We start from the raw sequence: 56964 nt of genomic DNA on the forward strand, positions 1-56964 counted from the left end.
TCGGAGTCTCATTTGAGAGATGCGTCACGGCTGGCGTCCCCATTCGAGTGACGTTCTAATAAAAGGCCATGAGCATCCCTGGCATGGACCCGACCCGCCTGGCCGGGTGGATGGCGGCGAACGTCCCCGACGCCGGGGAGCCGGCCGGTATCCGCCTGATCTCCGGCGGCAGGTCCAACCTCACCTACCTCGTCGAGACCGGGGAGCGCCGCCTGGTGCTGCGCCGCCCGCCGCTGGGACACGTGCTCCCCACCGCGCACGACATGAGACGCGAGTGGCGGGTGATCTCGGCGCTCGCCCCGACCCCGGTCCCGGTGCCGGAACCGGTCGCCTTCTGCGGTGACGAGGACGTGATCGGGGCGCCGTTCTATCTCATGGGGTACGTGGACGGCGTGGCCGTACGCGACGGGGAGCAGGTCGCCGGGCTCACCCCCGGGCAGGCCCGGAGCCTGTCGCGGAGGCTGGCCGAGGTGCTCGCCGCCGTCCACGCGGTGGACTACGAGGAGGCGGGACTGGGCGGGTTCGGCCGCCCCGAGGGATACATGGCCCGCCAGCTGGAGCGCTGGAACCAGCAGTGGGAACGTTCGAAGACCCGTGACCTGCCCGAGCACGACCGCCTGGCGGCCCGCCTGCGCGAGCGCCTGCCCGTCCGCGCGGCCGCGGCACTGGTCCACGGCGACTACCGGCTGGACAACACGCTGGTACGGCTCTCGCCCGACCCCGGCATCCTCGCCGTCGTCGACTGGGAGATGTCCACGCTCGGTGACCCGCTCGCCGACCTCGGCCTGACGCTGACCTACTGGCAGGACCCCGGCGACGAGGAGCGGGCCTCCATCCCGGTGGCCGCGGGGGTGACCGTCGCCCCGGGCTTCCTCACCGCCCGCGAGTTCGCCGCCCACTACGCCGAGGTCTCCGGCGCGGACCTGGCCGACCTGGACTTCTACGTGGCGTTCGGCAACTACAAGCTGGCGGTCATCGTGGAGGGCATCCACGCCAGGTTCCGGCAGGGCAAGACGGTCGGGGAGGGGTTCGAGAACATCGGCGAGGCCGTCCCCACGCTTCTGCGGCGAGCGGCCCGAGCGCTGGAGGGGTGACGTCCGGCCGGGCGGGAAGGCCGTTGCGGTGACCATGGGTTACCTGTCGGGTGGGAATCTGCGATAGAAGTTTCAAGAGTTCTGCAAGTCAGCCCGGATAGCGTGACGAGCGGTCGATAACGCTTGTCTGTGAACCGGGCTGGGGCGCGGTCACGTCCGTTGTCGCTGTGGAACGCTTCAAAAGGACCGGTGGCCAGGATCGAGGACGAGCGTTGATACCGACGAACGGACGGCACCAGCAACGGCGCCCGAGCTGGCCGGTCGCGCTGGGGGCGGGGGTCGTCGCGCTGGCGCTCCTCGTCGGGATCGTCATCATGGCGATCAAACCGGGCAGGCTCAGGGGGCAGGTCGTCGCCATCCCCCCGGCGCAGCCCGCGCCCGTCCTGCAGGAGCCTCCCGCCACCGAGAGCTGGCCGCGCTGGGGCTTCACCCACACCGAGGTCAGCGCCGACGCCGAGCCGGACGAGGTCGCCGACGCCGCCTCGCACATCCTCAGCCGGGTCCCCCTGCTCCAGAACCAGCACATCATGGGCTGGGGCGCGGACAACCCCGAGCCCGTCCCGGGCAAGTACGACTTCCGCAACCTCGACCGCCGGCTGGAGTTCATGGCCGGCTCGCAGGCCGTGCCCATCATCACGCTGTGCTGCGCCCCCGACTGGATGAAGGAGGGCGGCAGCGAGGGACGCACCGACTGGGGGGCGCTGGAGGCCCCGCCGCAGCGGGCGAACTTCGACGACTTCGCCAAGCTGGCCGCGACGGTGGCCAAGCGCTACCCCACCGTCAAGCACTTCATGGTCTGGAACGAGTTCAAGGGTTTCTGGAACCCGACGACCAACCGCTGGGACGCCGAGGCGTACACCGAGCTCTACAACAAGGTCTACACCGCGTTGAAGGCCGTGGACGACGACATCAAGGTCGGCGGGCCCTACATCCCGATCGTGAGCAACAAGGGCGGTGGCGGTTCGGAGCTCCAGGGCGACTGGGGCGTCGTCGACCAGCGTGACCTCGACGCCGTCGAGTACTGGATCGAGCACAAGAAGGGCGCCGACTTCATCGTGATCGACGGCGCCTCGATGACCAAGGACGCCGGGCTTCAGCCCGACGAGTTCGCCGCGCTCGGCAAGTTCTCCGCCGTCACCACCTGGCTCAGGCAGAAGAGCGGTGGCCTGCCGGTCTGGTGGGCCGAATGGTACGTCGAGCCCGACAACTCCGACTGGACCGAGGAACGCCGTACGGCCGTGCAGACGGTGGCCATGATGGAGTTCGCCACCGGCGGCGCGACCACCGCCCTCTACTGGAGCCCCCAGCGCAAGGCGGGCGAGGACTGCCCCGGTTGCCTGTGGCGCCCCGGAGAGGGGGAGGAGCTGCCGATGGCGGGCGTCCTGAGCGGCTTCACCAGGTGGTTCCCCGCCGAGACCCCGCTGGTGACGGTCACCTCCTCCGACCCCAAGGTGCGGGTGCTGGCCCAGGAGCGCCAGCTCGTGATGGTCAACACCACCGACGCCGACGTGTCCGCGACGGTCGACGGCAGGCGGTTCGACCTGAAGCCGTACGAGGTCAGGTGGAGCGAGCGGAGCGGCGCCTGAGCGGGCGCTAGGCGAGGGGGACGGCCGCTGCGGGAGCGGTGCGGGAGGGCCTGCGCCAGTTGGTGAACCAGCGCAGGAACCACTCGACCGGCCCGTAACGGTGGCCGCGCAGCCACGCCCCGCTGTAGGCGGCCTGGACCACGAAGATCACGACGGCGATCGACGCGACGGAGAGCGGGCTGAGCCGGTCGACCAGGCCGAGCCCGTAGCCGGTGAAGATCAACGAGCAGATCAGGGACTGGGTGAGGTAGTTGGTCAGCGCTATCCGCCCCGGCGGTACGAGCACGGCGGTCAGGCGCGGGGCCGAGGGGAGCAGGCGCAGCAGGGTCGCCGCGTACGCGGCGGCCAGCAGCGGCGCGGTGACCAGGTCCACCGCCTGGCCGAGCATGTGGTAGGCGCTCCCGCCGCCGGACCAGGTCGAGTGCGCGTAGATCAGCGCTCCGGCGATGCCGACCGGGAAGCCGATCCACTGGAGCCTGCGCAGCCCGGCGGTGTGCCCGGACAGGTCGGCGAACAGTTTCCTCTTGCCGACGGCCACTCCGATCAGGCAGGCGGCGAGCACCGCGGGCCCCTGGAAGAGCACCCGCAGTACGACGATCTTGCCGAGCTTGTGCAGGTGCTCGGAGATGATCATGGAGGCCGAGCTCTGCAGGGCCGCGTCCGACCTGGCCGCCTCGACGGCGCCCCCGGCAACGGTCCCCGAGGCGTCGGCGCCGAGCAGCGCCAGCCCGGCCAGCAGGACGAACCCCATCGCCAGCATCATGGTCAGCCCGATCGCGACCATCACCGCGGTGCGCGGCCTGATCCTCCGTACGGCCAGCAGCACCAGCCCCACCACGGCGTAGGTGGCCAGGATGTCCCCGGGGAACAGGAACACGGCGTGGGCCAGGCCGAGCAGGAGCAGCCCGAGCAGACGGCGCAGGAACCGGGGGACGAAGGCCGCTCCCGAGGCGGCCGCCGAGTCGATCTGGAGGGTGAAGCTGTAGCCGAAGAGGAAGGAGAAGAGCAGGTAGAACTTGTTCTCGAAGAAAACGGTGACGACCCAGCGCACCTCCCAGTCCAGCGGCGCGGAGAAGGCGGGCTCGGCCAGGCCCGCCATCCGGTACCCCGAGGCGAGGTAGGCGATGTTGACCACCACGATGCCGAACAGCGCGAACCCGCGCAGGGCGTCGACGGCCGCGATCCGCCGGGCCGGAGCGACGGGGGGCGTGGCGGTCCCCACCGGGCCACGGTGCTTTCCACTGACCATCGAACCGCCCCTCAACGTACCGTGTGACACCACACGCCCCCCGGCGAATAGTGATTCGATGTGCCCGGGGGCTGGAGGCCCCCGGGGATTTCGTCCTACTGGAGCTGGCTGAAGCCGATGACGATGAAGCGTTCGACGATCACCGCCACAGCCAGGAGGAACGCCGGCGCCGCGACGAACAGGATGCGCCGCCTCGTTCTGGGGGCACGGTCGAGACCGCGCAGCCGGTACATCTCGTAGGCGAACAGCGCGATCCAGGTGACGCCCAGGGCGGCCAGGCCGATCGGGGTCATGGGTGAACCGCGGTCGCCGAACCCGGTCAGGGGCCGGGGCTGGGGGATCTCGGCATTCTTTGGATATGTCCTCAGCGTGTAGACGGCGGCGTCCTCGCTGTCGAAGACCCGCTTGAACTCCTTGGAGGAGTCGAGGGCGGCGCGGAAGCGTTTCTCCCAGTCGGCCGGGAAGCCGTGGTTGAGCTGCAGGTACGCGGCCTGTCCCCGGCTGGCGACGAGATAGGTGTTGGGCGGCATCATGCGGAACATGTCGAGCACCGAGGAGAGCTGGGCGGGGTTCTTGTCCACCAGCACCTGCCGGTATTCGATCTTGTCGAAGTCGCGTTCACCCCACGGAATGCTGGGTGTGACCTCGTTCCCGACGGTCGGAACCAGGAACAGCACGCGACCGCTGGGCTCGTCGTGCTTGTAGATGTAGTGCATCGCCTGGACCTCGCCGCTGGAGACCCGTTCGAACTGCTCGTTGCCGTAGCGGGCGACCAGGAAGGACATCGACAGCACCAGCGCGAACCCCGCGGCCAGCAGCAGGGAGATCCGGCGGGTCAGGTTCGGGTCGAACCGGATGTTGCGCTTGCGGATCGGCACCGTTTCCTCGGGGGCCTCCGCCGTACCGGCCGGGAGGTTCGGGAAGAACGCGTAGGAGGCCAGGATGCAGGCTCCGGGCAGCGCGAACAGGTAGATCCGCAGACCGATCTCGCCGCCGTAGCTCTGCAGCCCCAGGGCCAGGACCGGCACGCACAGCAGGAGCAGGGCGGCCCGGTCGCCCACCCCGCGGCGCAGGCGGCGCAGCAGGCCGGTGGCGGCCAGCAGCAGGATGACGGCGCAGATGCCGAGACGGGCCATCAGCACGATCGCGTGCCTGCCGTCGCTGCCCTCGATCCGGTCGCCGGTGTTGCTCTGGAGGTTCTCCAGGATCCTGCCCAGGCCGCCGAAGAGCTGGTCGATGTGCCCGCTCCAGAAGGTGACGGTCTGGTAGCTGATCCAGGCCAGCACCATCAGTCCCAGGAAGAACGGCAGGCCCCAGCTGAGCGAGGTGCGCCGCAGCAGGATCAGGCCGGTCAGCACGCCCAGCATCATGAACGGCGTGATCTGGTGCGAGGCCGTGGCGGTCCCGAACAGGCCGATCAGCACGATGAGCATGATCGACCGGTCGTACACGCCGGTGGAGTGGGTCAGCTCGCCCGGGGTCAGCCCGTCCAGCCGGGCCAGCAGCCGCCGGATCCGGCCCTTGGGGGGCGCGGTCCCGTCACGGGGCTCCACCTTGCCGAACCAGCGCAGCACGATCGCCACGAAGGCGAGGTAGATCGCGTAGGTGAAGCCCTGGGGAGAGAAGTAGTCCTGCCCGATCCACTGGACGATGACGAACAGCAGCGCGGCGAACCACCGCGCGCGGGTGGTCGCCACCACCTGGCGCAGGATCAGCACGAACGGCAGCAGGTAGAGCAGGTTGGACAGCAGTGGCGTCCACCGCAGGATCGTCGTCAGGTCGGTGACGCCGGCGGCCTTCGTGACGAACCCGACCAGCGCGAAGAATCCCGGCCACGCGAAGCGGGCGTCGAGGATGGGGGAGGAGGTTCCCGTGCGGTTGATGAACTCCACGAAGCCCGCGTGGACGTAGGCGGTGTGGAAGCGGGGCGTGTCCTCGATCAGGGCGGCCGCGCCGTGCAGGGCGAAGGTGATCGCCGCGATCTGGAAGAGCAGCAGGAACTTGCGGTCGGTGTTCTGCGCGATCGTGACGAAGAAAGCGGTGATCATCAGCAGGATCGCGGCGAACGCGGTCCCGGGCAGCGCCGAGATCAGTCCCAGGCCGTCGATCTGCGTGAGGTCCACACCGCGCAGCGGTCCCGGCGCGACGCGCAGGGCCAGCACGTACATGATCAGGCCCTCGACGGTGAGCAGCGGCGGCAGCCACGTCCCCGCCGACCGCATCAGCCTCGTCGCCCACGAGGACCCGTCCGCGGAGGTCGAGCCCCCCGAGCCCCCCGAGCTCTCTGAGCCCCCCGGGTCCCTGGCGGTTCCCGGGGCCTGGACGGCCGTCCGGGCGGCCGCTCCGGCGCCGGACGGGCCGGATGAGACGGACGGGGTGACCGGGGCGGCCGGCGGGGCGCTCGCCGCGGCGTCGGCCGGGCCCTCCATCGGGCCGTCCACCGTACGGTCCGCCGGGTCGTCCACCGTGCTGTCCGCCGTCTCCCAGAGCCTGGCCGCCGCCGCCCAGGGGACGTCGCCCTCCCCGGGGCTCTCCTCCGGCTCGCCGGAGCCCGGGGCCGGGACGCCCGCCGTGGCTGAGGCGCCCGCCGGGGCCGGGCCGCGCCCGTTCTCCTCGCCCTCCCGGGACGGCGGGTCCTCCGGGTCCTCCGGGGCGCCGATCCCGGAGATGTCGATGATCGAGGTGTCCCTGGCGGAGGTGTCCGAGACCGAGGTGTCGGTGACGGACGCGCCCGTGACGGAGACGTCGGTGACGGAGACGTCCGTGACCGAGGCGTCCACGATGGAGGCGCCGGTCTCGGGGGTCTCCTCCTCCGTCTCCGGCGCGTCCCGCCGGGGCTCCGGTGCCGCGGAGGACGGCTCCCGGTGGGAGGGGAGGGTGGGGATGCGGAAGACGGCCGTCGCCGACGGATCGTCGTCGTCCTCCGTTCCGCTGAAGGGCTCGCCGGACGTCCCTGCGGGCGCCTCGGCGGAGGCGTCCGCGGACTCCTCGGTGGCCGCCTCGGGGGGCGTCGCGTCGCCGGGCCGCTCCTCGGACCCGATGCGCGCCCTCTCCGGAGACGAGGGGCGGCCCGAGCCGTTCCCCTCCACCTCGGCGGCCTCCGTGGCCTCCGCTGTCACGTCATTACCCGACCGTTGCCTCACGTCTAACATCATGGCGGCTATGCGGACCCGGCCGTGACGGTTGATTGCGAGCTGTCGCCGCTATTGAGCATTTTGCGAAGTCCTGGAAAGATCAGCGCGGCGATCAGGAGCTCGCTCAGCAGCAGCGCGTAGCCCACCGCGTTCACCCCGGTGTGCGGGAACAGCACCAGGGTGCCGGTGAGCACGAGAACCGCCAGCGACACCTGGACGAGGGCCAGCCTGCGGGCCTGTCCCAGGGCGCGCAGGCCGCTCAGATAGATCTCGATCAGCACGCGGGGGAGCACCGCCAGGGACATCAGCTGCAGCAGCAGCGTGCCCCGGTCGGCGAAGCCGGAGCCGAAGATCCGCAGGATCAGGGGAGCCGCGAGAATCGTCACAATCACGATCGGGACAATGATCATGAGGGCCCGGCGGAGCGCCCTGCGCGAGTTCGACGCCAGCCGCTTCCTGTCGAAGGAGCCCTCGACGGTGAGCGAGGTGGCCATGTTCATCGCCAGCAGCTCGATCAGCGAGCCCAGCGTGTGGGCCATGGAGAAGTAGCCGAAGGTGACCTCGTCGACCCTGGCGGCGATCAGGACCGGGATCAGGTAGACGCTCGCCAGGATCGACAGCGTGCCCGGATAGTCGCCCGACAGGAACCGGCCGACCTCGCGGAAGGCGAGCGGCCTGGATCCGGTCTCGGTCTCCCTGGCGTGCCGGGGGATGACCTTCCTGAAGAGCAGGAGGTTGATCGGGATCAGGGCCATTGCGGCGGGGATGATCCACGAGACGAAGATGCCGTCGCGGGGCAGCGCGAACGCCAGCCCGACCAGCATGGCCATCTTGACCAGGCCGTAGCCGAGGCTGCTCACCGGCACCCAGGTGGCCTTGCGGAGCCCGGCCAGGGTCACGTCCTCCAGCGTGAACACCGACCAGACCAGCACCGCGGCCAGGAAGAACAGGCCGGGTCCCAGGCCGCCGAGCGAGGCGTAGGTCGGCCCCCACCACGGCAGCGTGATCAGGAACCCGAGCGCCGCGGTCACACCGGTGGCTCCGGCGATCGCGTACGCCCGGACGATGAGCCCGGGGGTGCGCCGGCCCGCCACCGGGATGAACCTGGCCAGCGCCCCGACGAACCCCAGCGCGGTCAGCGAGGCGAACAGCCGCATGGCGGTGATCACCGCCTGGCCCCTGCCGAAGTCCGCGGGCGCGTAGAGCCGCGCGGCCAGCCACCAGTAGCCCATGCCGAGGACGGCTGTGATCGCGGTGTTGGCCATGAGCGCGTAGCCGTTGCGGAACAGGGGGTTGCGAAGGTCGTGCAGTAACCTCTGCCGCAACCCGGCGATCCGCCCTCCGGAGCGTTCGCCCACCGTCGCGCTCATGTCCCTACCTCCCCCCACGTCCGCGGACGTGTTCTCACGCGAGGCCGCGCACCCGGCGCAGGCCGTACCGGGTCCGCCTGACGACGGCGTAGCCCTTCGTCAGCACGCGTTCCTTCATGTAGATCAGCGGGACCTGACTGCCCTCGACCGCCCGGCCGAACATCTTCATCGAGGTGCCGTCGGTGACCGTCAGGCGCGGCAACGCGAGCACGTCGTGCCTGTCGGCGGCGATCGCGTTGTTCACCGCGCAGGCGGCCCAGTATCCGGCGCGCCTGACCTCGCGCCTGACCCGCGCGCTGGAGTAGCCGTACGGGTAGGCCATGGTCGCGACCGGGGCACCGATCTTGTCCTCCAGCAGGGCCTTGTTGCGGCGCAGCTCCTGGCGGAGCAGGTCGTCGGGCAGCTGGTCGAGCTGGGGATGGCTGTGGCTGTGGCCGCCGATCTCGATGCCGCAGGAGGCGGCCTCGCGGGCCTGGCTCCAGGTCAGCATCGTGTCGAGCGGCCTGCCCGCGGCGTCCTTGCCCGCGTCCCTGACCCAGCCGCTGGTCAGGAAGACCGTCGCGGGGAAGTCGTAGCGCTCCAGCACGGGCAGGGCCTCGCTGTGGAAGTCGGCGTAACCGTCGTCGAAGGTCACCACGACCGGGCGCTCGGGCAGGGAGCGCCCGTTGTTCCTGTGCAGCGAGGCGATCAGGTCGGCCACGGTCAGCGGCGTGAAGTCGCGCTCCTTCAAGTAGGAGAGCTGCTCGGCGAACCCCGACGGCCGTACGGCCAGCGGCCTGGTCTCGGGGTTCGGCCGGTCGGAGATCGAGTGGTACATGAGGATCGGGACGCGGATCACGACTTCGCCGCCTTCAGCCGGAGAGAGCCGACGACGTATCCCCAGGTGGTCCAGGCGAGCCCGACCACGATCGCGCCGGCCCTGCCCAGTCCCGACGGGTCGCCGCGCAGCGCCTCCCCGACCCCGCGCAGCGCGCCCAGCGGCAGCGCCTTCAGCGCGTGCGCCCGCTCGCTCGAGAGCCCGTCACCGGCGCCGACGCTCTGTGTGACCAGGGCCTTCGACAGCCCCTCGGCGTAACACCGGGAGCGGAAGTAGGCGAACCGGGAACGTACGGCGGGCACCTTGTGGCCGATCACCGCATCCGGCTCGAACAGCATCACCGCGCCGGGGATCCGCTGGGAGAGCCGGATGCAGAACTCGGTCTCCTCACACCCCAGGGGCCTGGGCTTGCGCCCCTGCACGCTGCGGCCGATTCCCGTGTGGAACCCGCCGACCTGGCCGACGAGTTCCCTGCGGAAGGCGGCGTTGCCGCCCATGACGTTGCGGATCGGCGCCCGGTCCGTGGGCATGCCCCGATAGGTGCAGCCCACGGTCCAGTCGAACTCGTGGGGAAACCAGCCGGGACGGTGTCCCGTCGCCCACAGCGGCCTGGTCAGCCCGCCCACCCCCACGACGGCCGGGTCCTGGAAGCCCTCCTCCAGTGCTTCCAGCCAACCAGGTTCCGCTATCGCGTCGTCGTCCAGATAGGCCACGATGTCGCCGGAGGCGGTGGCGGCGCCGGTGTTCTTGCCACCGGACAGCCCCTTCTCCTGTGTGTTCTCCACCACGATCGCCCGGGGGTACTCCCGCTTGAGCCTCAGGTGCAGGTCCGGGTTGTAGTCGACCACGAGGATGATCTCGTGCGGCTCGCGCCGCTGCCTCTCGACCGACTCGACGGCCGCCCGGATGTCCTCCCAGCGTTCCTCGGTGTAGACACAGATGACGACACTGGTCTTCATGGCTATGCGGCGCCCTGGTCCGCCGCGGGGGTCGCGGCCGCGGGTTCGGGGGCGGCGGTGGCGGGGCTGCCGCGCCACTCCCTGATGATGGTCTTCAGCACCCGGATGCCGTCGCGGACCGCGTGCAGGTTGCTCTCACCGTGGATCCGGCAGCGCTCGTGGCTGGGCACCTCGTGGACCTTGAGCCCGGCCTTGGCCGCCCTGATGTTCATCAGGGTCTCCACCTCGAAACCGTCGCAGTCGAGGTTGAGCACGTCCAGGTGGCGTGCCCAGAAGGCGTTGTAGCCGTAGCACAGGTCGCTGTAGTTGGTGCGGTAGATCCTGTTCACCAGGCCGGTCAGCACCTTGTTGCCGAACTTGCGGTTGAAGGTCAGGTCGTCGCTGCCCCCGCCCGCCGCGTAACGCGAGCCCTTGACGAAGTCGGCCCCGGTGACCAGGGCGCCCACGAACTGGATGATCTCCCGGCCGTCGGTCGAGCCGTCGGCGTCGATCATCACGATGATGTCGCTGGTGCAGGCGGCGAACCCGGCGGCCAGCGCGTTGCCCTTGCCCTTGCCGGTCTGGGTGACCACCCGCACGTTGGGACGGAGCCTCTTGGCGACGGCGACCGTGTCGTCGACGGAGTTGCCGTCGACCAGCACGATCTCGTCGATCCACTGCGGCAGCGTGGCGAAGACGTGCGGGAGGTTCTCCGCCTCGTTCATGGCGGGGACCACGACGCTGACGGTCGGCGAGATGGCCATGTGAGGAGTGATCGGGGTGAACCGCTCAATCGGTGGCATCGCTCGCAAGGGAGGCTTGGCGTTGTGCTTGACGATGTCGGGACTCATGAGATCTGTCCTTCCGGGTGGGCGGTCGTCGGAGACGACTGACGGGAGGACCCGGGGCCAACCACAGCCTGAGAGAACGGCGGGAATGGCAAATGCGATGAGGGATGCATGGGAGGGTCCTGGCGGATGGTGGGCGGTGCGTGAGCGGAAGCGGGCCTAGCCCACTCCCCATGGTTCCTTGACGACGCCGGAGGCTGATTGGTTCTGCGCGGAGGTGCGCATACGGCCGAAACCTTTCAGCACTCGATCGGCAAGGCGATATAAGTGAGGACGGTCCGTGACGATGGTGCGTGCCTTGTTGACCGGGGTGCGGCCCATCCAGTGAACCGCCGCCGTCGGTGACGGGCGGGAGATGCGTCCCTCGGCGACGAACAGGTCGCCGCTCTTCAGCCAGCCCTTGTACTCGCGGCCGCCCTTGCCCATGTCCACCTGGCGCAGACCCGCGTTGGCGGCGTGCTCGGCCATGTGGAGGTGGTGCATGATGCCCGGCGAGTATCGGGCGAACTCGATGTCGTAGGCCGGGAACCAGCCCACCAGGGTGTGCGCGGTACGCAGGCCGAAGTGGCCCGCGACGGGGGTGTCTCCGGCGTAGACCATGGTCAGCACACCGGAGAACGTCTCGGACCTCTCGGCGTGCATCTCGTCGAGCAGCCGGACGATCCACGGCTGGGCGAAGCGGTCGACACGACCGGTCCGCCGGTACTGGTCGGACTTCCAGTTCATGAGCGTGCGCAGGGTCCCGGCGTCGGCGGAGTCCCACTCGAAGCGGATCTCGCCGTGCTCGCGACCGAACTTCCGCTCCTTGTAGCGGACGGTTTTGTAGTTTTTGGGGGAGTTCGTCTTCACCTGGTCGATATAAAAGTCGAAGCCCGAACTGAGGTCCATGACCGGTGCGGGCCGTACGTCCGACTGGTGGGCGGCGAACGTCGGCTGGCCCGCGACCATGTGGTCGAAGTCGAAGACCGAGAGCCTGCAGGCGCGCAGCAGCGTCCTGGCGTCCAGCTTCAGGCCGGGAACCGAGATCAGGCCGTGGCAGGTGGTCAGGAAGCCCCCGAGGGGCTTGCCGATCCCGAAGTTGTGGCGCTCGTAGGGGAAGAACCCGACGATCTTGCCGCCGTCCTGGATGACGGCCACCCGGACGTAGTCACGGAGACGGCCCATGGCCAGGGCGAACTCGACGGAGAGAAAAGGGTTGTCGAGGGACGGGTCCGCCCCCTGCAACTCCCGCCATCGGGTTATCTCGGACTCCCCGAGGTCACCGGGGCGAACAACGACGATGTTCACCTTGACCTGGCCCCCTGTTCGGTCTGCAAGCTTCCGCTCCCCCGGTACAACACGCGTAGTACGTATATGAAGCCGCCGAGCACCGCGATCGTCGCCACTCCGGCACGTGGCGACCATGCTCCAAAAGACAGCATGGCAACGGCAAGGAGAACGTTCACTACCAAGCTTGCCGCCGCCCCCACCGATAGTGCCGCAAGAGGGTCACGATCACGCAACAGTCCTACCACTGCCGCACCCGGTACCACCAAAAGGAACAGCGGGGTCAAGACGAGACGGAGGGGGGTGTCGATCCCGGCCAGCGCGATCACGGCCCCCGCCACGCACGCAAGGGTGAGCGCCCATCTGAGCACCTTGCGGTTGGTCGACATCTCCTGGCTCCCCGGTTGATGGTGGCGTGATCGATCGCCCATTCATGGGATCAATCACTCCGCACGGACGTCAATGCCGACGTTTGGCATCAGCCCATGGTTTACCGGATCGCAAAGAGATGTGACGGCGTTATCCAAGGCGAGGTCAAAAGGATCAGGTCGTCTCCGCCTCCTGGCCCGGGGCCGGGGAGGGGGCCTGTGTCGGCTCCGGAGGCGGGTCGCCGGCCGGCTCGGAGGCCTGTGGTGCAGGGGTTTCCCACGATATCGCGCAACTGGAGCCGCCACCGGCCGAGGTGAACGAGACGCGTCCGGAGCCGCTCACGTCCGGGTCGGAGACAGTGATCCAAATCACGCCCGTGGCACCGGCCCTGAGCCGTCCCCGCCGGGGGTGGACGGAGATCCCGTCCGAGGTGATCGCCGACCACGAGATCGCGGTGTTGCGCGCGGTGAGGCGGATCCGTCCCGTGCCCTGTTCGATCTCCGTGGGGCAGGAGACGGCCAGCCGCGCGGCCACGGGCGGCGCGGTGGGCGTACGGCCGGCGCGGGGGCGCTCGGCAGTGGGGCGCCGGGGCGGCGGCGTGACGCGGCCGGGAGTCGGGGCGGCCGTCCCGGTCCGGCCGCCTTTCCCGGTCCGCTCGGTCCTGCGGGGAGAGGACGTCGGGGTGGGGAGCGGCTCGGCCGGTTCGCCGGAACCCCGTCCGGTCTCCCGCCCCGGAACCGGCGCCGACTCCGGGACGGACGTTCCCGGGGCGGTGGGGGTCGGGACGGGAGACGGGGCGGGACCCGTGCTCCGCGCCGCCTCGGCGCGCGCGCCCTGACCGCCCGCCACGTCGTGACCGGTGATCACGATCAGGATCCCGGTGGCCACCAGCACGCAGAGGGCGGCGACGATGACGGGGATCACCCGCCGGGTGCGACCGCGCCGTCGCGCGGCCTCCGCGCGCCGGGCCGCGCCCGCCGTGCGTCGTGGGCCGTCCGGGGCACGCCGTGCCTCGGGCGCGGTGTTCCGGTGCTCCCCCGCCTCGCTCGCCGTGCCCGTCCGCCTCGTCCCGGTGCCCCCGGTGCCGGTCCTTCCGCGGGCTCGCGCGCGTCCCCCGGCGGTGACGGGAAAGCCGGCCCGGTCGAAACGGTCGCCCGCCGAGGCGATCGAGGCGCGCGTCGCGGCCGACTCCGGGCTCACGCAGGTCTCGATGACGCGGCGGCGCAGGGAGAGCGGCGGGAGGGCGGGCGGCACCAGGTCGAGCAGCCCGTCGGCCGAGACGTGCCGGTTCCGGCGCTCCGTGCAGACCTCGCAGCGGCCGATGTGGCCGGACAGCCGCCTGCGCAGCATGGTGCTGAGCGGTCCCTCCCACGAGTCGACCATCGCCGACAGGTCGGGGCAGTGGGCCCGCCCGACCCTGGCCAGCACCACGGCGGCCGCGGCGTTCTCCAGGTGGTCACGGGCCCGCTTCACCGCGGCCGTCACCTGCCGCGAGGTCAGCCCGAGCGCCAGGCCGGCCTCTCCGGCGCCCAGGCCGTGCCGCAGCGACAGCTCCAGCGCCTGGCGTTCCCGCTCGCCCAGCTCGGCCAGTGCCTCGTGCACCAGCTCGGTCAGCTCCCGTCCACCGGGGTCGCCCGGGCCGCCGGGATCGTCCGGCGCGGGGCCCCGTCGTCCCCGGGGCGCGGATCCGCACCGGGCGCGGGTCAGCGCGTACAGCCACGGGCGCAGGCGGCCCGGCTCGCGCAGCCGTTCCGCGCATGTCACCGCGGTGACCAGGGCGTCGTGCACGGCGTCGGCCGCGGCGCCCCGGTCGCCCAGCAGCGAGCTCGCGTAGTCGTTGAGACGTTCGGCGTAGGAGTCGTAGAGATCGGCGGGCGCCGTGGCGTCGGCGCGCCGGAGCGCCTCAACGAGTCGCTGGTCGTCGGTTCGGCCGACGGCCGGCCATCCGGGCACGGATGTTCCTTCCCATAGACGGATTCGTTCACGGGCCATGCCCGAGACCCCACACGCGTAGGACGCCACCTCGCCGTAAGGGGTTGTCCTAATCCGCCGATACCATGCCCACCCGGTATGAGCTGGTAAAACTGTGTTAATTGGGGCTTGTGGGGCTCGTGCCGTACGAGGGAAGAAAGATCAGCAGTGGGGCGCGCAGAGACGGCGTTTCATGCCCTCCAGGAAGAACCTGCGGACCTCGCCGATGTCCTTGGCGATGTAGGCGTCGCCGCCGGTCGCCCTGGCCAGCGCGTCCATCTGGCGCTTGCCTTTGGGGGCGTCCGGGCCGAAGGCGATGATCAGGACGCTGACCGGTCTCTCCGGGTTGTACCGCTGCTTCAGAATCCTCAGGATCTCCTGGTTGGAGATCCCGCCGTCGGGGTCGTCGTTGCCCGCGCCGTCGGTGAGGATCACCACCGTGTTGATCTTGTCGCCCTGGTACTCCTCCGTCATCCGCTTGTAAGCGGCGGCGAGGGTGTCGTTGAGCCCGGTGTCGCCGGTCTCCCTGGCCTTCGTCGCGGCCAGTCTCCTGGTGATCAGGTCCTTGCGCAGGACGCCGTCCAGGTTCTCGGTCAAGGGGCCGACCGAAACCAGCTCGCGGTAGTCCAGGCCCCGCCCGTCGAGGTGCGTGGAGAACTCCCAGACCCCGATCTCGCTCTTGGCGGGGAACAGCTTGATGCCCTCCGTGGCGATCCGTGTGATCGCCTGCATCCGGGTCAGGCCGGTTCCCGGCACCGGCAGCGCCATGGTGCCGGAGACGTCCAGCAGGGTGAGCAGCCTGGTGCCGAGGTTCAGGCGCGACCACGACTGCGACAGCTTCGCGACGGTCCCGGCGTCGGGCGTCGGCAGCGTCCGGGGGGCCTTGGCCTGGAAGCCGCCGGTGCCGGACAGCGCCGCGCCGCCCTCGCCGTCCGGGGTGCGGAAGCCCTGGTCTCGGAGGTCCTTGCCGGCGGCCTGGGTGCCGAGCTCCTCCTGGAAGGCCTGCGCCGCCCGGCGGGCCGTCGCGTCCCCCGTGGTGATCACCAGCGGGTAGTCGAGGTCGATCGTGCCCTCGGCCGGGTACAGCGGAACGATGGGGTCCCGCGGCTTCTTGACGCTGTCGAAGGCCCAGACGCCCTGCTCGGAGGCGACGCCGATCGGCACCCTCCTGCCCTTGACACCGAGGCTGGCCAGCAGCGCGTCCTGGTCGCGGACGGTCGATCCGGCGAGCGTCTTGAGCGCGCCGACCAGTTCCTCCTGCCCGACGCCCGAGGCCGTGGCCGTCCCCGAGGCGGCGAGCAGCGCGCCGAGTCCCGCGGCGTTGAGGGAGGGGTCCAGCGCGAGCGCGCGCACCCGGCGGCCGGGACTGTCGGCGCCGGTCACGTTCGCGGCGCCGAGCATGCCCTTCCAGCTCGCCCCGCCGAGATCCCTCCTCAGCTCCGGGACCGCCGAGGCCGGGGCGGCCAGCACGATGGGGGAGCGGGCGACGGACGGTCCGGGGGCGGGGGCCTGCGGGTTCTTCGCCCGCAGGCCGGTCACCCACAGCGACGAGTCCGGGATCCACACGTCCATCGCCCCGACCTCGCCGCCGTTGCCGCCCAGCCCCGAGGCCACGGTCGCCGGGACGCCCTTGGTCACCGTGACGGCGACGCACCTGCCGTCGACCTCGTGGGCGGCCCGGGTGAAGCGTTCGGCGATCCGGGACACGGCGGGCTGGACGTCGGGTGAGGCGGTGATCCGCAGCGCGATCTCGCCGCCCGCGCACCCGCGGTCCCGGTTGATGATCACGAAGGCGGCGACGCCGAGCAGCACCGCGAGGGCGACGGATCCGGCCAGCGGAGCCAGTATCGCGCCGAACCCGCCCCGGCGGCGCCGGGGAGGCAGGTTGTAGCCGTCGTCGAGCTCATCCGTCCGGTGACGTCCGCTCACGATGCCCTCTTCGGTGTCGGTGTCCTGAAGCTAGCGGGTCACCTTATACGGAGGTTCTCCGCAATGTTCACGGAACTGTACTGGGAATGCTTATTGCGGCAAAACACCCTTTCTGCTGCACCTATCACCTTGGGTGATCACTGTGAAGCTCTGTGTCGCATGAGGAAGAGCAGGTCAGGAGTGATGACGTGGCACACCGGACGCTGTGCGTCCACGATGCGTCCGCGGCGCGTCCGCCGCCCACGGCCTCGTCGCGGCGGGATCGGCCAAGAGGCACGGTCGGCGGCGTAGTCTCCCCGGGGGGAAGAGTCAGCAGATCATCGGGGGAAAATCCGTGCCGTTCACGCCCAGCCACGTCGCCGCCGTGCTGCCGTTGATCTCCTCGGCGAGGATCCGCAGGTTCCTCGATCCGTGGGCCCTCGCCCTGGGGGCGATGGTGCCGGATCTGCCGATCTTCTTCTCATTCCTGCCCGACTACATGATCTGGCACTCTCTCAGGGGCGTCTTCACGATCGACCCGTTCGCGGTCGTCGTGCTGCTCGGGCTCTTCCACCTCCTGTTCCGCGACCCCCTGATCGCGCTGCTGCCCGCCCACCTCGTCGGCAGAGCCGCCTCGCTGGCCCCCGGCGGGTACGGCCCGCGGCGGCTGCCCGCCATGGTCGCGGGCGGTGTCGTCGGAGCCTTCAGCCACAAGCTGTGGGACTCCTTCACCCACTCCTACAGCCAGGGCGTGTGGGGCTGGGAGTGGCTGTCCGCTCCGGCCGTCGGCCCGCTGCCGGTCTTCCGCGTGCTGCAGTACCTGTCGACCGTGGCCGGCCTGGCCGTCGTGGCCTGGTGGGCCCGGCGCGGGCTGTCCCGGATGGAACCGGCCGCGACCCCCGAACGGCTGGCGCTCCCCGGCCTGGTACGGCGCGGCGTGGTCCTGCTGACGGTGGCCTCGGCCCTGATGGGCGCGGCGGTGTGGCCGAGGATCTATCCCGCGTCGAGCAGGATCGAGCTGATCACCAGGATGGGCGCGGGGGTGGTCGTCGGCTGCTGCGCGTTCCTGGTGGTGTACGCGATGATGTGGCAGCTCAAGCGGGTCATGGCAGTATTTCAGGGTGCCTAACGCCTCAGATCCCCGTCTGGCCGACTACGCGGGCCTGCGCGACGTCGAGCTGCGCAAGAGCCTGGAGGCCGAGCACGGCCTGTTCATCGCCGAGGGGGAGAAGGTGATCCGCAGGGCCGTCGCGGCCGGTTACCCGGTGCGTTCGGTGCTGCTGACCCGTCGCTGGGCCGACTCCCTGGCCGACCTGCTCGACACGCTCGGCGACCGGGTCCACGTGGTGGACGACGACGCCATGGAGGCGATCGCCGGGTTCCCGGTCCACCGGGGCGCCCTGGCCGCGATGGACCGTAAGAGGCTGCCCGCGGTCACCGAGATCCTGCGCGGCGTCGCGGCCCCCGGCGACGGTGAAGACGGCGCCCCCCACGTGGCGGGCGCCGTTCCCGGTGACGCGGAGGACGGCGGATCCCGTACGGCGGGCGCCGCTCCCGGCGGCGAAGGCGGTGAACTCCGTACGGTGGGCGCCGTCCCCGGTGACGCCGGAGGGGGTCCCCGGCGCGTCCTGGTGCTCGAGGACCTCGTCGACCACGGCAACGTCGGCGCGATCTTCCGGTGCGCCGCCGCGCTGGGCGTGCAGGCCGTGATCCTGTCGCCGCGCTGCGCCGACCCGCTGTACCGCAGGTCGGTGAAGGTGTCGATGGGCGCGGTCTTCGCCATCCCCTACGCGCGGATGACCGACTGGTACGCCGGGCTGGCGGAGCTGCGCGAGGCGGGCTTCCAGACCCTGGCGCTCACCCCCGACCAGACCGCCACCCCGATCGACGCGGTCAAGATGGGCGAGCGGGTCGCCCTCCTGCTGGGCTCGGAGGGCGACGGCCTGTCCTCCCGCTGGCTGCGCGAGGCCGACGAGCCGGTCTGCATCCCGATGAGCCCGGCCGCGATGGGTCTCGGCGTCGACTCCCTCAACGTGGTCGCCGCCGCCGCCATCGCCTGCCACGGCCTGATGCGCCACAGCTGACCGGACACGGCGAGAGCGGCCCCCCATCGCACCGCCGCGCTGCCCGCTCGCCCGCACCGTGTTCGTCTGGCTGGTCGGTACGGCGGGCGGCCATCGAGTCTGACGCGATGCCCGCTCGTCCGCACCGTGTTCGTGCTCGTCCGGTCGGTACGGCGGGCGGCCGTCGCGCCTGGCGCGATGCCCGCTCGTACGCACCGTGTTCGTGGCGGTTCGGGCGCCGGTACGGCGGGCGGTGAGGAGGGGCGGATCGGCGCCGATGAGCGGTGCCCGCCCCGGTGGGTGCTCCCGGTGGGCGTTCCCGGTCACGGGGCGTCAGGCGTCGCCGCTGAGCTTTCCGCCGGTGCCGTCCGTCTTGTCGTTCGCCTTGTCGTTCGTGCCGGTGCCGGTGCCGGTGCCCGTTCCGGTGTCAGTGCCGGTGCCGTCGCCGGAGATCCGCTCGCCGCCCCAGTCCAGGAGCTTGGTCGCGGTCTGGAAACGGCGGTCGGGCTTGGAGTCGCCGAGGATCACGCCGATGAGCCGGTGGCCGTCACGGTCGGCGGCGAACGACAGGCAGTAGCCCGCGGCCCGGGTGTAGCCGGTCTTGACGCCCAGTGTGCCGGTCGCCTTGCCGAGCAGCTTGTTGGTGTTGGTCCAGGTGTGAGCCCGGTGCAGCTTCGACTTGGGCACCGCGTAGCGCCTGGTGGAGGCGATGGTCAGCAGTGTCCGGTCGCCGAGCGCGACCTCGGCGAGCTTGGCCTGGTCCTGGGCGGTGGAGTAGCCGCCGCTCGGTTTGGGCAGCCCGTCGGGGTTGGCGTAGCGGGTGTCGGCCAGGCCCAGCGAGCGGGCCGCGGCGTTCATCTTGGCCACGAACTTCGCGTCGCCGGGGCCGTAGACGCGGGCCAGCGCGTGGGAGGCGTCGGCGCCCGAGGGGAGCATCACCCCGTAGAGCAGGTCCCGGACGGTCAGGCGCTCCCCGGCGCGGAGCGAGGCTCCGGTCGCGTCGTTGGTCGCGGCGTGTTTCACGTCGGCGGCGGTGATCGCGACGATGTCGTCCAGCCTGGCCTCGCGCAGCACCACGTAGGCCGTCATGACCTTGGTCAGGCTGGCCACCGGCATCCGCTTGGTCGCCTGCTTGCCGAAGAGCTGGGTCTGCGTGGTGGCGTCGAACAGGTAGGCGGCCCGCGCGGCCACGGTCGGCGCCTTCCCCCGGGCCGCGCCGCTCGCGGTGCCGTGAAGGGCCGCGGGAGCGGCTTGGTGAACGGTCTGTACGGCGGCCCGCCCGGCATGGGCGGGTGCGGCGATTCCGGCGACCACGGTGGTCCCGGTGGCCAGAGTGGCCAGTGCGGTACAGACGATGAGGCGGATTCCCCCGTTTTGCATGGGAATCATGGTGGCAGAAGTGACCGTCATTATTCGGGTCTTGGCGGCTTGACTATGGAGACACCGACGTGTAGGCCGTGTGCCCGGGACGCGGGCTCACGGGATGACGGCCGCGTTCCCCGTACCCTTCGCGTCCGCGGGATCCCCGGCGACCCCGGGATCCCCGGGATCCCCGGGATCCCCGGTCTTCTCCGTGCCCGCCGACTCCGCGCGCCGCCGCGCGGCCCCGCGGTGCCTGCGGACGAGGACGAGGGCGACGGCCACCGCGAGCACCGCCACCAGGCCCGCGCCGGCCAGGAGGGGGGAGGCGGCGGCCAGTTTCAGCCAGCCCCAGACCATCGAGTACAGGCCGAAGGAGGTCACCGGCACCCAGGTCAGGCAGCCGAGCGCGCTCGCCACGGCGTACCAGGGGTAGGAGACCCGCAGCACCCCCGCGACCCAGGGCAGCGTGTGCCGCAGCCCGGGAACCCAGAAGCAGCCGTAGACGGCGAGCGCCCCCCACCTGCTGACGGCCGCCTCGACCTTGCGGACGCCCTGCGGGCTGATCTTCCTGCCCAGCCGGGAGGCGTAGAGCCTTGGGCCGAGCTTGCGGCCGATCCAGTAGTAGGCCTGGAAGGCGCAGAAGAGACCGATGCCGCCGATGAGGACCCAGAGCCACAGCGGCATCCCGAAAAGGGACGCTGAGCTGGGATCGGGGATGCCTGCCGCGAGCGTTCGCATCTGTGAACATCACCGCCCAAGGTTTCTTTGCCGTACTCGATATTAGGTCAGGCTTACCTCACCCTGTACAGGGGGGCATGCCGTACAGGAGGACTGCAACCGGACGTCAAGCGGAGATCAACCCTCCGGGGGTTACATGTAGGGGGAACGAAAGGGAAGGGATCCGTCATGAGTCCGCGAGGCAGTGTCGCGCCGGTGGTGGCGAGTGGAACCGCGAGCGTCGTGAAACTGCTGGTCGCCACGCTCGCCTTCACCGGTGCCTACGTGGGGGTGGAGGCCTCCCGCACCGCCTCCGCCGGGGCGGGCGCGGAGGCTCCGGCGCAGACCGTGACGCTGTCCTCGAAGGCGGTGCCGGACAGCACGGCCCAGGACACCTCGCTCCAGAAGGCGGTGTTCCAGAACACGGCGGCCCAGGACACCGTGGCCCAGGACACCGTGGCCCAGGACGGCGCGGCGCGGGTTCCGGCCGTCGGGACGGTCACGGTCAGCCCGGTCACCGAGTCCGAGCCGTGCGACAAGCCCTACCGGTTCCAGAGCGTCATCGACAACCCGCACCCGGAGCGGGCCGTCTCCTACGGCTGGCGCCTGCAACGCTGGAGCGAGGGCAGCCGGAGCTGGCGCACCTACCTGAGCGGTAACTCCGGCTTCACCGGCAGGCGGCAGACCGTCGAGTGGCAGCCGCACGTGGTCGACAACCCCGGCTGGTACCGCGCCACGCTGTCGGTCTCCGGCGCCCCGTCCCTACGCAGCGAGAAGTTCCGCGTCAGCTGCTGAGCGAGCGCTGCGCCGCCTCGATCCAGCGGGGTACGCCGACCCGCCGGGCGACGGCCAGGGCGTTCGCGTAGTGGGGCTTCACCGCGTCGGCGAAGCCCAGCCGGAGCGCCAGGTCGCCCAGGGTCAGCGAGACCGGCCACAGCGCCACCACACCGGTGCCCGCGCCCGCGATCCGCTCGGCGAACGGCTGCAGCGTGTCGTAGGCCTCGGTCATCCGCTCCCTGTCGTCGAGCAGCATGCCGGCCAGGGCGCGCCAGATCATCGCCAGCTCGTAGAGGAAGTCGGGACGGACCGGGGTCTTGACCGCGATGACGGCACGCGCGTCACGGGTGTGCCCGGCGGAGGCCAGGGCGACCGCGTACGCGTCGAGGGTCCACTTGGCCCCGCGCTGGTGCGCCTCGGCCAGCGGCTCGACCATCTCGGCGGCCCTGCCGTTGACCAGGTGCAGGCAGAACGAGGTGATCAGCGGCAGGTCCTGGCGGCCCTCCAGCATGCCCGCCCGGGCGGTCAGCCGGGCGGCGTCGCGGTAGGCGCGCTCGGCGCCCGCGAAGTCACCGGCGATCATCAGCCGCTGCCCGGCGTACCACGCGCCGACGGCGGCGGGCGCGGGCAGGCCGTACCGCCTGGCGAGCCGTTCGGCGGCCGCCACGTGCGCGTCGGCGTCGGCGAACTCTCCCGAGGCGGCGGCGCACTCCATGAGCACGAGATGGGCCAGGGCCTGGACCGATACCTGGCCGGTCGTCTTGCCCACCTCCAGCAGCTCCCTGCCGATGACCTCGCGCTCGCCGACGGGGGTGATGCCGTAGGACTGGCGCAGCCGCCCGCTCAGCGCGGTCGCCAGCAGCGCCGGGTCGCCGCTGCGCCTGGCCAGCTCCTCGGCCTCCAGCGAGGCCTGCTCGCCCCGGGGGGTCGCCGACCCCTCCAGCTCCAGCGCGAGGGTGGCCAGCAGACTCGCCCGCAGCGACTGCTCGCCGGCGGGCAGCTCGACCAGCGCCTGCTCGGCGACGTCGACGATCTCCCACGCGGTGCGGGTGAAGTCACGGGCCATGCCCTTGTGCGGCACGGCCAGGGAGGCGGCGACCCGGGCGGTCAGCTCCAGGTTGCCCAGCGGCAGGGCCGCGTCCATCGCCTCGCGCCGCCGCCTGCGGGCCGCGGCCATGTCCCCGCACAGCGCCAGCGCCTTGATCAGGTTCAGGGTCAGCAGCAGGCGCTCGCGGGTGCTGTCGGAGGTGTGGGTGACGCCGGAGCGGTCGAAGGCGGCGATGGCCTGCTCCCACAGCGAGGCCGCCTCACGGTGGGCGAAGCGCCGTTCGGCCTGCTCTGCGGCGAGCCCGGTGTAGCGCACGGCCTTGGCGGCGGTGTCCGCGGTGCCCGCCGCGTCGTAGTGGTGGGCGATCGCGGCCACGTCGCCGGGGTGCCTGCGCTCGATCGCCGCGGCGACCGAGGCGTGCAGCCGGGAGCGGCGCAGCCGGGAGGCGTCGGAGTAGAGGGTGTCGCGGACCAGGTCGTGGTCGAACCTGAGCATGCCGGGTCCCGGCTCGGTGACCAGCCCGGCGAGCAGCGCGGCCTCGACCGCCTCGACCACGGCGTCCTCGTCGCCCGTCACGTCGATCAGCACGTTCACGTCGACGTCGCGGCCGATGACGGCGGCCTGCAGCAGGATCTGCTGGGCGGGCGCGGGCAGCCGGGAGATCCGCCGCCGCAGTACGTCGCGGACACCCGAGGGCACCCCGGAGATCACCTCGGCGGCCGTCGCGCGGTCGCTCACCGCCTCGGCGTCGAGCAGGCGCACCGTCTCGCGCACGAAGAAGGGGTTGCCGCCGGTCCGTTCGACGATGCTGTTGACCGCGTCCGCGTCCACCTCGCGCACGCAGGTCGCCCGGACCAGCTCGGCCACCGCCTCGGTGTCCAGGCCCGCGAGGCCGACGCGGACGGGGCCGAGGCGGGCGAGCGCGGCCAGCACGTCGGACTGCTGGTCGCTCAGCTCACTGTCACGGCAGGTCACGACCAGCAGCACCCGGCTGGTCGCCAGCAGGCTCGGCAGCGCCCGCAGCAGCGCGAGGGTCTGGTCGTCGGCCCAGTGCAGATCCTCCAGCGTCAGCAGGATCGGCCTGTCCCTGGCGACGGAGGCGAGATAGCCGCCGACCGCCCGGTGCAGCCGGAAACCGCCGGAGGCCTGGTCGTCGTCGGGTTCCGGGGCCGTGTCGTCCAGCAGCGGCGCCAGCAGCTGGGCGTACTCGCCGGGGCCCGTGGCGTTCACCAGGGTGCGCAGGATCTCCACCCACGCCCAGCCGGGAGGGGTCGCGCTGCTGTCGGGGCACGCGCCGGAGGCGGTGCTCCAGCCTTCGTCGGACAGCCGTTTGGCCAGCTGGCGGACCAGCGTGGTCTTGCCCGCGCCCGCGTCGCCGCCGACCAGCGCGACGGTGAAGCGGCCCGTCCTGGCCGCGGCCGTGACCAGCCGGTCCAGCTCGACCTCCCGGCCGACGAACGGCTCGGGCTCCAGCGGCGGCAGCTCGGCCGGCGCGACGGCGGGGCGGGGCGGCCAGGTGTCCGCGGGCATCGCCGGGCGCTGCCTGCCCACCGGCGGGGCGGCCAGTTGCAGGCCGGGGTCCTGGGACAGGATGTCCGACTCCAGCTTGCGCAGCGCGGGCCCCGGGTCGATGCCCAGCTCGTCGGCGAGGATCGTGCGGGCCCTGCGCAGCGCGGCCAGCGCGTCACCCTGCCGCCCGCACCGGTACAGGCCGAGCGCGAGCAGCCGCCAGCCCTCCTCGCGCAGCGGATGCTCGGTGGTCAGGGCCTCCAGGTCGGGTACGGCCTCCGCGGGCAGGCCCAGGCGCAGGCCGCTGTCGGCGTGCCGCTCACGGGCCACCAGGCGCAGCTCGGCCAGGCGGTTCACCTCGGCCTCCGCCCACGGCTGGTCGGCGAAGTCGGAGTAAGGGGTGCCGCGCCACAGCCCCAGGGCCTTCTCCAGGCGCGTCCGCGCAGAGGCGGGGTCGTCGCCCTCCAGGTACTCTCCCGCCGCGCGGACCAGCGCCTCGAAACGGAGAGCGTCCACCTGGTCGGGGGCGACGCGCAGCGCGTAGCCCGAGGCGACGGTCACCAGCAGCCTGTTGGGGCCTCCGCGCGGGCGTCCCGGCTCCAGGACCCGGCGCAGACGGGAGATGTAGACCTGCAGGCCCGACTGGGCGCTCTTGGCGGCGTCGTCGTCCCAGAGGTCGTACAGGAGCGAGTCGACGGGCACGACCTGCCCGCGAGCCACCAGCAACCGGGCCAGAACGGCACGTTGCCGTAAACCGCCCAGGTCGAGCTCGTCGTCACCGGAGTGCGCCTCTACCGGACCGAGGACCCGGAACGCCACGCTGTCAGCCGCCATATCAGCCGCCACGCTATGCGGGCCTTCGAATCGCGCACAAGGTTTTTCCCAATCTAGCGGCTGATCGGCTCTTTCTCGGGGGCCTGAGCGGCGTTGCCGCGCCGACGCAGAAACGCCCACGCGCCGAGCGCCAGCCCGCCGAAGGGGATTTCGACAGTGTAGGTCCAGAAGCCGAAAAGCAGCGCAGCGGCCGTCGCGGAATCGAGCGGCGCCCCGAAGAAGACCAGCGCGCCGACGGTGCCGGCCTCCATGATGCCGGTCCCGCTGGGGGTCACGACGGCGGTGGTCAGCACCCTGGACAGCGCGAACACGGCGATGGACTGGGCCAGCCCGGGGTAGGCGCCGGTCGCCAGCAGGCAGCAGACCAGGATCAGCCACTGCAGGCCGAGGAAGGCGATCATGCCCAGCGTCAGGCCGGGCCAGCGGTGCCGTACGACCTGCGAGGTGTCGGCGCGCAGCCTGTTCAGCGACGCGGACGGGGCGTGCTCGGAGGGGCGGAACCTGTGGGGCAGCAGCCGGACGCCGGAGTCGAGGGCGCGGCCGAGCGCGGCGGCGGCGCGGTCCCAGTAGAGGGCGACGGCGACCACGACGACCAGGGCGAGGATGGACAGCGCGCCCACCCAGCCCGCGCCCGTCACGGCGGGGCTCAGCGGCTGCCCGCTGAGGAGCAGGGCCAGGATGCCCACGGCGGGCAGGATGAAGCGGAACAGGGTGTTCCAGATGCCGCTGGTCAGGGTCGACACCACCACCGCCCGCAGCTGGAACCCCCATCCCTTGGTCATCGCGATCGTCATCGCCACCCCGGCGGCGCCGCCGAACGGCAGGAGGTTGCTCACCGCGCTGCCCGCGGCGTTCAGCGTCAGGGCCTGCAGGTGGGTCAGACCGGGCAGGGAGGCGGTCAGCACGAAGGTGTAGGCCAGCAGGCTGGCCAGCCAGACGACCGCCATCAGCACGATCATCTGCCAGCTCAGCCGGGTGAACTGGGTGCCGATCTGCGTCCACGAGACGTGCTTGCCGGTCATCGCCTCCACGATCTGGGGCAGGAAGCGCACGAGCGTGGCGGCCAGCGCCAGCGACGCGACCGAAAGCCCGACCTGAACCCACCTGTTCTTCATGAAACCTCCCCGAACAAGTGTGCCGTCAGGTCACTCATCCTTTGGGAGGAACTTCGAAGGGATGCTTCAGCCTGGTGCCGGGCGGCAGCCCGCGCCGGACGTACCATTCGGTGCCGAAGATCAGGCGGTAGAGCGGCCGGGGGATTTTGAGCATCACGCCCAGCGTGCGGGTGTCGGCCCCGGTGGCCTGGGAGACGTGCGCGGCCATGCTCGCCCGTTTCTGCCGGGCGAAGCGCCGCACGCCCACCCGGTGGGTGATCGCCTCGCCGGGGGAGTAGGCCCGCTCGAAGGCGCGGATGTCCAGCTGGGGATAGAACCGGTGGATCAGGCGCAGCCCCCTGAGCAGGGGATCGCGGTTGACGGTCGCCTCCAGCACGATCGGGGTGCCCGCGATCCGGGCGGCCAGGGTGCCGACCCGGTGCACCTGGACGTGGTCGGGGTGCCCGTACCCTCCCGCGGGGTCGTAGATCGTCAGCAGGTCGGCGTCCTCCTCGGTGAGGATCGCGGCCAGCCGCCCCGCGGCCTCCTCGGTGTCGGCGTCGATGAACGCGTCGTCGGGGCGGTCCTCGGCGACGCCGCCGTCGGAGGAGAGGCCGGAGTCGCCGTAACCGAGGTTCACCACCCGGGCGCAGCCGAGCGCCGCGGCCGACCTGTACAGCTCGGACATCCGGGCCGCGCCCAGTGTCTCACCGGGTTCGAGGTCGGCCAGGCCGAGCTCCCCCGAGGTCGCCACGACGAGCACCACCCGGTGGCCCTCGGCGGCGAGCATCGCCATGGTGCCCGCGGTCAGCAGGGCCTCGTCATCGGGATGGGCATGGAAGAACACGGCTGTTCTGACGGTCTTGATCGCCCTCACTCCGTTCGCGCGCTCCGGCCCGCCCCCGGCGGGCACGCAGGCATGATCTCACGCGGGGCTACGCTGGCACGGTGAGGATCCTCCACGTCAGTGACTGTTACCTACCGCGCCTCGGCGGGATCGAGGTGCAGGTGGCCGACCTGGTCCGGATGCAGCGAGAGGCGGGTCACGAGGTCGAGGTCGCGACCGCGACCCCCGGGGAACCACTGCCCGGCGTGCACCGGATCGTCGCGAAGCTCCCCTTCGACCTGCCGGTTCACCCGTTCGGGGTCGGCCGCCTGCTGCGGCTGGCGGCGGCGCGACGGCCCGACGTGGTGCACGTGCACGCGGGGGCGGTCTCGCCGTTCGCCTGGATGGGCGTGCGCGCCGCCGTGCGCGCGGGGCTGCCCGTCGTGGTGACGGTGCACAGCATGTGGGACCCGGTCACCCGGGGGATCTACCGGGGACTGCGGCTGCTGTTCGAGTGGCACCGCTGGGGACTGGTCGGCACCGCGGTGAGCGAGGCCGCGGCCGTGCCGATCCGCGCGGTCGCCGGGCGAGGGGTACCGGTGCACGTGGTCTCCAACGGCCTGGACGTCTCCGGCTGGCGCCGTCTCGGCGAGCCGGCCGGTGACGTCTCCGGTGACGCCTCCGGCGGCCCTTCCGCCGCCGCCTCCGGCGGGCATGCCCCGGATCCGGGCTCGGCCGCGGCTCCGGCTCCGGGACCGAGGGAGCCCGGCGAGCCGGGCGAGCCCGTGCACGTGGTGGCCGTCGGGCGGCTGGCGCCGCGCAAGCAGCCCGTACGGCTGCTCAAACTCCTCAAGGAGGCCCGCGCCCAGGTGCCCGGGAGCACGCCGATGAGGGCGACCGTCGTCGGCGACGGCCCCGCGCGCTCCCAGATGGAGCGCTACCTGCGGGCCAACGGGATGGGCGGCTGGGTCTCGCTGCCCGGCCGCTACAGCCGCGACCGGATCCGCGAGCTGCTCGCCTCGGCCGACGTGTTCGTCGCCCCCGCGCCGCGCGAGTCCTTCGGGCTGGCGGCGCTCGAGGCCAGGGCGGCCGGGGTGCCGGTGGTCGCGCGCGCCCAGAGCGGGGTGGCCGACTTCGTCCGCCCCGGTAAGGAGGGCCTGCTCGGCGAGAGCTTCGAGGGGCTGGTCGCGTCGGTGGCCAGGCTGGTCCGCGACCGCGAGCTGCGCGAGTCGATCGCGGCCCACAACCGCGAGACCGAGCCGGTGCGCAGTTCGTGGCCGGTGGTGCTGGAGGGCTTCGAGCGGTGCTATGCCGAGGCCCGCGCGGTCAGGGGCTGACCCGAGGGGCCGTCCTGCTCGGCACCGCACCCGCCCGAGGCCCGCGCGGTCAGGGGCTGACCACAGGCTGACCGCAGGCTGACCGCAGGCTGGGTGGGCTGAGTGGGCTGACGGAAGCCGACGCGGGCCGCGGGGCCGACGACGACGGCGGGCTGCCCGGAGGGCGGGGGCACCGGGTGGCGGGAGCCGGCGTGCGGTGCGGGAAAGCGGAAGGCCCCCGCCGGGCGGACGGCGAGGGGCCTTCGAGGCCGGTACGGCCGTCGCGCCGCGCTGCCCCCCGCAGGCGGGGCGACGGCCGTACCGGGAGTGTGCCCCCTCTCCCCAAGGGGGCACCGGGTCGTCAGGAGGTGCAGGCCTTGGCCAGCTTGGTGGTGGCCTCCTGGGCCTGCTTGGCCATGTCCTGCGCGGCGGTGGCGGCGCCGGCCGGGTCCTTGGGGTCGATCTTGAACTTGCCGAAGGTGGCGGAGAGGTCGTTGAGCGCGGCGGCGAGGTCGCCGTCGGTCTTCCCGGCCAGGTCCTTCAGGTCGGTCGACAGCTTCTGGCTGGCGTCGTTGAACTTGTTCAGGTCGACACCGGCGCTCGCCATGGAGGTGCTGTAGTCGCTGAAGGCCTTGGTCCACGGCGCGTCGGCGCAGAAGGAGGCGTTACCGGACCCGCCACAGGCGGCGGTGAGGGAGAGAAGGGCGACTCCCGCGACGGTGGCGGCGATACGACGGGAGGAGAGGACGGAGAACATTTCTGCCTTTCATTGCATCTTGTGACAGGCAGAACGTTAGAGGATCTTACTTGCGGATCACTTTCATAGCGCTTACAGGAGTGACTCCTGTTACTCAGGGTGATTCCGATCCTCCCGCGGGTAAGAGGCCGCCATGGCTGAGGCGACGATCGATTCCGGCCCTGCCCAGCACTCGCTCAGGCGGGTGATCGGGCGCAGGGTGCTGTTGCTGTTCGTGGTGGGAGACATTCTCGGTGCGGGGATATACGCCCTGGTCGGAAAGGTCGCCGGATATGTCGGCGGCGCGCTGTGGCTGCCGTTCCTGGTCGCCTTCGTGCTGGCCTCGCTGACCGCCACGGCCTACGCCGAACTCGTCGGGAAGTACCCCCGGGCCGCCGGGGCCGCGCTGTACGCCAACCGGGCCTTCAACACGCCCTTCCTGACCTTCGTCGTGGCCTTCGCGGTGCTGATGAGCGGGATCACCTCGGCGAGCGCGGCGGCCAGGGCGTTCGGCGGCAAGTACCTCGCCGAGTTCGTCACGCTGCCGACGGTCGCCGGGGCGTTCGTCTTCCTGGGCCTGGTGACGCTGGTGAACTTCGCCGGGATCTCCGAGTCCATCAAGGTCAACGTGGTCCTGACCTTCATCGAGGCGTTCGGCCTGCTGGTCATCGTCGCGATCGGGGTCTACGCGCTGTTCTCCGGCGACGGCGAGCCCGCCCGCGCCCTGGAGTTCCACCCGGCCAACGGCGCATTCCTCGGCGTGCTCGGCGGCACGGCTCTGGCGTTCTACGCGCTGCTCGGCTTCGAGGATTCGGTCAACCTCGCCGAGGAGTCCACGGACCCGCAGCGCGACTATCCCCGGGCGCTCTTCGGCGGCCTGGCGGTGGCCGCGCTGATCTATCTGGCGGTCGCCTTCACCGCGACCACGCTGGTCGACACCCAGACCCTCATGACCTCCAGCGGTCCCCTGCTGGAGGTCGTCAAGGTGGCGGGCCTGACCTTCCCGCCCAAACTGTTCGCGCTCATCGCGCTGCTCGCGGTGGGCAACACCGCGCTGATCAACATGCTCATGGCCTCACGCCTGGTGTACGGCATGGCACGCGAGGGCATCGTGCCGAAGGTCTTCGCCTCGGTCCACTCGACCAGGGCCACCCCGTGGGTGGCCGTCCTGTTCACCACCGCGGTCGCGGTGGTGCTGGTCGCCACCGGCGACGTCGGCGGTCTGGCCGACACGACGGTGTTGTTGCTGCTGATGGTGTTCGCGCTCGTGAACGTGGCCGTCCTGGTCCTGCGAAGGGATCCGGTCGACCACGACCACTACCGGGCGCCGAGCTGGATGCCCGCGCTCGGCGCGGTCGTCTGCCTTGTCCTGGCACTGCCGGTCACGGGACGCGGCGCGGACGTCTACCTCCGCGCGGGCGCGCTGCTCGCGATCGGCGTGGTGCTCTGGTTCGTCAACAGGCTGTTCCTGTCAGAACGGGAGCGGTCGTCCTGATGGCGTGCGCAGGTCGAGAGAGGCGGGCCGGCGAGGCGGCTGAGGCTTTTGGGTAATTTGGACACGTTTCATGTCATACTCCCCCTTTGTTGGAGTTTGGGAGAGACTACGCGAACTGACCGGTGATTTGGAGATTTTTATGGGGCTCACATTGCTTTCGGGAGATCTCCGGACGGCGGACTGAGCCTTCCCCTGGTCCGGAAACGCCCACGGGACAGGGGATGCGCGGCGGCAGGACGGTCAGGTCACGAGGCGAATTCCCAAGGTAAAACTTGAAACGCGCACCGCATCCGCCCGGTTCCCGGCGACCGAGGTCCCGGCCGGGGGCGGGAGCGGCGGGCGCGGTCCCGGAATTCGCCTTCCGTATCCCGGCGTTCGTCCGGCCTTCGTCCGGCCTTCGTCCGGCCTTCGTCCGGCCTTCGTATCCCGGTGCCCGTTCCTCAGCGCCGCAGGACGAAGTCGTCCTCGTCGTCTCCCACGCCGACCGAGCCCACCGCCCACAGCGCGGTCGTGCCCGGCACCCGGGCGACGCCGACGCGGCCGACGTCGTCGGTCTCCTCGTACTGCTGGTTCTGCCTGGGCGAACGGAACAGCGGGCCGTACTCCCGCGACCACGTCGTGCCGTCGAAGCGCAGGAAGAGCGCCTGCCCCGGATGATCGGCGTCGACGCCGCCGATCCAGACGTCGCCGGGGCCGAAGGCGGTGAGGCCGTGCAGGGTCCCGCGAGGGACCGGCACCTCCACCCGGGTCCACCGTGACCCGTCCCAGTGCAGGACCAGCGGCCGCGGGGCCGGGGGCCCGGGTTCGCCGGGGTCCGCCGCGACCTCGCCGACCGCCCACACGTCGGACGGTGAGATCTGCCAGACCCGCCGCAGCGTGCCCCCGCCGATCGCCGGGACCCGCTGTTTCTCCCAGCTTCCGGAGACGCCGTGCCAGACCAGCGGGGTGCGCTCCTCCTGCGACCCGACCGCCCAGACGTGTCCCTGCTTCGCGGTGATCGCCTCAAGGGTGCCGTCGGACTTCAGCGCGTTGGCGAACCCGCGGCCGTCCCACTCCAGCAGCACGGCTCCGGACGGGCCGTTGCCGGTGAACCACGCCCCGCCGCCCGCCGCGGCGACATCCGTCAGCCGGTAGTCCTCCGCCACGCCGAACGGCCGCAGCCCCGTCCAGCGCCGCCCGTCCCAGTGCGCGGCGAACGCGTTCGCGCCGTTGCCGGCCACCCACACGTCGCCGGGGCCGCCCGCACTGACGCCGACCAGGTGGTAGACGTCGCGATCGGTCAGCCCAGGCACCTCGCGCCATCGGGCGCCGTCCCACCGGACGACGGCGGGCGCGCCCTCGCGGTCCTCGGCGCCCGCCTGGAATCCGACGGCCCAGACGTCACGGGGGCCGATCGCCGCCACGTCGAGCAGCGCGGAGCTGGTCGGCAGCCTGGCGGGCTCGGAGACCTTCCACGCGGCGGAGGGGACGGCCGCCTCGGTGGCCGCCTCGGTGGTCGCCCCGGTGGGTGTCTCGGTGGGCGTGCCGCCCGGCGACGGGCTTCCGGCCGGCGTGGGGTCCGGGACCGCGGACCGGCCCCCCGTGGACCCGGTGGACCCGGTGGATCCGGCGGATCCGGCGGTCGGCCCGCCCGTCGGCGCGGGCGCCGTACGGCCACCGCACGCGGTCACCAGAGACACCCCGACGATCACGATCGCGGCGGCCCGCAGCCCTCTCATGCCGACATCCTTCCAGGGGGCGCGGGCGACCGGTGTCCCGCGAGGACGCCCGCATAGTCCCGCCGTCCCTGGGCATCTGAGAAAACAGGGGCCGAGGGGGGCGGTTCCTTGATCCACGCAGGTGTCTCGGTCATCGTGGACGGCGGCTGTGCCGTCCTGGAACGGGGGAGTCTTCGGGCACACGTGACACGGGCGCGGAGGCGATCGTCGTGTCTCCCGCCGTCCGAGTCCGGGAGCGGGCACTCGCAGTGAGGGCGGCTTACCGCCTGGCCTGTCCCGGTTGCCGGGCCAGCAGGATGACTTGTCCTATATGAGACAGTTACACGGCTGGGAGAGGTTTGGTATAGAAGGTTGATCATGTTCGTGGGAAATGAGCCGGATTCGAATTTCACCGCCACATCCGGACTGCACGGCACGACACTCGTGGTACGGGCGAGTGGAGAATTGGATCATTACCAGACGCCGGTGCTGCGGGCGGAGATCGACAGGGCCTGGGACCTCCTGCAGGCACCGACCCTCATCCTCGACCTGTCGGCCCTCACCTTCTGCGACTCCTCCGGCATCGGCGAACTCCTCCAGGCCCGGCACCACGGTCAGCTCGCCGGCGTCCGTCTCATCCTCACCGGGGTGCAGGGAAACCTGGCCCGGCGGCTCAACCTCGCCGGCCTGACCCAGGTGTTCGAGGTGTTCCCCTCGGTCGCCGAGGCGCTCGAAGCGGCATAGACCGTCGGGGCCCGGCCGTACCGGACGGAGGCCCCGGCGACCGCGGGCACGGTGAGGGGGCACGGGCCGCCGTCTCCGGGGGCGTCCGGGGTGGTGGGACCGCGTGCCGTGGTCATCCGTGTGCCGTGGTCATCCGGGGACGCCGCCGAAGACCTCCCGCTGGGCGGCGGACAGGGCCGTGAACAGGGCTCCGTGCAGGACCGCGTCGCCCTCGACCGTGCTCGCGCGCACCTGGGTGGGGATGGGGGACAGGGCGGCGAGGTACTCGCCGACCCGCGAGGCCAGTGCCTCTCCGCCGGTCCGGCCCGTCTCCCCGCCGAGGACTACGAGGCCCGGGTCGAGGACGGCCACCGCGGTGAAGGCGACCTGGGCGATCCTGGCGGCCAGGGAGTCCCGGTCCAGCTCCCGGACGGCCTCGGTGCCCAGCAGGCCGCAGAAGGATCCCCGGGACAGGCCGAGCGGGGCGATCTCGCCCGCGCCTCCCGAGGCGCCCCTGCGCAGCCTTCCGCCGAGGGTTATCCCCGCCCCCACGCCCTTGTCCAGCCAGAGCAGGACGAAGTCCTCGCGTCCTCGCGCGGAACCGGCGCGGTGTTCGGCGACGGCGGCGAGGTTGACGTCGTTCTCCAGGGTGAGCGGGGCGTCGATCCGGCGGCGCAGCGCCTGGAGCAGGTTCGGCCGCCAGCCGGGCACGCCGTTGTCCGAGGCGAGCTCGCCGCTGTGCGGGTCCACCAGCCCGGGGGCGCCCAGCACGACCGTGTGCATGCTCCTGGGGCCCGCCGCCTCCGCGACGGTGTCGGCGATGAGCGTGACCAGGTGGTCGCCGGATCTCCCGGACGGCCGGTCCCCGGCGGGAGGCTCCGCCTCGATGTCGCGTTTGGCCGAGCCGACCGGCCGCCCGGTGATGTCGGCGACGGTCACGGTGACCGTGTCGAGCCGGATGTCGACCCCGGCCACGTGGGCGCGCTCGGCCACGATGCCGTAGAGGCGGGCGTTCGGTCCCCGCCGGTCCTCGCCGCTCTCGCCGACGACCTCGATCAGCCCGTTCGTCCGCAGGCGTTCGATGAGGTCGGACACGGTAGGGCGGGACAACCCGGTGAGCGCCCTCAGCTGGGGAGCGGTCAGGGCCCCGTGTTCGAGCAGCAGGTCGAGGGCGAGCCGATCGTTGATCGCCCGGGCCATCTGCGGAGTCGCGGTCCTCATTTATCCCCTTTTAATCAGGAAGCCTACCTGTTAATTTTTCACGGCATGCACAACGACAACCAGCGCGCCCGCACAGCGGTCGCGGCGGTGTTCGCCGTCCACGGAGCGGTCTCGGGGAGTATGGCGACCCGCGTCCCGTGGATCCAGGAACATCTGCACCTCGATTCCGCCGCCCTGGGACTTGCCCTGTTCTGTCCCGCTCTCGGGGCCTTCGTTGCCATGCCGATGTCAGGCCGCCTCATTCACCGTTACGGCGGGCGCGCGGTCACCAGGGTTCTGCTCGCTCTGTGGTGCGCCGCGCTGGCCCTGCCCACTCTCTCACCTGGCCTCGCCGGGCTGTGCGTGGCGTTCCTCGTGTACGGCGCGGCAGCCGGCATGTGCGACGTCACCATGAACGCCCAGGGGGTGATCGTCGAACGCCGCCTGGAGCGCTCCATCATGTCCGGGCTGCACGGGATGTGGAGTGTGGGCAGCCTGGTCGGCGCGGGGGTGGGGGTGCTCGCGGCGCAGGCGGGGATCGACGCGCGGATCCACCACGGGGTGGCGGCGCTCGTGCTCCTGCTCGCCGGGGCGGTGATGAGCCGTGGCCTGCCGGACACCCGCCCGGAGCCGGGGCGGCAGGCGCCGCCGCGCTTCGCCGTACCCTCGCGGGCCGTCCTGGCGATCGGCGCCGTCGGATTCTGCGCCACCTTCGCCGAGGGCGCGAGCATGAACTGGGCCGCCGTCTACGTCAAGGACGTCACCGGCGCCGGGCCCGGCCTCGCCGCCGCGGGGTACGCGGTCTTCACCCTCGCCATGGGCGCCACCCGGCTGGCCGGAGACCTGATCGTCCGCAGGCTCGGCCCGGTCGCGACCGTCCGCGCGGGAGCCCTGCTCGCCACGGCAGGTGGGGTGGTGGTCGTCGTGGCCCGCACGCCGTCACCGGCGATCGCGGGGTTCGCCCTGCTCGGGCTGGGGGTGGCCGTGATCGTGCCGCTGACCTTCGCCGCCGGGGGCAACGCGACCCCCGCGTCACCCAGCCTGGGCGTCGCGGGGGTCGCGACGATCACCTACCTGTCGGGGCTCATGGCTCCGGCCGCCACCGGCTGGATCGCCTCCCTGACGTCGCTGTCCGTCACCTTCTGCCTGATCGCGGGCATCACCCTGACGGCCGCCGTCACCGCCGGGGTCCTGCGTTCAGCGGGAGAACCAGGCCATGGCGGCCGGGTTGGAAAGGCGGACGATCACCAGGACGCTCAGCACGAGGCCGAGCAGGATGGCCACGTTGAAACCGAGGAACAGTCCTGACAGGTGGTCGGCTATTCTGAGCCCCTCGACGATGAAAACGGCGGTGCGCACCCATTTCCGCCGCGAGGAACAGCCGATCGCCAGCGCGCCGGTCGCCACGGGGAAAAAGATGTTCAGGCCGAGTAGAACCAGGGGGAACAGCAAATCGTCGCCGCTGTTCATTGTGTTGACGATGATGACGGCGAGCACGAGGCCGAGCAGTCCGGTCGCGGTCTGAAACCACATGAACATTCGTGCTGCCCGCACTTCGCGCGGCATCGGCTCGATCGCGTAGGCCTCTGACATCGGCACCTCTCCGGAGGGAACGAGGTCTCCGACGATGTCGCATGTTCGCGGAGTTTTCCACCGGCCTTTCGTCTCTCTGCTGTATCGATTTCTGGAGGATTTGGTTCCGGGCGGCCGTAGTCCCGGTTCCGGGCGGCCGCTCGCGGGGAATTCGGGCGGCACGCCCGGCCAGGATGGGGGAAATCCCGAAAAAGCCGTTTTTGTCGCTCGGTAATATCGTGAGGTGTGCCGGTCGGCGGTGAAAACGGTCAGGCCCATTCTGATTCGGTCTTCCCGGGCGGTGCTGTTTTCTCCTCCGCGGCCGGAATAGTCCGGTCGCGGCCGGGGTTGGCGCGGTTATGGAGCAGACCACACGCGGGCGTGTCCGGATCGAGCCGACGGCCAAGCGGGTGCGGGCCTTCCTCGGGGGGAAGGTCGTCGCCGACAGCGGCCGGGTGCTGCTGGTCTGGGAGGTGCCCTACTACCCGACCTACTACTTCCCCCGCCAGGACGTCGCCGCCGAGCCGACGCCCAACGGGCGGACCCGGCACTCGCCCAGCCGGGGGGAGGCGGTGCTGTACGACGTGCGGGGGGTGGCGGACGCCGCGCTGGCCTATCCCGACTCCCCGATCGAGGAGCTGCGCGACCGCGTGCGGTTCGAGTGGGAGGCGATGGACTCCTGGTTCGAGGAGGACGAGGAGGTCTACGTCCACGCCCGCGACCCCTACACCCGGGTGGACGTGCTGCCCTCGTCACGGCACGTCAGGGTCGAGGTCGACGGTGTGACCGTCGCCGACTCCCGCAGTCCCCGGATCCTGTTCGAGACCGGCCTGCCGCCGCGTTACTACCTGCCCAAGACCGATGTCCGGATGGACCTGCTCGCCCCGACCGACACCGTGACCCGCTGCCCCTACAAGGGACAGGCGGAATACTGGAGCGTCAACGGCCGGCCCGACCTGGTCTGGTCCTACCGGACCCCGCTGGAGGAGAGCCGGCGCATCGCGGGGCTGGTCTCCTTCTACAACGAGAAGGTGGACATCTACGTCGACGACGTTCTCCAGGAACGCCCGAAATCCAAGTTCGCCTGATCAGGCCGTCGCGCCGAACGGGCCGACGGCGGACACCCCCGTGCCGTCGGAGTCCTTGGTGCTGTCCTTGGTGTTGCCCTTGGCGTTCCGGCTGACCGGGGTCCAGCCGTTCACCCCGGCCGTCGGGGGAGGCGGGCGCACGGCGTTCGGCCGTCCCCGTTCCTCGGCGGCCTCGGAGGTGACGGGAGCGACGCGGTCACCGAACTGCCGGGGGAGGTCGTGGAGCGTGCCCCGGGACCGCCGCATCCCGGATGGGAGGCCGCGGTCCGCAGAGCGGGCCGGAGACGGTCGCGGGCTAGAAGGGGAGGGCCTTGCCGGACGGCGTGCGGAGGTCGAGCGGCACCGGCTCGCGTGGGGGGCGCGGACGCTGGATGACATGGATCCTTTTCACGATCCCGCTCCTCTCTGGGCTTGATCACCGGGTGTTACCCATGCGCGGCCCAAGAATCACCTATCGGCGTATCACATGAAGCACACTGGCCACACGCTCCGCAGCGGTGGCGACGTCTTCGGCCTGTCCGATACGGCCCGCCCAGGACAGCCAGAACCACCATTCGCCGTCCTCCTCATGGGCGGCGAGGACGTCCTCGGTCATGGTCGGGACCATCGGGTTGATCACGTGGAGGCGGGGATACAGGCCCGGCGACGACTTCAGTCGCACCTGGAAGGAATGGGCCTCGAGTTGGGAGGCGAGTCGCCGCAGATGGTCGACGGCCTCGCCACGCTCTGCCGTCATATGGATCACTCCTGGCGGACGGATGATGGCTTTAATGTGCAGAGTGAGGTTTGACGGGATCTGAGGCAATCGCCCCCTCGCCGGATCGGTGCCCGATCAGCGGAATACACAGGAAAGTTGTCGTTGTTCCGTGGGAAATCCACGAATAAAGGGAATGCAAAGCATGAGCATGCTTACGCTGTGCTTCGCTCTCGTTAATCTTGCGTAAACAGCGACGGGGAGGCGCCGTGGCCCGAGGTGAACATTCGCCGTCGTGCGCACGACGGTGGCGCGATCAGGCCGCGTCGGAGCAGTGGACACCGTGGCAGACCACACAGGCCATCCACGGCTGCTGCGGTGTCAGCCTCCTCAAGGCGCACCGCCTGGCCAGGGGGTGGTCGGCAAGGCAGGTCATCCAGGAGCTGGAGGATCTGTGCGAGCGCCAGGACCTGGGGGAGGCGCGGGCCAGCATCGACCTTCTGAACGCCTGGGAGAACAACCGCGCCAGGCCCCGCCCGCAGACCATCGACCTGCTGGCCCGCCTCTACCGGGCCAACGCGGTACGGCTCGGCCTGGCCGGCGACTACTGCGACGACAACGGCGGCACCAGGGTCGTGGTGGTCTCGGGCACCGGGGGGCGGACGCCGTACCGCGCGGAGGACCGGATCGACGACGACATGGAGCGGCGCGCCCTGTTCCACCACGCGCTGCTGGGCTCCCGGTTCGGGATGAGCGGGCGGATCCTCGCCGAGATCGAGCGGACCCGCCAGGAGCTCGACCGTACCCTCGCCGTCACGACCGTGACGGAGGAGCAGCTCGACCGGCTCGACGAGCAGGTGCTGCGCTACCGCCGCGAGTACATCACCAGCGCTCCGCTGCCGATGCTCTACCGCCTGATGCTGGAGCTGTGCGACGTGCGGACGCTCACCGCCGCCAGGCAGCCCGCGATGACCCAGCGCCGCCTGCTCAGCGCCACCGTGATGCTCGCGCTGCTGTCGGCCGACGCGCTGATGAAGCTCGGCGACACCCGTCAGGCCCACGCCTGGTACGGCACCGCCCGCACCGCCTCCGACGACATGGGCGACCTGAGGCTGCGCGCCCTGGTCAGGGCCCAGCAGGCGATGCTCCCCTACTACTACGGCGACCTGGCCGAGACCGTACGGCTCGCCCGGGAGGCCCGGATGCTCGCCGGAAGCGCGCCGAGTTCCCCGGCGGCGCTCGGCGCGGCGGCCGAGGCGCGGGCGCTGGCCAGGATGGGCGAGCACAAGGCCGCGAGGGTCGCGCTGGCCGAGGCCGAGAGGATCTTCGCCAGGATGCCTCCCGAGGGCCACGACCACCTGGCCTTCCGCTTCTCCGAGCGGCGCCTGCAGTTCTACCGTCTCGGCACCCTGATCGAGCTGGGTGAGGAGGTCGACTGGACGCCCGGTCCGTCGGGGGCCTACGCCATCGACCCGGCGCTCCTCCTGCTCGACCAGGCCGCCCACCAGGCCCGGGACGGCAAGGTCGACGAAGCCTGCCACCTGGCGGAGAAGGCCCTGCTCCAGGTTCCACCCGAGCACCGCACCTCCATCGTGCTCAGCCGCGCCAGGGCGGTGCTGTCGGAGGTACCGACCGCTCGGCAACGGGCCATGGTGGTCCGCCGCCTCGCCGACCTGCTCGCCGACGCCACGCCGGTCAGCTGATGAGCCCGCTCGCTGAGGCGGCGTTCACGGTTCTGCGTGAGGTCTGCGAGGACCTCGGGATCGACCACCGGGACGCCGAGCTCCTGCGCGTGCGAAGCAACGCCGTCTTCAAGCTGCGCAGCAGGATCGTGGTCAGGATCGCCACCGCGCCCAACGCGCTGACCCGGCTGCCGCCGGTGCTCGCGGTGGTCCGCTGGCTGGCCCAGCAGGGATTCCCCGCGGTGCGCCCGGCCGACGAGATCTCCGACCAGCCGGTGGTCCACGAGGGCAGGGTCGTCACCTTCTGGCACTACGTCCCGGCCAGCGGCCATCCGACGACCACCGAGCTGGGGGAGATCCTGCGCAGCCTCCACCTGCTGCCGGTGCCTCCGGTGGCGCTGAAACGGTTCGCCGACCCGCTGGCCGAGATCCGCGGGGCGGTCGACCGCTCCGGGGTGCTCACCCCCTGCCAGCGGGCCTGGTTGCGCGATCGTGTCGCCGAGCTGTCCGAGCGCTGGTCGGGCCTGGACATGCACGGCTCGCCGGTACTGCTGCACGGCGACGCCTGGATCGACAACCTGCTGCGCTGCACCGACGGCCACGTGGTGCTCTGCGACTGGGACGGCGTCGCGGTCGGCCCCCGCGAGTGGGACCTGGTCCACACCTACCACGGCCAGCGCCGCTTCGGCCTGACCACCGCCGACGTGGACGCCTTCGCCGACGCCTACGGCAGCGACCTGCGCTCCTGGCAGGGATACTCCACCCTCATGGAGATCCGCGACATATACGCCGTGGGCATCCACATCCGCAACGCGGAGGCCGATCCCTTCTCCCGCCGCGAGCTGCCCCGCAGGCTCGACTCTCTCACCCGGGGCGAGCAGCATGCCCGGTGGTACATGTCCGAACCGGCCGTCGTCTCCCACTGAAAGATCTTCATGCGGGAGGCGGGCGCGCCGGAGGGCACGCTTCGCCACACCGTCCCTGTCCGTGCCCTCCGGTCGTGCTCCGGGCGCGCCTGAGCCGTCCGCGGGGGTGCGCAGGGCTCTCTCCGCCGGTGGTCACGGTCCGGGACGCCCGGCGGAGCAAGGGGGGGAGACACGCCACGTCCGGGGCGGGCGCCTGTGGGGTCCTCGGTCTCCTCACGTGCGACAACCTGGTCGAGGTGACGCTCCGGAGCACGCCGGAGAGCGTGGAGGGGGAGGTGCCGGCCCGGGTGGGGTTCGGCCGGACCACCGTTTCACTCCCACCGGGAAGGGCGGCGGGCCGAGGTCGGGGAGGGGCGCGTGCTGTGCGCCTGGAATCGCCCGTCGCCGGGTCACGCGGCCCGAAGGGCACGTGAGACGCGGCTCGCGCGGGCTGGGATCACGGTGTCACGCCTGGGCGGAGGGGCCCGGCCTCCTTCCGGACGGGGGTGGCCCGGACGGGGGCGGCGCGGGTGGGCGCCGGTCTACGCCGGCGGATGCCGGCCGATGCCGATCGATGCCGATCGATGCCGATCGATGCGGTCGATGCGGCCGATGCCGGTCGCCGGCGATCGATGTCGTCAGGTCGTCCAGGAGATGCCTCCGGGCCGGCCGTGGACCACCTGCGTGGGGTGCGGGTCGTGCGGGGAGGCGGAGGCGGGAACGGCGAAAAGCACCGCCGAGGTGATTCCCGAGAGTACGGCGAGCAGGGCGAGGGTGAGGCTCCTCGAGGTTTTCATCGTCACTCCGTAAAGGGTCGGGGAAGGGTTGTGGAAGCGCCGCGGATGCCTTGTCGGGCGCGAGTCCATACTCCCCTGTTGGTTTTCCGGGTAAACGGAGAAACGGCCCGTATTAATGTTCGCGTAAACTGTCGAGAATAAAATTAAATATCCATATATTTAATGTTAATCGGTATAAGGTGGGGCGTTTAACGGGAGGGTGTGGCCCCTCACCGGGCGGGAGTGTGAGGGCTGCTTTGTCCCGTTCGCCGACGCGAGGAGGCTGTTCCCCGCTGTCGCGACGGCCCGAAATCCGTCACTTCGCCACTCGGCCGCCCGATGTCGCGGCGATTCGGCGGTGTTCGAACGCCGGGGACCGGAGAGCGGCCGGTGTCCGCCGGTCCGAAATCGCGCGCCGGTCGGTGCCGGTCGCCCGCGGCGGATGTTTCCAATATGTTTCGAACGCGGTTCGAAAGTTGTCGGAGCCTTGTGTGAGAACTCCGGGGCGGTGATATTCGGACGCCCGCCTCGGCCTTGAGGGGTACGCCTTAATGATTCTTTTGGTTTATGCGCCGTGCCGGGCCGCTGCTTTTCCGGAGGGCTGCCCGGGAGGTGTGGCCCTCTCCGGCGGGCTCCGGGGGATGTCCCAGTAACTTTCAACCATGACCACCATCGCTGTCACAGGAGCCACCGGCAGGCTCGGCGGGCGCGTCGCCGCCCGGCTCGCCGCGGCCGGAGCCGACCAGAGGCTCGTCGTCCGTGACCCCTCCCGCGCGCCGGAGGCGGGCGGGGCGGAGGTCGCGCGGGCCGACTACGCGGACGGGGAGACGGTGCGCCGGGCGCTCCGGGGAGCCGGAACCGTGCTCATGGTCTCGGCCACCGAGCACCCCGACCGCGTCGCCCAGCACCGCGCCTTCGTCGACGCCGCCGTCGCCGCCGGAATCGGCCACCTGGTGTACATCTCCTTCTACGGCGCCGCGCCCGACGCCACGTTCACCTTCGCGCGCGACCACTGGGCGACCGAGGAGCACATCCGCGCCAGCGGGCTGCCCTTCACGTTCCTGCGCGACAACATGTACGCCGACTTCCTGCCGTCGATGGCGGGCGAGGACGGCGTGCTGCGCGGCCCCGCCGGGCGGGGGCGGCTGGCGGCGGTCGCCCTGGACGACGTCGCCGACGCGGCGACCGCCGTCCTGACCTCGCCAGGGGAGCACGTGGGCGTCACCTACGATCTGACCGGCCCCGAGGCGCTCACCCTCGACGAGGTCGCCGCGACCATCACCGCCGTGACCGGCCGTACCGTCACCTACCACGAGGAGACGGTCGAGGAGGCCTACCGGTCCAGGGCGCACTACGGTGCTCCCGGCTGGGAGGTCGACGGGTGGGTTTCCACCTACACGGCCATCGCCAAGGGGGAACTGGAGGGGGTTCGCGACGCCGTCCCGCGCCTGACCGGGCACCCCGCCACCTCACTGGCGGACCTGCTGACCTCCTGAAGGCGCCGGACACCGCTCCCGGCCCTGTCTCCCGAACCCGGCTTTCGGGCGCGGCCTCCTGGACCGGGCCCGCCGGGTTCGATCTCCCGGACGGGGCTCCTCGCCGGGAGCTTTGTCGAGTTATCAGGTGATAATTTCTGGTTTTTCTCCTTTGGGGGGTTCTGGTGTCGGCGTCCGGGGGAGGGTTGTGACCTCGGTGTTCCCGCGCGAGGGTCCGCGGTCACGGCCTCCCGGGGAAACCGGCGCGGGCGGGCGGCCCACGTGGCCGTCCGCCCCCTTCCGCCGCGAGGGCGCGGCGGAAGGGCGCCACGCCGGACCGCGACCCGACCGGCGGGCGGGCGGAGGAACACCCCTCCCGGCAAGAGAGCAGGGAACCGGAAGGAGGTCGTTGTGCGTGTACTCATCCTCCTGGGCCTCGTGGGCTTCGTGGCACAGCTGGTGGACGGCAGCCTGGGCATGGCCTACGGCGTCACCTCGACGACGCTGCTCCTGGCCGCCGGCACCGGTCCAGCGGTCGCCTCGGCCACGGTCCACCTCGCGGAGATCGGTACCACCCTCGCCTCCGGCGTCTCCCACTGGCGCTTCGGCAACGTCGACTGGAGGGTCGTCGGGAAGATCGGCGTCCCCGGCGCCGTGGGCGCCTTCGCGGGAGCCACGTTCCTGTCCAGCCTGTCGACCGAGGCCGCCGCGCCGATCATGTCGACCATCCTGCTGGTCCTGGGCGCCTACGTCCTGGTCCGCTTCACGGTCTTCGGCCTGCCGCGCGGCAACCTGGGCAAACCGCTGCGCAGGCGTTTCCTCGTCCCGCTCGGACTGGTGGCCGGGTTCATCGACTCCACCGGCGGTGGCGGCTGGGGCCCGGTCGGCACCCCCGCCATCCTGGCCAGCGGCCGCCTGTCGCCGCGCAAGGTGATCGGCTCCGTCGACGCCGGCGAGTTCCTCGTCGCCGTCGCGGCTGGCAGCGGGTTCCTCGTCGGCCTCGGCTCCAGGAACATCGACTTCGCCTGGGTGGGGGTCCTGCTGCTCGGCGGTGTCGTCGCCGCCCCCATCGCCGCCTGGCTGGTCCGCCACATTCCGCCGCGCGTCCTGGGCTCCGCCGTCGGCGGCCTGATCGTTCTCACCAACGCGCGGACCATGCTGCACGGCGACCGGCTCCGCGTCTCCGGCGAGGTGCGGACGGCCGTCTACGCCGCGATCTGCGTCCTGTGGGCCGCCGCGCTCGCCTACTCGGCCCGCGAGTACCGCCGTGACCGCGCCACCGAGTCCGTCGAGGGCGTCGAGTCCGGCCTCGGCCGCCGCGGCGACGAGCAGGAGGCCACCGCCTCGACGGGATAGCCGGGCCGGAGCCGTGGAGGCCCGTGAACCCGGCGGGGGAGCCGTTTCCTCCCGGCCTCTCAGGGCCCTCCCGGCCTGTCACGGCCGGGAGGGCACGACGGGAGGATCAGAAGAGCGGCTTGCCGTCGCGGGTCAGCCTCCAGTTGGCCTCGGCGAATTCGGCCGGGTCGATGACCTTCGTCGTCGTGGCGTGGTCGATCAGCGCCTGGCGGATCTCCAGCTGCGCGTTGTAGACCACGGGGGCGGTCGTGACGTGCGGGAACCCGCCGCCGCCCGACTGGCGGTAGTTGTTGATCGCCACCACGAACCACTGGTCGGCGGCGACCGGCTGCCCCCGGTAGGACAGGCCGGCGATCCGCTGGCCGACCGGCTTGGCGACGTCCACGTCGTAGGTGACGCCGGAGAGCTGGTCGTAGTTGTAGTCGGGGGTGCCGTTGGCGTTGGTCAGCGCGGTGAGATCCACCGGGGCGTCCGGCGCGAGCTGGTTGTAGTACCTGGCCGAGTACTCCAGGTAGTCCTTCAGCTGGGCGCCGTTGAGCTTCACGGCCATCAGGGTGTTGTCGTAGATGTACAGGCCCGCCATGTCACGCACGCTCACCGGCCCGGCGGGGAAGACCGCGCTCCTGCTGAACGGGGCGGCGATCGACAGCACCGGCAGCCCGGCGTCGGCCGTACCCTCCAGGGCCTTCGTGACCGTCCCGGTCTGGACCTTCTGGATGTAGTCCAGGATGGGGGTGTCCTTGTACGGCGACTCCGCCGCGGACAGCTCCTCCTTGGACTGCGCCACCACCGTGTTGACGTACTTGACCGTGGTGTCGTGCTGCCCCTTCATGAGCGCGACGATCTTCGGGTCCTCGTCGACCGTGTTGGTGTTCAGCGTGGCCGAGGACTTGCCGGTGACCGTCCACTTCCCGTGCTTGCGGGTGAGCCGGAAGTCGATCACGCTCAGCCGCTGGCCCCACTTGGCGGGCTCGGTGAGCAGCACCTGCTGACCGGTGACCTTGTTGGTGACGAACCGCTGCGCCACCTCGTTGTGCGCGTGCCCGAACAGTACCGCGTCGATGCCCGGGACCTGCTCGGCGACCATGGCCGAGGCGTTCTCGACCGGCAGGTCGCCGCCGTAGGAGGACATCCCGCTGTCGCCCGCGTGCGCGGTGACCACGACCACGTCCGCGCCGAGGCCGCGGATGACCGGCACCCACTTCTTGGCGCTCGCGACCAGGTCGGTGAAGCGCAGTCTGCCCTCGACGTTTGCCTTGTCCCAGATGGTCACACCCGGGTTGGTCAGGCCGAGGACACCGACCCGGACCGGCTTCTCCCCCTTGATCCGCATCGTCTTGATGGTGAAGGGCTGGTAGGCGGGCAGGCCCGACCGGGCGTACACGGCGTTCGCGCCGAGCACCGGGGCCTTCATCTGCCTGACCCATGTGGCCAGCAGCGGAAGCCCGTAGTTGAACTCGTGGTTGCCGAGGGTCACCGCGTCGTACCCGATGGCGTTCATCGCGCGGGCCATCGGGTGGAGTTCGTGGGTCTTGTCGACCGGCTCGATCTTGGCGTAGTAGTAGGCCAGCGGCGTGCCCTGGATGGTGTCGCCCGAGTCGAACAGCAGGGTGCGGTCCGCGCCGCGTTCGGCGCGGATCCTGTTCACCAGCGTCGAGACCTTGGCCAGCCCGACGTCGTTGCCCTTGCTGTCGGTGAACTCGGCGTTCTTGAAGTAGTCCCAGTTCAGGGTGTTTCCGTGCAGGTCCGAGGTGCCCATCACGGTCACCGTCACCGACGGATCGGGGGAGGCGTACGCGATGCCCTGGACGGTCAGGGCCATCAGGGCCGTCGCACCGGCGACGGCGAGCTTCTTACTGCGCATGTGACCGGAGGGTAACCACCGGAGGTTGCCCTGTGGTTACGGCATTCCTGCATTTTCACGGTTACGGGGCGCCCGTTTTCCGATCTCGGCCTCTCCCCGCTGTCCGATCCCCGCCTTTCCGGTTCCGCGTCCGGTTCCGCGTCGGTTCCGGGTCCGGCTCCGTGGCCGCGGAGACCCGCCGGAGACTCAGCCGGCCACCCTGTCCGGCAGGATCCGCGCGGCCAGCGGGAAGGCGACCCGCACGCCGTACCCTCCGTCGGTCAGCGGGCCCGCCGACAGCCTGCCGTGGAAGAGGGCGACCCGCTCGCGCATGCCGATCAGCCCGTGTCCGGGCCCGGAGGCCTCCGCGCCTCCGATGTGGCCGTCGCGCGGCCCCTCGTCGAGGATCTCCAGTTCGAGCGTGCCGGGCCGGTATGCGACCGTCACCCTGGCCGAGGTGGGGCCCGCGTGCCGCAGGGTGTTGGCGAGCGCCTCCTGGACGATCCGGTAGGCCGACAGGTCGAGTCCCGCCGGGAGCGGAACCCGGTCGCCCTCGACGCTCAGCCTCACGTCGAGCCCGGTCACCCGCATCTGCTCGACCAGGTCCTCCAGCCGGGCGAGGCACGGCTGCGGCGTCAGACCGTCCCCCTCGGCGCCGGTACGGAGCAGTCCGAGGATGCGGCGCAACTCCTCCACCGCGTCGCGCCCCGTCTCCTCGACCACCCGCAGAGCCTCGCGCTCGACGGCCTGCTCCGGTTTGAGCGTCAGCCGCGCGGCCCCCGCCTGCATGACCATGACGCTGACGCTGTGCGCGACGACGTCGTTGAGCTCGCGGGCGATCCTGGTGCGCTCCTCGGCCACCGCCTCGCGGGCGAGCAGCTCCCCGCGCTCCTGCGCCTGGACGGCCATCTCCCGATAACGCCGTACGGCGACGCCCGCCCCGCCCGCGATGAAGGTCATCCCCAGCGCGACCATCACGTCTCCCGCCCCCGGAGGCACGACGGCCACGGTCATCGTCACGCCGACGAACACCGCCGTCATGACCAGCCCCGCGACGGTCCGCGGGTCACGCGACGGGACCTTGCCCAGCAGGGTGAACAGCAGCACGAGCTGGATGTAGAACTGCCAGGCGGTCACCTGCCCGCCGAGCTGCGCCAGCGCCACGACGGCCGCAGGTGAGTACAGGCACATCACGGCGAACGGCGCGCGCCTGCGCAGGAGGACCAGCACCGAGGCGGCGATCGCGAAGGCGATCCACCAGCCGGTGTGGAGATCGGCCGCCGCCCGGCTCTGCCCGTCGAGCTCCTCGGTGACGGAGAGCGCCGCCACGGCCACTGCGAGCAGCCAGTCGATCGCACCGGGGAGTCGGCTGTGGTCCATGAGGCGAGGGTAAAGCGGGCACTCCGCCAGGGGAATCCTTCTTGAGGGGGACTCACGCGCCGGGCCCGCCCCGGAGGAGGGACGGGCCCGGCGTGGGTCAGCGTTCGACAGAGGACATGTCCAGATAGCGGTCACCGCGCACGCTCCCGGCCGGCACGGCCGCCTCGAGCGCGGCGAGCTGGTCCGGGGTCAGCGTCACGTCGGCCGCCGCCGTGTTCTCCTCCAGGTAGCGCAGCCGCTTGGTGCCGGGGATCGGGATGACGTCCTCGCCCCGGGTCAGCAGCCAGGCCAGGGAGAGCTGGGCCGCGGTGCAGCCGATCTCCTCGGCGATCTTGCGGATCTCGGCGACGAGCGCCTCGTTGTGCGCGCCTTCGTCGCCGGCGAAGCGGGGCAGATACCTGCGGAAGTCGTCGGCGGGCAGTTCGTCGGCCGGAGCCAGCGTGCCGCCGAGCAGTCCCCGGCTGATCGGCGAGTAGGCGACGAGCGCGATGTCCAGCTCCCTGGCCGTGGGCAGGATCTCCTCCTCCAGTCCCCGGGTGAACAGCGAGTACTCGCTCTGCAGGGCGGAGATCGGATAAGTGGCGTGCGCCTTCCGCAGTGTGTCGGCGCTCACCTCGGACAGGCCGATCCGCCCGACCTTGCCCGCCGTGACGAGCTCGGCCATCGCGCCGACGGTCTCCTCGATCGGCACGTCCGGGTCGCGGCGGTGCAGGTAGTAAAGGTCGACGTGGTCGACGCCCAGCCTGCCGAGGGAGGCGTCGATCGCCTGCCTGACGTAGGCGGGGCTGCCGTCGACGCCGCGCTCCGCGCCCTCACGCCTGACGATGCCGAACTTGGTGGCCAGCACCACCTCGTCCCTGCGGTCCTTGATCGCCCGGCCGATCAGTTCCTCGTTGTGGCCCCGGCCGTACATGTCGGCGGTGTCGAGGAAGTTCACCCCGAGGTCGAGCGCGCGGTTGATGACCGCGATCGACTCGTTCTCATCCGTTCCGCCGTAGAACTCCGACATTCCCATGCAGCCGAGTCCGATGGCCGAGACCTCGGGGCCTTCCTGGCCAAGACGACGCTTGTTCATCGGTTCTCCCGTGCCTTGTAGAGGTCGATTTTGTAGTCGAGAACTTCCAGGTCCTCGGTGAGCTGCTCGATCTGTGCCCTGACCCGGCTCCGATGGGCCTCCAGCATCCGGCGCCGTTCGGCCGAGGTCTGGGGGCCCTGCCGGCAGAGTTCGGCGTAGCGGCACATGTCCGCGATCGGCATGCCGGTCGCGCGCAGTTTGGTGAGGAAGTCGAGCCAGTCCAGGTCGGGCGCCGCGTACTTGCGATGCCCGCTGGGCCCCCGCTCCACCTCGTGGATGAGCCCGATGCGCTCGTAGTAACGCAGGGTGTGCGCACTCAGCCCCGACCTGCGCGAGGCCTCCTGGATGGTGATCCCCATGAGGACCACCTTGCTCCTTAGAGTGCACTCTAAGTCAAGTCGGGGCCGCGAGCCCCCTCTCCCGGAGAGGCGACCCTGAGGAGGCCTGCCCTACCTTTCGCGGTCTTCGCCCAGCTCGCGGCCATGGTGTCACAGGTGTTCCCCTGGGGGCCGCACTACCTTCACCCAGGGTTCCTCCGGGATTGGTCAGGGGCGACTGGGGATCATTTCGGGTATTCCATTTCAAAGCCCGTCGACATGGTTAATCCATGGCAAGTCAGGCTTTTTCCGGGGAGACTTTTTCCAGTTCGACGATGGTCACCGGTGGCTACGCGGCGATCGGCGCCGGGGCGGTGGCCATGCTGGGGCTGCATCTGCTCACGGGGCTCGATCCGGTGCACACCGTGATCAGTGAGTACGCCTTCGAGCCGGACGGCTGGCTGCTGCTCGTCTCCCTCACGTGCTTCACCGCGGGTGCGACCGTGTTCGGGGGCCTCCTGGCCCGGCGCGCAGAGGACCGCGGCGCCGCGGCCCTGGTCGGTGTCTGGGGCCTGTGCATGCTGCTGATCGGGGCCTTCCCGACCGACCGGCCCGGCATTCCGCTGTCGATGTCCGGGGGCATTCACCGGTACGCGGCGTTCGTGGCCCTGCTGACGATGCCGGTGGCGGGCCTGATCCTGGCCAGGCGGTACGCCACCAGCCCCTACGCCCGGGCGGTGCGGTCGCTGAGCATGGCGTCGCTGGGGGTGCTGGTCCTGGTGGTCGTCCCGTACGTCGTACGGATGCTCGGGATCGACCTGACCAACGACGACATCCCCGCCGGTGTGACCCAGCGGCTGGTCGTGTTCTTCGAGGTGGCGGTACTGATCCTGCTCGGCCTGATGGCGCAGGCCAGGTCCGGGTACGCCCGCCGCCCGCTCTCCCCGGCCGCCGGCGCCCGCTCCTGCGGAGACCGGAGCCGGATGGCGGGCTCGGTGGTCCGGTAGCCGGGCTCTAGGCGGCCCAGGAGGTGCCGGGCTTGACGGGGGGACCGTACGGCGCGGCACCGTGGATGGGAAGCGTCGACGACCAGTCGATGCACACCTTGAGCGGGTCGGCCGGGTCCGTCCTGACCTGCACGGTCATGCCGGGCAGCACCCCGCCGAGCAGGAACGGCGGAACCTGCTGACGGTGCTCGGGCACCTCGTACGGCGCGCCGGAGGCGGGCGTGACCCGCAGCCTGAACTTCAGCACGTGCTGGCCGTTGACCTGCCAGCCGGTGGTGCCCATACCGGTGATCACGGCGCTGGCGGGCAGTCCCGTACGCAGCAGGCGGGAGTTGCCCATGCCGCCCGCGACGAAGAAGCTCATGACGATGAAGGCGCCCAGGCAGACGACGAAGACGCCCACACCCCACAGACCCACACCGCTCGTGGCGGCGAACATTCCGGCCACGGCGATCGGCAGCAGGGCGATCCAGATCATCTTCAGGGCGGTGCGGTTCATCGGTGGTTCCGATCTTTTCGTACGGCGTGACGCTCACAGACAACCGGTACGTGCCTGCGGCCCGCTTGATGATCGGTTGCACACCGCCTGACACTGGGCTCGCGGCCCTGTCGTGGTGGAGACTGTGGGCATGCTCCGCGGAGACAGGGTTCTGCTCAGGGCCACGACGAAGGAAGACCTGCCCGTTCTGCACCGGATGCACGACGAGGTGGAGACGGCGGTGGGCGCGTCCGACACGCCGTGGGTTCCCCGGTCGCTCGACCAGGTGATCGCCCGCTACGAGAAGCAGGAGCCAGATCCGGCCGTCGTCGAGTTCGCCGTCGAGTCCGTCTCCGGAGGCGACCTGCTCGGGTCCGCGGTCCTGTGGGGGATCGACTCCTACAACCGCAACGGTCACCTGGGGATCTCCCTGCTCGCCGAGGCGCGCGGCAGGGGGTACGGCACCGACGCGCTGCGGGTGCTGTGCGACTACGCCTTCCGGATCCGCGGTCTGCACCGGCTGGGCCTGGAGACCCTCGTCACCAACACCGCGATGATCGCCTCCGCGGAGAAGGCCGGTTTCCGGCGGGAGGGCACGCTCCGGGGGCACGCCTGGGTGGCGGGTGCCTTCGTCGACGAGGCACTGTTCGGACTGCTCGCCGCCGACTTCTCATGACCTTCTTCCGGGGCGGTACGGGTGACCTCCGGGGACGGTGAACGACCGATGAATGATCGGCGAAGCCGGAACTTCGGCCCGGCGACGCGGTGACCTTCTCCGTAGCATCGAGCGTATGAGCATCGACGGGAGTCTCACGGCCGGTCGCCCCGGTCGCCTCGATCGTCCCGGTCCCCACCGCGCGCCCGAGACCGTCACGCCCGGTCTCCGCTCCGAGGATGGTGTGTCGTGAAGGCCCTGCTGACCGGTCTCGGCGTCCTGCTCGTCCTGGCCGGAGGGCTCTGGATGCTCCAGGGCCTCGGTTACGTCGGGGGCAGCTTCATGAGCGGCGCCGGACAGTGGATCTGGATCGGCCTGGCCACGCTGGTCGTCGGCGTCGTCCTGGCGGTCAGGGGTCTGCTACGCGGCCGCCGCTGACCCCTCGGCACCCGCCGACCACTTCACGGAAAGACGGAGCCGGGCACCGCTCACCGGCGCCGGTCCGCTCCGTTCCACCACTCGCCGCACCGGCGCCTTGGGTGATCCCACGGATTACGGCGAGAGGGGCACGGAGCGCGGTGAGGGGGTGGGGCGGGGCCACGGGTGAGGTGGCCCCGCGGTTGTGGGGGCGTTAGCGGGTGCCGCCGGAGCCGTCGAGTCCGGCGCGGCGGAGGGCGTCCGCCATCGCGCCGCTCGGCGCGCCGCGCCGGTCGCCGCGGTCCTGCCGTTGCCGTCCGCCCTGCCTGCCCTCCCGTCCGCCGTCCCGTCCGCCGTTCTCGCGCCGGTCGCCGTTCCCGCGCCCGCCGCCCGCCTGGTCGCGCCTGCCCGAACCCTTGGCGGGCTCGTCCTCAAGCCGGAGGGTGAGCGAGATGCGCTTGCGGGGAATGTCGACGTCGAGCACCTTCACCCGGACGATGTCACCGGGCTTGACCACCTCGCGCGGGTCCTTGACGAAGGTGTGCGACAGCGCCGAGACGTGGACCAGGCCGTCCTGGTGCACGCCGACGTCGACGAACGCGCCGAAGGCCGCGACGTTGGTGACGACGCCTTCCAGCAGCATGCCGGGCTTGAGGTCCGACAGCTTCTCGACGCCCTCCTTGAACGTCGCGGTCTTGAACGCGGGCCGCGGGTCGCGGCCGGGCTTCTCCAGTTCGGCCAGGATGTCGGTGACGGTCGGCAGGCCGAATGTGTCGTCCACGAAGTCCTGCGGCCTCAGGGACCGCAGCACCGTGCCGTTGCCGATCAGCTTGGTGATGTCGCCGCCGGAGGTGGAGAGGATGCGGCGCACCACGGGGTAGGCCTCGGGGTGCACGCTGGAGGCGTCGAGCGGGTCGTCACCGCCGGGGATGCGCAGGAAGCCGGCGCACTGCTCGAAGGCCTTCGGACCGAGCCTGGCGACGTCCTTGAGCGTCTTGCGGGAGCGGAAGGGGCCGTTGGTGTCGCGGTGCTGGACGATGTTCTCCGCGAGGGTGGCGCCGATGCCGGAGACCCGGGTCAGCAGCGGGGCCGAGGCGGTGTTGACGTCCACGCCGACCGCGTTCACGCAGTCCTCGACCACCGCGTCGAGCGAGCGGGAGAGCTTGGTCTCGGCGAGGTCGTGCTGGTACTGCCCGACGCCGATCGACTTGGGGTCGATCTTGACGAGCTCGGCGAGCGGGTCCTGGAGGCGGCGGGCGATCGAGACGGCTCCGCGCAACGACACGTCGAGGCCGGGAAGCTCCTGGGAGGCGAAGGCCGAGGCGGAGTAGACCGACGCCCCGGCCTCCGACACCACGATCTTGGTCAGTCCGGGGACCAGCTTCACCAGCTCGCCCGCGAGCTTGTCGGTCTCCCGCGACGCGGTGCCGTTGCCGATGGAGACCAGCTCCACGTTGTGCTTCTTGGCGAGCGTGGCGAGCGTGGCCAGCGACTCGTCCCAGCGCCTGCGCGGCTCGTGGGGGTAGATCGTGTCGGTGGCCAGCACCTTGCCGGTCGCGTCGACCACCGCGACCTTCACGCCGGTGCGCAGACCGGGGTCCAGCCCCATGGTCGCGCGGCTTCCGGCGGGGGCGGCGAGCAGCAGGTCGCGCAGGTTGGCGGCGAACACCCGCACCGCCTCGTCCTCGGCCGCCTGCCACATGCGCATCCGCAGGTCGATGCCGAGGTGGACGAGGACGCGGGTACGCCACGCCCAGCGGACGGTGTCGGCCAGCCACTTGTCCGCAGGCCTGCCCTGGTCGGAGATGCCGAAGCGGTGCGCGATGCGTCCCTCGTAGGTGCCGGTCGGCTCGGGCTCCGGCTCCAGGGTGAGGGTGAGGACCTCCTCCTTCTCTCCTCGGAACATCGCCAGGATCCGGTGGGAGGGTAGCTTGGCGAACGGCTCGGCGAAGTCGAAGTAGTCGGAGAACTTGGCACCCTCCTCCTCCTTGCCCTCGCGGACCGCGGCGACCAGGCGCCCCTTGGACCACATCCGCTCGCGCAGCTCCCCGACCAGGTCGGCGTCCTCGCCGAACCGCTCGACCAGGATCGCCCGCGCTCCTTCCAGCGCGGCGGCGGCGTCGGCCACCCCCTCCCCGACGAAGGCCGCGGCGGCGGCCTGCGGGTCGACCGACGGATCGGCGAGCAGGCCGTCGGCCAGGGGTTCGAGCCCGGCCTCCCTGGCGATCTGCGCCTTGGTCCGCCGCTTGGGCTTGTAGGGCAGGTAGATGTCCTCGAGGCGGGCCTTGGAGTCGGCCGCCGCGATCTGCGCCTCCAGGGCGTCGTCGAGCTTGCCCTGACCGCGGATCGACTCCAGGATCGCCGTGCGACGCTCCTCCAGCTCACGCAGGTAGCGCAGCCGCTCCTCGAGCGTGCGCAGCTGCGCGTCGTCGAGCGTTCCGGTGGCCTCCTTGCGGTAGCGGGCGATGAACGGCACGGTGGCCCCGCCGTCGAGCAGCTCGACCGCCGCCTGAACCTGCCGCTCACGCACCCCCAGCTCTTCGGCGATCCGCTGATGAATAGACGTCGTCACGATCTCTCTTCCCTTGTGGTGGCAGCCACCAAGCTACCGCGTCGGCCGACGGCCGGGCCTGCCGGAAAGAGAGATCGGGCGGCGGGTCACGGGAGTGGGGCGCCGCGGGTGGGGGTCAGGCGTGTCCACTCGACGGTCGCCTCGGCCGCGTTGCCGCCGGGGGTGCCGGTCACCCAGTGGGTGACCTGAGGCTTTTCCCTGCTGTCCTGGACGACCCAGGTCGCCCCGGTGTAGGCGCCGTCGCGGAACAGCCGGGCGATCCCGGAGCTGTCCACGCTGACCTTCCATGTCGCGAGCTGCCCGGCGGTGTTCAGCGCGTAGACCCGCTCCCAGACGGAGGAGCCCTTCCGCATCGTCCAGACCCCGCTCCGCTGGACGGTCAGCATGAGCCGCCTCGCGCCGTTGGCGACCTTCACGCCGAGGCAGACGCCGTTCCCCGTCCGGGGGTCCAGCGCGCTGTCGTCATCGACCTTTCCCCTGAACTCCAGGGTGAAGTCGCAGCTTCTGGAGATGTCGAGGCCGCAGGAGGCCTCGGACGGCCTGGCGTCGGTGCTCCTGAGGCGGAGCCGGCCCCCGCTGGTGCGCGCGCCGCCGCTCAGCGCCCAGGCGCCGGTGATCAGGTCGCCGCCCTGGAAGGGGCGGGAGATGTCCAGCCTGGCGACCTTGATGTTGGTCTGGTTGTGCTCCCAGACGACGAAGAACCGCCCCGGTTCGTACTCGTCGGCGCTGGGATAGACGTCCCACCCCCGGGCCGCGCCCCTCGTCAGCCGGGGGCCGTCGGCGAACAGCCGTCCCGCCTCCCACGACTCGCCGGGCCGTTTGACCTTGTAGTGGAGGACCTCGCGGTACTGGTCGGGTTTGCTCGCCGAGGAGCCGAGGAACGGCCCGGCGAACGTGTTGTAGATCGCGAGGTACCGGCCGGCCGAGTCGCCGCAGAAGAACGTCTTGACGTAGTAGTTGGGCAGGTCCGGGGCCGGCCTCATCGGCGACCACGTCAGCCCGCCGTCCGAGCTGGTCGCCGTGACGCAGTGGACGGCGTTCGCGCGGTAGTGGGCGTCGCGCGCGGCCGCGGAGGTGCCGCCGGTCAGGTCGAGGGCCCGGGCCACCATCACGATCGTGCCGGGTGTGTCGTGGGAGGGCGCGATCTGCGGCTCCTCGGCCGAGACGCCGGGCGGGTTCTCCGCGAGCCCGCCGGAGGTCCAGGTGACCAGGTCCGCGGAGCGCAGCACGCCCGCCCTGGTCGTGCCGCCCGCCCGCCGCCAGTACGGCACCAGCCACAGCCCGCCGTGCCGGAGCGGCTTGCCCGCGACGACCACGCCCCTGGCGTTGTCGGGAACGTCGACGACGACGGGGAGGTCGGCCCACGTCCGGCCGCCGTCCACGCTCCTTTTCGCCACCATCGTGACGGGGAAGCCGTCGACGTCGCCCTTCGCGTCGCGGTCCTTGTCGATCGTGATGCGCCCGAGCAGCGCGTGGAGCGCGTTCCCGTCCCTGAGGAACATCACGTAGTGGTAGCGGTGGACGGCCGTCGCCGCGGCCAGTGTGCCCACCGTCCAGCTCGCCCCGCCGTCTCCCGACCTGGCGTACATGATGGACCCCTGGTCCGTCGCGGTGGGGTCGAGGGAGTCTCGCAGCCCGGCCCGCCAGGCGACCACGAGGCGCCTGGCGTCGAGCGCGGCGATGTCGGGGACCCGGTTGCCCTCGTGGGCGAGCTCGCCGTCCGGGCCCCGCTCGGCGATGCCGTACACGGTGACGGGGGTGGTGACATCCGATCCGACGACGTCGGTTTCCGGCCAGGACATGGATCACAGCGAACAGGCAGGGGATGGCCGTGGGGTTGCCGGGAGGTTACGGCGGGGTGGTCTTCGGTTCGTGCCGCGGGGGAACGGGAGCCGGGAGCGGGGATCCGGAACGGGGGAGCGGAGGGGCGGGGACGGAGAGCGAGAGAACGGGGAGGGGGAGCGGGGAGAACGGGGGAGCGGGGAGTGGGAGAGCGGTGTCCGTGCCGTCTTGACCGTGGCCGGTCCGTCAAGGAGGCTTACCGACCAGTGGTTCGCCCGAGCACGCCGAGCACGCGGAGAGCGCCATGGGTGACGTCGTTCCACCGGGCCGGACCCGCCCGCGGCGTTTCGGGCTCGCCTACCTCGCCGTGGTCTCGCTCCTGGTGGTGGCGGGACTGTGGCTGATGTGGGCCGCGGGGGCGGAGCCGCCCGTCCCCGAGTCGGTCGTCCCCGGCCAGGCGACCCCGGGGAGCGACGTCCGGGATCTCGCCGCCGCCGCGCCGGCCGTGGCCTCGATGGGCGACGTCGTGCCGGCGCCGCTCTCGGTACGGCCCGCCGTCGGCACGACGTACACGCTGCGGCCGGACGCGCGCATCCTCACCCACCCGGGTTCGGCCCAGGCCGCGGACGTCGGCGCCTACCTGGCCGGTGTCCTGCGTCCCTCGACGGGGTACCCGCTGCCGGTCTCCGAGGTCGCGGACGGGGCCAGGACCGGGGACGAGGCCGGGAAGGGGGGCATCTCACTGCTGCTCACCGGCCCCGGGCCCGGTCCCGCCCCCATGGAGCCCGGCGCCGAGGGCTACCGGCTCGACGTGACCTCCGGCGGGGTGGTGATCCGCGCGCGGACGGCCGCCGGACTCTTCAACGGGGTGCAGACGCTGCGCCAGCTGTTCCCGCCGGAGGTCGAGAGCGCCACCGTCCGGCAGGGCCCGTGGAAGGTGCCCGGCGGCCGGATCGTGGACCGCCCGAGGTTTCCCTACCGGGGCGCGATGCTCGACGTCGCCCGGCACTTCCACCCGGTCGAGACGGTCAAGCGCTACATCGACCGGATCGCCCTCTACAAGATCAACTACCTGCACCTGCACCTGTCGGACGACCAGGGCTGGCGGATCGCCGTCGACAGCAGGCCGAGGCTGACCGCCCACGGCGGCACCACCCAGGTCGGGGGAGGCCCCGGCGGGCACTACACCAAGGCCCAGTACCGGGAGATCGTGGCCTACGCGGCGCGGCGGTACATCACGGTCGTCCCCGAGATCGACCTGCCGGGGCACACCAACGCCGCGCTCGCCTCGTACGCGGAGCTGAACTGCGACGGGAGCGCCCCACCCCTCTACACCGGTACCGAGGTCGGGTTCAGCTCGCTGTGCGCCACCAGGGAGAGCGTCTACGCGTTCGTCAAGGAGGTCCTCGGCGAGGTCGCCGCGCTGACTCCGGGGCCCTACCTGCACATCGGCGGTGACGAGGCGAAGGCGACCCCGCCCGGCCAGTACACCGCGTTCATGAACCGGGTCCAGCCGCTGGCGGCCGCGACGGGCAAGACGGTCATGGGCTGGCACCAGATCGGCGAGCCCGGGGTACGGCACTCGCCGGGACGCGTCGTGCAGTACTGGGGGACGACCGCCTCCGACCCGCTGGTGGCCGGTGCCGTCTCGCGGGGCGCCCAGGTGGTCATGTCGCCCGCGAACCGGGCCTACCTCGACATGAAGTACACCCCGGAGACCACGGCCGGCCAGGACTGGGCGGGCCACATCGAGGTGCGCAGGGCCTACGACTGGAACCCGGGCGCCTATCTGAGGGGGGTGCCGGCCTCGGCCGTACTCGGGGTCGAGGCGCCGCTGTGGACGGAGACGATCTCCACCGAGGAGCAGATCGAGTACATGGCCTTCCCCCGGCTGCCCGCCATCGCCGAGCTGGGCTGGTCGCCGTGGACGGCCCACGACTGGA

At 71.3% G+C, this 56964-nt stretch carries 47 protein-coding genes (1 of these 47 cut by a window edge); 18 read left to right on the plus strand and 29 right to left on the minus strand.

The genetic code is table 11. The annotated features are described in order from the left end of the window. Positions 1-68 precede the first annotated feature (68 nt). Together AB0N02_RS16135 and AB0N02_RS16140 are read left to right on the plus strand one after the other, a co-directional pair. A complete protein-coding gene (locus AB0N02_RS16135; protein WP_363946472.1) occupies positions 69-1094 on the plus strand; it encodes a phosphotransferase family protein in 1026 nt (341 codons plus the stop codon). Between the two features lie 212 nt (positions 1095-1306). Beyond that, positions 1307-2680, plus strand: coding sequence for a xylan 1,4-beta-xylosidase (locus tag AB0N02_RS16140; RefSeq protein ID WP_363946473.1), 1374 nt, complete (start codon positions 1307-1309; stop codon positions 2678-2680). A gap of 7 nt (positions 2681-2687) precedes the next feature. On the opposite strand, the gene AB0N02_RS16145 is transcribed toward AB0N02_RS16140, so the two are convergent. The 10 genes from AB0N02_RS16145 to AB0N02_RS16190 form a co-directional block, all read right to left on the minus strand. Beyond that, complete coding sequence (locus tag AB0N02_RS16145; protein ID WP_363946474.1) at positions 2688-3902, minus strand: DUF418 domain-containing protein; 1215 nt, start codon at positions 3900-3902, stop codon at positions 2688-2690. Between the two features lie 122 nt (positions 3903-4024). Continuing rightward, entirely contained in the window at positions 4025-7048 is a 3024-nt protein-coding gene (locus AB0N02_RS16150) for a hypothetical protein (RefSeq protein ID WP_363946476.1), read from the minus strand. Between the two features lie 41 nt (positions 7049-7089). Further along, on the minus strand, positions 7090-8433 hold the full coding sequence (locus AB0N02_RS16155) for a hypothetical protein (RefSeq protein WP_363946478.1): 1344 nt from the start codon (positions 8431-8433) through the stop codon (positions 7090-7092). Positions 8434-8467: 34 nt separating this feature from the next. After that, complete coding sequence (locus AB0N02_RS16160) at positions 8468-9271, minus strand: polysaccharide deacetylase family protein (protein ID WP_363946479.1); 804 nt, start codon at positions 9269-9271, stop codon at positions 8468-8470. Continuing rightward, positions 9268-10209 (minus strand): glycosyltransferase family 2 protein, encoded by a 942-nt coding sequence (locus tag AB0N02_RS16165; RefSeq protein WP_363946481.1) that lies wholly within the window; start codon positions 10207-10209, stop codon positions 9268-9270. Before AB0N02_RS16165 ends, AB0N02_RS16160 begins: the two co-directional genes overlap by 4 nt. Before the next feature lie 2 nt (positions 10210-10211). Then, the gene (locus tag AB0N02_RS16170) at positions 10212-11039 is read right to left on the minus strand and encodes a glycosyltransferase family 2 protein (RefSeq protein ID WP_363946482.1); all 828 of its coding nucleotides are present in this window, start codon (positions 11037-11039) and stop codon (positions 10212-10214) included. Between the two features lie 156 nt (positions 11040-11195). Continuing rightward, the gene (locus tag AB0N02_RS16175; protein ID WP_363946483.1) at positions 11196-12323 is read right to left on the minus strand and encodes a GNAT family N-acetyltransferase; all 1128 of its coding nucleotides are present in this window, start codon (positions 12321-12323) and stop codon (positions 11196-11198) included. Continuing rightward, the gene (locus AB0N02_RS16180; protein WP_271221817.1) at positions 12320-12691 is read right to left on the minus strand and encodes a hypothetical protein; all 372 of its coding nucleotides are present in this window, start codon (positions 12689-12691) and stop codon (positions 12320-12322) included. Before AB0N02_RS16180 ends, AB0N02_RS16175 begins: the two co-directional genes overlap by 4 nt. A gap of 154 nt (positions 12692-12845) precedes the next feature. After that, the gene (locus AB0N02_RS16185; protein ID WP_363946485.1) at positions 12846-14624 is read right to left on the minus strand and encodes a sigma-70 family RNA polymerase sigma factor; all 1779 of its coding nucleotides are present in this window, start codon (positions 14622-14624) and stop codon (positions 12846-12848) included. Between the two features lie 180 nt (positions 14625-14804). Further along, positions 14805-16571, minus strand: a complete 1767-nt coding sequence (locus tag AB0N02_RS16190; protein WP_363946487.1) for a substrate-binding and VWA domain-containing protein — start codon at positions 16569-16571, stop codon at positions 14805-14807. 334 nt (positions 16572-16905) lie between these two features. Between AB0N02_RS16190 and AB0N02_RS16195 the strand changes: the two genes are divergently transcribed. Continuing rightward, positions 16906-17679, plus strand: coding sequence for a DUF4184 family protein (locus AB0N02_RS16195; protein WP_363946488.1), 774 nt, complete (start codon positions 16906-16908; stop codon positions 17677-17679). Continuing rightward, complete coding sequence (locus AB0N02_RS16200; RefSeq protein WP_363946490.1) at positions 17672-18634, plus strand: RNA methyltransferase; 963 nt, start codon at positions 17672-17674, stop codon at positions 18632-18634. Before AB0N02_RS16195 ends, AB0N02_RS16200 begins: the two co-directional genes overlap by 8 nt. Before the next feature lie 312 nt (positions 18635-18946). On the opposite strand, the gene AB0N02_RS16205 is transcribed toward AB0N02_RS16200, so the two are convergent. After that, on the minus strand, positions 18947-19993 hold the full coding sequence (locus AB0N02_RS16205) for a serine hydrolase (RefSeq protein ID WP_363946492.1): 1047 nt from the start codon (positions 19991-19993) through the stop codon (positions 18947-18949). A gap of 96 nt (positions 19994-20089) precedes the next feature. Beyond that, a complete protein-coding gene (locus AB0N02_RS16210) occupies positions 20090-20659 on the minus strand; it encodes a VTT domain-containing protein (RefSeq protein WP_363946493.1) in 570 nt (189 codons plus the stop codon). Between the two features lie 222 nt (positions 20660-20881). On the opposite strand from AB0N02_RS16210, the gene AB0N02_RS16215 reads away from it, so the two are divergent. Continuing rightward, positions 20882-21487: a hypothetical protein gene (locus AB0N02_RS16215; protein ID WP_363946494.1), complete on the plus strand. Its 606-nt coding sequence runs from the start codon at positions 20882-20884 to the stop codon at positions 21485-21487. On the opposite strand, the gene AB0N02_RS16220 is transcribed toward AB0N02_RS16215, so the two are convergent. Genes AB0N02_RS16220 through AB0N02_RS16230 form a run of 3 tightly spaced genes read right to left on the minus strand, consistent with a single transcriptional unit; the run spans position 21477 to position 26867 of the window. Then, positions 21477-24860: a BTAD domain-containing putative transcriptional regulator gene (locus tag AB0N02_RS16220; protein ID WP_363946496.1), complete on the minus strand. Its 3384-nt coding sequence runs from the start codon at positions 24858-24860 to the stop codon at positions 21477-21479. The genes AB0N02_RS16215 and AB0N02_RS16220 overlap by 11 nt on opposite strands. Before the next feature lie 53 nt (positions 24861-24913). Then, complete coding sequence (locus AB0N02_RS16225; protein WP_363946498.1) at positions 24914-25975, minus strand: lysylphosphatidylglycerol synthase transmembrane domain-containing protein; 1062 nt, start codon at positions 25973-25975, stop codon at positions 24914-24916. Between the two features lie 34 nt (positions 25976-26009). Further along, positions 26010-26867: a PIG-L family deacetylase gene (locus tag AB0N02_RS16230; protein WP_363946499.1), complete on the minus strand. Its 858-nt coding sequence runs from the start codon at positions 26865-26867 to the stop codon at positions 26010-26012. 35 nt (positions 26868-26902) lie between these two features. Here AB0N02_RS16230 and AB0N02_RS16235 point away from each other — a divergent pair, with 35 nt between their 5' ends. Continuing rightward, positions 26903-28117, plus strand: coding sequence for a glycosyltransferase family 4 protein (locus AB0N02_RS16235; RefSeq protein WP_363946500.1), 1215 nt, complete (start codon positions 26903-26905; stop codon positions 28115-28117). 340 nt (positions 28118-28457) lie between these two features. On the opposite strand, the gene AB0N02_RS16240 is transcribed toward AB0N02_RS16235, so the two are convergent. Next, entirely contained in the window at positions 28458-28853 is a 396-nt protein-coding gene (locus AB0N02_RS16240) for a hypothetical protein (RefSeq protein WP_363946501.1), read from the minus strand. A gap of 133 nt (positions 28854-28986) precedes the next feature. On the opposite strand from AB0N02_RS16240, the gene AB0N02_RS16245 reads away from it, so the two are divergent. After that, positions 28987-30327: an APC family permease gene (locus AB0N02_RS16245; RefSeq protein ID WP_363946502.1), complete on the plus strand. Its 1341-nt coding sequence runs from the start codon at positions 28987-28989 to the stop codon at positions 30325-30327. 440 nt (positions 30328-30767) lie between these two features. Here the strand turns inward: AB0N02_RS16245 and AB0N02_RS16250 are convergent, their stop codons facing one another. Next, positions 30768-32045, minus strand: a complete 1278-nt coding sequence (locus AB0N02_RS16250; RefSeq protein ID WP_363946503.1) for a hypothetical protein — start codon at positions 32043-32045, stop codon at positions 30768-30770. 357 nt (positions 32046-32402) lie between these two features. Here AB0N02_RS16250 and AB0N02_RS16255 point away from each other — a divergent pair, with 357 nt between their 5' ends. After that, a complete protein-coding gene (locus AB0N02_RS16255; RefSeq protein WP_363946504.1) occupies positions 32403-32768 on the plus strand; it encodes an STAS domain-containing protein in 366 nt (121 codons plus the stop codon). 129 nt (positions 32769-32897) lie between these two features. Here the strand turns inward: AB0N02_RS16255 and AB0N02_RS16260 are convergent, their stop codons facing one another. Then, positions 32898-33968, minus strand: coding sequence for an ROK family transcriptional regulator (locus AB0N02_RS16260; RefSeq protein ID WP_363946505.1), 1071 nt, complete (start codon positions 33966-33968; stop codon positions 32898-32900). 45 nt (positions 33969-34013) lie between these two features. Between AB0N02_RS16260 and AB0N02_RS16265 the strand changes: the two genes are divergently transcribed. Beyond that, complete coding sequence (locus AB0N02_RS16265; RefSeq protein ID WP_363946506.1) at positions 34014-35255, plus strand: MFS transporter; 1242 nt, start codon at positions 34014-34016, stop codon at positions 35253-35255. Here the strand turns inward: AB0N02_RS16265 and AB0N02_RS16270 are convergent. Next, the gene (locus AB0N02_RS16270) at positions 35145-35798 is read right to left on the minus strand and encodes a hypothetical protein (protein ID WP_363946507.1); all 654 of its coding nucleotides are present in this window, start codon (positions 35796-35798) and stop codon (positions 35145-35147) included. The two genes, AB0N02_RS16265 and AB0N02_RS16270, sit on opposite strands and share 111 nt — an antisense overlap. Positions 35799-35878: 80 nt before the next feature. Here AB0N02_RS16270 and AB0N02_RS16275 point away from each other — a divergent pair, with 80 nt between their 5' ends. Next, a complete protein-coding gene (locus tag AB0N02_RS16275; RefSeq protein ID WP_363946508.1) occupies positions 35879-36607 on the plus strand; it encodes a DUF427 domain-containing protein in 729 nt (242 codons plus the stop codon). Here AB0N02_RS16275 and AB0N02_RS16280 read toward each other — a convergent pair whose 3' ends face one another. Next, positions 36608-36853, minus strand: a complete 246-nt coding sequence (locus AB0N02_RS16280) for a hypothetical protein (protein WP_363946509.1) — start codon at positions 36851-36853, stop codon at positions 36608-36610. A 205-nt stretch (positions 36854-37058) separates the two neighbouring features. Then, positions 37059-37343, minus strand: a complete 285-nt coding sequence (locus tag AB0N02_RS16285) for a hypothetical protein (RefSeq protein ID WP_363946510.1) — start codon at positions 37341-37343, stop codon at positions 37059-37061. 227 nt (positions 37344-37570) lie between these two features. Between AB0N02_RS16285 and AB0N02_RS16290 the strand changes: the two genes are divergently transcribed. Together AB0N02_RS16290 and AB0N02_RS16295 are read left to right on the plus strand one after the other, a co-directional pair. Then, positions 37571-39004: a helix-turn-helix transcriptional regulator gene (locus tag AB0N02_RS16290; protein ID WP_363946511.1), complete on the plus strand. Its 1434-nt coding sequence runs from the start codon at positions 37571-37573 to the stop codon at positions 39002-39004. Continuing rightward, complete coding sequence (locus tag AB0N02_RS16295; protein WP_363946513.1) at positions 39004-39909, plus strand: aminoglycoside phosphotransferase family protein; 906 nt, start codon at positions 39004-39006, stop codon at positions 39907-39909. Before AB0N02_RS16290 ends, AB0N02_RS16295 begins: the two co-directional genes overlap by 1 nt. 617 nt (positions 39910-40526) lie before the next feature. Here AB0N02_RS16295 and AB0N02_RS16300 read toward each other — a convergent pair. Then, positions 40527-40685 (minus strand): hypothetical protein, encoded by a 159-nt coding sequence (locus AB0N02_RS16300; protein WP_363946515.1) that lies wholly within the window; start codon positions 40683-40685, stop codon positions 40527-40529. 641 nt (positions 40686-41326) lie between these two features. Between AB0N02_RS16300 and AB0N02_RS16305 the strand changes: the two genes are divergently transcribed. Next, positions 41327-42160, plus strand: coding sequence for an SDR family oxidoreductase (locus tag AB0N02_RS16305; protein ID WP_363946516.1), 834 nt, complete (start codon positions 41327-41329; stop codon positions 42158-42160). A gap of 390 nt (positions 42161-42550) precedes the next feature. Further along, positions 42551-43495 carry a sulfite exporter TauE/SafE family protein gene (locus AB0N02_RS16310; RefSeq protein ID WP_363946518.1) on the plus strand — a complete coding sequence of 315 codons (945 nt, stop codon included), beginning with the start codon at positions 42551-42553 and terminating at the stop codon, positions 43493-43495. A gap of 106 nt (positions 43496-43601) precedes the next feature. Here the strand turns inward: AB0N02_RS16310 and AB0N02_RS16315 are convergent, their stop codons facing one another. From AB0N02_RS16315 to AB0N02_RS16330, 4 genes are all read right to left on the minus strand, one after another. Continuing rightward, entirely contained in the window at positions 43602-45359 is a 1758-nt protein-coding gene (locus AB0N02_RS16315) for a 5'-nucleotidase C-terminal domain-containing protein (RefSeq protein ID WP_363946520.1), read from the minus strand. 186 nt (positions 45360-45545) lie between these two features. Next, positions 45546-46718, minus strand: coding sequence for a histidine kinase (locus AB0N02_RS16320; protein WP_363946522.1), 1173 nt, complete (start codon positions 46716-46718; stop codon positions 45546-45548). A gap of 97 nt (positions 46719-46815) precedes the next feature. Continuing rightward, on the minus strand, positions 46816-47793 hold the full coding sequence (locus AB0N02_RS16325; protein ID WP_363946524.1) for an aldo/keto reductase: 978 nt from the start codon (positions 47791-47793) through the stop codon (positions 46816-46818). Further along, positions 47790-48152, minus strand: a complete 363-nt coding sequence (locus AB0N02_RS16330) for a MerR family transcriptional regulator (protein ID WP_363946526.1) — start codon at positions 48150-48152, stop codon at positions 47790-47792. Before AB0N02_RS16330 ends, AB0N02_RS16325 begins: the two co-directional genes overlap by 4 nt. Positions 48153-48445: 293 nt before the next feature. On the opposite strand from AB0N02_RS16330, the gene AB0N02_RS16335 reads away from it, so the two are divergent. After that, entirely contained in the window at positions 48446-49117 is a 672-nt protein-coding gene (locus AB0N02_RS16335) for a DUF998 domain-containing protein (RefSeq protein WP_363946528.1), read from the plus strand. 7 nt (positions 49118-49124) lie between these two features. Here AB0N02_RS16335 and AB0N02_RS16340 read toward each other — a convergent pair whose 3' ends face one another. After that, a complete protein-coding gene (locus AB0N02_RS16340) occupies positions 49125-49616 on the minus strand; it encodes a hypothetical protein (RefSeq protein WP_363946530.1) in 492 nt (163 codons plus the stop codon). A gap of 130 nt (positions 49617-49746) precedes the next feature. On the opposite strand from AB0N02_RS16340, the gene AB0N02_RS16345 reads away from it, so the two are divergent. Next, on the plus strand, positions 49747-50271 hold the full coding sequence (locus AB0N02_RS16345) for a GNAT family protein (protein ID WP_363946532.1): 525 nt from the start codon (positions 49747-49749) through the stop codon (positions 50269-50271). A gap of 228 nt (positions 50272-50499) precedes the next feature. After that, positions 50500-50688: a hypothetical protein gene (locus AB0N02_RS16350; RefSeq protein ID WP_363946534.1), complete on the plus strand. Its 189-nt coding sequence runs from the start codon at positions 50500-50502 to the stop codon at positions 50686-50688. A 193-nt stretch (positions 50689-50881) separates the two neighbouring features. Here AB0N02_RS16350 and AB0N02_RS16355 read toward each other — a convergent pair whose 3' ends face one another. After that, a complete protein-coding gene (locus AB0N02_RS16355) occupies positions 50882-53239 on the minus strand; it encodes a Tex family protein (RefSeq protein ID WP_363946536.1) in 2358 nt (785 codons plus the stop codon). Between the two features lie 86 nt (positions 53240-53325). Then, a complete protein-coding gene (locus tag AB0N02_RS16360; RefSeq protein WP_363946538.1) occupies positions 53326-55041 on the minus strand; it encodes a sialidase family protein in 1716 nt (571 codons plus the stop codon). A 284-nt stretch (positions 55042-55325) separates the two neighbouring features. Here AB0N02_RS16360 and AB0N02_RS16365 point away from each other — a divergent pair, with 284 nt between their 5' ends. Then, positions 55326-56964: the 5' portion of a beta-N-acetylhexosaminidase gene (locus tag AB0N02_RS16365; RefSeq protein WP_363946539.1), read on the plus strand. 95 nt of this gene lie beyond the right edge of the window; 1639 of the gene's 1734 nt are visible here — the first part of the coding sequence; the start codon lies at positions 55326-55328; the stop codon falls past the right edge of the window.

The organism is Streptosporangium sp. NPDC051022 (assembly GCF_040683035.1).
GTDB lineage: Bacteria > Actinomycetota > Actinomycetes > Streptosporangiales > Streptosporangiaceae > Streptosporangium.

Coding starts and splice junctions, on each gene's coding strand:
- AB0N02_RS16245 (WP_363946502.1), top strand. CDS start 28,987: ATGGCTGAGGCGACGATCGATTCCGGCCCTGCCCAGCACTCGCTCAGG.
- AB0N02_RS16225 (WP_363946498.1), bottom strand. CDS start 25,975: ATGAAGAACAGGTGGGTTCAGGTCGGGCTTTCGGTCGCGTCGCTGGCG.
- AB0N02_RS16220 (WP_363946496.1), bottom strand. CDS start 24,860: ATGGCGGCTGACAGCGTGGCGTTCCGGGTCCTCGGTCCGGTAGAGGCG.
- AB0N02_RS16305 (WP_363946516.1), top strand. CDS start 41,327: ATGACCACCATCGCTGTCACAGGAGCCACCGGCAGGCTCGGCGGGCGC.
- AB0N02_RS16255 (WP_363946504.1), top strand. CDS start 32,403: ATGTTCGTGGGAAATGAGCCGGATTCGAATTTCACCGCCACATCCGGA.
- AB0N02_RS16335 (WP_363946528.1), top strand. CDS start 48,446: ATGGTCACCGGTGGCTACGCGGCGATCGGCGCCGGGGCGGTGGCCATG.
- AB0N02_RS16285 (WP_363946510.1), bottom strand. CDS start 37,343: ATGACGGCAGAGCGTGGCGAGGCCGTCGACCATCTGCGGCGACTCGCC.
- AB0N02_RS16250 (WP_363946503.1), bottom strand. CDS start 32,045: ATGAGAGGGCTGCGGGCCGCCGCGATCGTGATCGTCGGGGTGTCTCTG.
- AB0N02_RS16155 (WP_363946478.1), bottom strand. CDS start 8,433: ATGAGCGCGACGGTGGGCGAACGCTCCGGAGGGCGGATCGCCGGGTTG.
- AB0N02_RS16205 (WP_363946492.1), bottom strand. CDS start 19,993: ATGCAAAACGGGGGAATCCGCCTCATCGTCTGTACCGCACTGGCCACT.
- AB0N02_RS16275 (WP_363946508.1), top strand. CDS start 35,879: ATGGAGCAGACCACACGCGGGCGTGTCCGGATCGAGCCGACGGCCAAG.
- AB0N02_RS16260 (WP_363946505.1), bottom strand. CDS start 33,968: ATGAGGACCGCGACTCCGCAGATGGCCCGGGCGATCAACGATCGGCTC.
- AB0N02_RS16180 (WP_271221817.1), bottom strand. CDS start 12,691: ATGTCGACCAACCGCAAGGTGCTCAGATGGGCGCTCACCCTTGCGTGC.
- AB0N02_RS16325 (WP_363946524.1), bottom strand. CDS start 47,793: ATGAACAAGCGTCGTCTTGGCCAGGAAGGCCCCGAGGTCTCGGCCATC.
- AB0N02_RS16215 (WP_363946494.1), top strand. CDS start 20,882: ATGAGTCCGCGAGGCAGTGTCGCGCCGGTGGTGGCGAGTGGAACCGCG.
- AB0N02_RS16280 (WP_363946509.1), bottom strand. CDS start 36,853: ATGCGGCGGTCCCGGGGCACGCTCCACGACCTCCCCCGGCAGTTCGGT.
- AB0N02_RS16170 (WP_363946482.1), bottom strand. CDS start 11,039: ATGAGTCCCGACATCGTCAAGCACAACGCCAAGCCTCCCTTGCGAGCG.
- AB0N02_RS16360 (WP_363946538.1), bottom strand. CDS start 55,041: ATGTCCTGGCCGGAAACCGACGTCGTCGGATCGGATGTCACCACCCCC.
- AB0N02_RS16165 (WP_363946481.1), bottom strand. CDS start 10,209: ATGAAGACCAGTGTCGTCATCTGTGTCTACACCGAGGAACGCTGGGAG.
- AB0N02_RS16300 (WP_363946515.1), bottom strand. CDS start 40,685: ATGAAAACCTCGAGGAGCCTCACCCTCGCCCTGCTCGCCGTACTCTCG.
- AB0N02_RS16330 (WP_363946526.1), bottom strand. CDS start 48,152: ATGGGGATCACCATCCAGGAGGCCTCGCGCAGGTCGGGGCTGAGTGCG.
- AB0N02_RS16295 (WP_363946513.1), top strand. CDS start 39,004: ATGAGCCCGCTCGCTGAGGCGGCGTTCACGGTTCTGCGTGAGGTCTGC.
- AB0N02_RS16270 (WP_363946507.1), bottom strand. CDS start 35,798: ATGGGCCTGACCGTTTTCACCGCCGACCGGCACACCTCACGATATTAC.
- AB0N02_RS16340 (WP_363946530.1), bottom strand. CDS start 49,616: ATGAACCGCACCGCCCTGAAGATGATCTGGATCGCCCTGCTGCCGATC.
- AB0N02_RS16240 (WP_363946501.1), bottom strand. CDS start 28,853: ATGTTCTCCGTCCTCTCCTCCCGTCGTATCGCCGCCACCGTCGCGGGA.
- AB0N02_RS16315 (WP_363946520.1), bottom strand. CDS start 45,359: ATGCGCAGTAAGAAGCTCGCCGTCGCCGGTGCGACGGCCCTGATGGCC.
- AB0N02_RS16265 (WP_363946506.1), top strand. CDS start 34,014: ATGCACAACGACAACCAGCGCGCCCGCACAGCGGTCGCGGCGGTGTTC.
- AB0N02_RS16135 (WP_363946472.1), top strand. CDS start 69: ATGAGCATCCCTGGCATGGACCCGACCCGCCTGGCCGGGTGGATGGCG.
- AB0N02_RS16320 (WP_363946522.1), bottom strand. CDS start 46,718: ATGGACCACAGCCGACTCCCCGGTGCGATCGACTGGCTGCTCGCAGTG.
- AB0N02_RS16345 (WP_363946532.1), top strand. CDS start 49,747: ATGCTCCGCGGAGACAGGGTTCTGCTCAGGGCCACGACGAAGGAAGAC.
- AB0N02_RS16210 (WP_363946493.1), bottom strand. CDS start 20,659: ATGCCGCTGTGGCTCTGGGTCCTCATCGGCGGCATCGGTCTCTTCTGC.